The 42,169-nt window shown below is 72.4% G+C and carries 36 protein-coding genes and 1 pseudogene; 20 read left to right on the top strand and 17 right to left on the bottom strand.

The genetic code is table 11. The annotated features are described in order from the left end of the window. Positions 1-432, top strand: a 432-nt coding sequence (locus B5D66_RS26405; protein ID WP_144390307.1) for an NUDIX hydrolase, incomplete at its 5' end; no start/stop codon positions are given. A 54-nt stretch (positions 433-486) separates the two neighbouring features. Here the strand turns inward: B5D66_RS26405 and B5D66_RS23955 are convergent. The 4 genes from B5D66_RS23955 to B5D66_RS23940 all read right to left on the bottom strand — a co-directional run bounded on the left by B5D66_RS23955 (position 487) and on the right by B5D66_RS23940 (position 3,229). Then, positions 487-1,761: an APC family permease gene (locus tag B5D66_RS23955; RefSeq protein WP_078764091.1), complete on the bottom strand. Its 1,275-nt coding sequence runs from the start codon at positions 1,759-1,761 to the stop codon at positions 487-489. A gap of 123 nt (positions 1,762-1,884) precedes the next feature. Further along, positions 1,885-2,160, bottom strand: coding sequence for a DUF1876 domain-containing protein (locus B5D66_RS23950; protein WP_078764090.1), 276 nt, complete (start codon positions 2,158-2,160; stop codon positions 1,885-1,887). 21 nt (positions 2,161-2,181) lie between these two features. Beyond that, positions 2,182-2,385 (bottom strand): DUF1918 domain-containing protein, encoded by a 204-nt coding sequence (locus B5D66_RS23945; protein ID WP_078764089.1) that lies wholly within the window; start codon positions 2,383-2,385, stop codon positions 2,182-2,184. 88 nt (positions 2,386-2,473) lie between these two features. Beyond that, the gene (locus B5D66_RS23940; protein WP_078764088.1) at positions 2,474-3,229 is read right to left on the bottom strand and encodes an SDR family oxidoreductase; all 756 of its coding nucleotides are present in this window, start codon (positions 3,227-3,229) and stop codon (positions 2,474-2,476) included. Positions 3,230-3,347: 118 nt separating this feature from the next. Here B5D66_RS23940 and B5D66_RS23935 point away from each other — a divergent pair, with 118 nt between their 5' ends. The 6 genes from B5D66_RS23935 (at position 3,348) to B5D66_RS23910 (ending at position 11,326) form a co-directional block, all read left to right on the top strand. Beyond that, positions 3,348-3,974 (top strand): class I SAM-dependent methyltransferase, encoded by a 627-nt coding sequence (locus B5D66_RS23935; protein WP_078764087.1) that lies wholly within the window; start codon positions 3,348-3,350, stop codon positions 3,972-3,974. Positions 3,975-4,052: 78 nt separating this feature from the next. Continuing rightward, complete coding sequence (locus tag B5D66_RS23930) at positions 4,053-4,613, top strand: TrmH family RNA methyltransferase (RefSeq protein ID WP_078764086.1); 561 nt, start codon at positions 4,053-4,055, stop codon at positions 4,611-4,613. Between the two features lie 306 nt (positions 4,614-4,919). Continuing rightward, positions 4,920-6,299 carry a hemolysin family protein gene (locus B5D66_RS23925; protein WP_078764085.1) on the top strand — a complete coding sequence of 460 codons (1,380 nt, stop codon included), beginning with the start codon at positions 4,920-4,922 and terminating at the stop codon, positions 6,297-6,299. Continuing rightward, on the top strand, positions 6,296-7,315 hold the full coding sequence (locus B5D66_RS23920) for a hemolysin family protein (protein ID WP_078764084.1): 1,020 nt from the start codon (positions 6,296-6,298) through the stop codon (positions 7,313-7,315). Before B5D66_RS23925 ends, B5D66_RS23920 begins: the two co-directional genes overlap by 4 nt. 514 nt (positions 7,316-7,829) lie before the next feature. Next, a complete protein-coding gene (locus B5D66_RS23915) occupies positions 7,830-8,102 on the top strand; it encodes a hypothetical protein (RefSeq protein ID WP_078764083.1) in 273 nt (90 codons plus the stop codon). 842 nt (positions 8,103-8,944) lie between these two features. Further along, positions 8,945-11,326: an ATP-binding cassette domain-containing protein gene (locus B5D66_RS23910; RefSeq protein ID WP_078764082.1), complete on the top strand. Its 2,382-nt coding sequence runs from the start codon at positions 8,945-8,947 to the stop codon at positions 11,324-11,326. An 81-nt stretch (positions 11,327-11,407) separates the two neighbouring features. On the opposite strand, the gene B5D66_RS23905 is transcribed toward B5D66_RS23910, so the two are convergent. Continuing rightward, entirely contained in the window at positions 11,408-12,898 is a 1,491-nt protein-coding gene (locus B5D66_RS23905; RefSeq protein ID WP_078764081.1) for a carboxylesterase/lipase family protein, read from the bottom strand. Positions 12,899-13,314: 416 nt separating this feature from the next. Between B5D66_RS23905 and B5D66_RS23900 the strand changes: the two genes are divergently transcribed. The 3 genes and pseudogenes from B5D66_RS23900 to B5D66_RS23890 all read left to right on the top strand — a co-directional run bounded on the left by B5D66_RS23900 (position 13,315) and on the right by B5D66_RS23890 (position 17,336). Further along, on the top strand, positions 13,315-14,733 hold the full coding sequence (locus B5D66_RS23900; protein WP_078764080.1) for a lipase family protein: 1,419 nt from the start codon (positions 13,315-13,317) through the stop codon (positions 14,731-14,733). Between the two features lie 219 nt (positions 14,734-14,952). Then, positions 14,953-16,221: pseudogene (thrS, locus tag B5D66_RS23895) on the top strand (threonine--tRNA ligase); the annotation flags it as partial. Between the two features lie 176 nt (positions 16,222-16,397). After that, positions 16,398-17,336, top strand: a complete 939-nt coding sequence (locus tag B5D66_RS23890) for a DMT family transporter (RefSeq protein ID WP_235001200.1) — start codon at positions 16,398-16,400, stop codon at positions 17,334-17,336. 68 nt (positions 17,337-17,404) lie between these two features. Here the strand turns inward: B5D66_RS23890 and B5D66_RS23885 are convergent, their stop codons facing one another. From B5D66_RS23885 to B5D66_RS23870, 4 genes are all read right to left on the bottom strand, one after another. Next, entirely contained in the window at positions 17,405-18,901 is a 1,497-nt protein-coding gene (locus B5D66_RS23885; protein WP_078764078.1) for a carboxylesterase/lipase family protein, read from the bottom strand. A gap of 361 nt (positions 18,902-19,262) precedes the next feature. Next, positions 19,263-19,685 (bottom strand): organic hydroperoxide resistance protein, encoded by a 423-nt coding sequence (locus B5D66_RS23880; RefSeq protein WP_078764077.1) that lies wholly within the window; start codon positions 19,683-19,685, stop codon positions 19,263-19,265. Positions 19,686-19,698: 13 nt separating this feature from the next. Next, positions 19,699-20,187 carry a MarR family winged helix-turn-helix transcriptional regulator gene (locus B5D66_RS23875; protein ID WP_078764076.1) on the bottom strand — a complete coding sequence of 163 codons (489 nt, stop codon included), beginning with the start codon at positions 20,185-20,187 and terminating at the stop codon, positions 19,699-19,701. 79 nt (positions 20,188-20,266) lie between these two features. Continuing rightward, positions 20,267-20,734: a MarR family winged helix-turn-helix transcriptional regulator gene (locus B5D66_RS23870; RefSeq protein WP_078764075.1), complete on the bottom strand. Its 468-nt coding sequence runs from the start codon at positions 20,732-20,734 to the stop codon at positions 20,267-20,269. Positions 20,735-20,862: 128 nt separating this feature from the next. Here B5D66_RS23870 and B5D66_RS23865 point away from each other — a divergent pair, with 128 nt between their 5' ends. Together B5D66_RS23865 and B5D66_RS23860 are read left to right on the top strand one after the other, a co-directional pair. After that, positions 20,863-21,942: an FAD-dependent oxidoreductase gene (locus B5D66_RS23865; protein WP_078764074.1), complete on the top strand. Its 1,080-nt coding sequence runs from the start codon at positions 20,863-20,865 to the stop codon at positions 21,940-21,942. Between the two features lie 72 nt (positions 21,943-22,014). Beyond that, positions 22,015-22,974: a nucleoside hydrolase gene (locus tag B5D66_RS23860; protein ID WP_078764073.1), complete on the top strand. Its 960-nt coding sequence runs from the start codon at positions 22,015-22,017 to the stop codon at positions 22,972-22,974. A gap of 51 nt (positions 22,975-23,025) precedes the next feature. Here B5D66_RS23860 and B5D66_RS23855 read toward each other — a convergent pair whose 3' ends face one another. Both B5D66_RS23855 and B5D66_RS23850 read right to left on the bottom strand, forming a co-directional pair. Beyond that, positions 23,026-24,120: an NADH:flavin oxidoreductase/NADH oxidase gene (locus tag B5D66_RS23855; protein ID WP_078764072.1), complete on the bottom strand. Its 1,095-nt coding sequence runs from the start codon at positions 24,118-24,120 to the stop codon at positions 23,026-23,028. A gap of 292 nt (positions 24,121-24,412) precedes the next feature. Next, positions 24,413-24,616 (bottom strand): cold-shock protein, encoded by a 204-nt coding sequence (locus tag B5D66_RS23850; protein ID WP_078764071.1) that lies wholly within the window; start codon positions 24,614-24,616, stop codon positions 24,413-24,415. Between the two features lie 299 nt (positions 24,617-24,915). Here B5D66_RS23850 and B5D66_RS23845 point away from each other — a divergent pair, with 299 nt between their 5' ends. Next, on the top strand, positions 24,916-27,231 hold the full coding sequence (locus B5D66_RS23845; protein ID WP_078764070.1) for an FdhF/YdeP family oxidoreductase: 2,316 nt from the start codon (positions 24,916-24,918) through the stop codon (positions 27,229-27,231). A gap of 462 nt (positions 27,232-27,693) precedes the next feature. Continuing rightward, entirely contained in the window at positions 27,694-28,374 is a 681-nt protein-coding gene (locus B5D66_RS23840; RefSeq protein WP_078764069.1) for a trimeric intracellular cation channel family protein, read from the top strand. Between the two features lie 91 nt (positions 28,375-28,465). Here the strand turns inward: B5D66_RS23840 and B5D66_RS23835 are convergent, their stop codons facing one another. After that, positions 28,466-29,374, bottom strand: a complete 909-nt coding sequence (locus B5D66_RS23835) for a LysR family transcriptional regulator (RefSeq protein WP_144390306.1) — start codon at positions 29,372-29,374, stop codon at positions 28,466-28,468. Positions 29,375-29,587: 213 nt separating this feature from the next. Here B5D66_RS23835 and B5D66_RS23830 point away from each other — a divergent pair, with 213 nt between their 5' ends. After that, positions 29,588-30,517 (top strand): threonine/serine dehydratase, encoded by a 930-nt coding sequence (locus B5D66_RS23830; protein WP_078764068.1) that lies wholly within the window; start codon positions 29,588-29,590, stop codon positions 30,515-30,517. Positions 30,518-31,012: 495 nt separating this feature from the next. On the opposite strand, the gene B5D66_RS23825 is transcribed toward B5D66_RS23830, so the two are convergent. Continuing rightward, positions 31,013-31,318, bottom strand: coding sequence for a 4a-hydroxytetrahydrobiopterin dehydratase (locus tag B5D66_RS23825; protein WP_078764067.1), 306 nt, complete (start codon positions 31,316-31,318; stop codon positions 31,013-31,015). 167 nt (positions 31,319-31,485) lie between these two features. Here B5D66_RS23825 and B5D66_RS23820 point away from each other — a divergent pair, with 167 nt between their 5' ends. Further along, complete coding sequence (locus tag B5D66_RS23820; protein WP_394330086.1) at positions 31,486-32,178, top strand: lysophospholipid acyltransferase family protein; 693 nt, start codon at positions 31,486-31,488, stop codon at positions 32,176-32,178. A gap of 214 nt (positions 32,179-32,392) precedes the next feature. Here B5D66_RS23820 and B5D66_RS23810 read toward each other — a convergent pair whose 3' ends face one another. Further along, positions 32,393-32,992 (bottom strand): ATP-binding protein, encoded by a 600-nt coding sequence (locus B5D66_RS23810; protein WP_078764064.1) that lies wholly within the window; start codon positions 32,990-32,992, stop codon positions 32,393-32,395. 310 nt (positions 32,993-33,302) lie between these two features. Here B5D66_RS23810 and B5D66_RS23805 point away from each other — a divergent pair, with 310 nt between their 5' ends. Both B5D66_RS23805 and B5D66_RS23800 read left to right on the top strand, forming a co-directional pair. Continuing rightward, the gene (locus tag B5D66_RS23805) at positions 33,303-34,154 is read left to right on the top strand and encodes a helix-turn-helix domain-containing protein (protein WP_327309353.1); all 852 of its coding nucleotides are present in this window, start codon (positions 33,303-33,305) and stop codon (positions 34,152-34,154) included. Next, entirely contained in the window at positions 34,105-34,296 is a 192-nt protein-coding gene (locus tag B5D66_RS23800; RefSeq protein ID WP_078764062.1) for a DUF397 domain-containing protein, read from the top strand. The genes B5D66_RS23805 and B5D66_RS23800 overlap by 50 nt, the downstream gene beginning before the upstream one ends. A 366-nt stretch (positions 34,297-34,662) precedes the next feature. Here B5D66_RS23800 and B5D66_RS23790 read toward each other — a convergent pair whose 3' ends face one another. Further along, complete coding sequence (locus B5D66_RS23790) at positions 34,663-37,044, bottom strand: ABC transporter permease (RefSeq protein ID WP_078764060.1); 2,382 nt, start codon at positions 37,042-37,044, stop codon at positions 34,663-34,665. Then, positions 37,044-37,811, bottom strand: a complete 768-nt coding sequence (locus tag B5D66_RS23785) for an ABC transporter ATP-binding protein (protein WP_078764059.1) — start codon at positions 37,809-37,811, stop codon at positions 37,044-37,046. The genes B5D66_RS23790 and B5D66_RS23785 overlap by 1 nt, the downstream gene beginning before the upstream one ends. A gap of 110 nt (positions 37,812-37,921) precedes the next feature. On the opposite strand from B5D66_RS23785, the gene B5D66_RS23780 reads away from it, so the two are divergent. Further along, complete coding sequence (locus B5D66_RS23780; RefSeq protein WP_078764058.1) at positions 37,922-39,142, top strand: sensor histidine kinase; 1,221 nt, start codon at positions 37,922-37,924, stop codon at positions 39,140-39,142. Then, a complete protein-coding gene (locus tag B5D66_RS23775; RefSeq protein WP_078764057.1) occupies positions 39,127-39,774 on the top strand; it encodes a response regulator in 648 nt (215 codons plus the stop codon). The genes B5D66_RS23780 and B5D66_RS23775 overlap by 16 nt, the downstream gene beginning before the upstream one ends. A 150-nt stretch (positions 39,775-39,924) precedes the next feature. Here B5D66_RS23775 and B5D66_RS23770 read toward each other — a convergent pair whose 3' ends face one another. After that, positions 39,925-40,452 carry a PH domain-containing protein gene (locus tag B5D66_RS23770; RefSeq protein ID WP_159457315.1) on the bottom strand — a complete coding sequence of 176 codons (528 nt, stop codon included), beginning with the start codon at positions 40,450-40,452 and terminating at the stop codon, positions 39,925-39,927. Positions 40,453-42,169: the final 1,717 nt, after the last annotated feature.

Raw genomic sequence — 42,169 nt, 5'->3', positions numbered from 1 at the left:
CCCCCCCCCCACCCGCGCCTCAGCCGCATCGCCGCCTACGCCATCGCCACCACCCCCGACCACATCCTCCTCACCCGCATCTCCCCCGGATTCCCCGGCGCCGGCACCTGGCACCTGCCCGGCGGCGGCGTCGACCACGGCGAAAACGCCCGCGACGCCCTCGCCCGCGAACTCATCGAGGAAACCGCCCAAACCGGCGTGATCGGCGACCTCATCACCTTCACCAACCACCACCGCCCCGCCACCCCCACCAGCCCCGAGATCCACTCCGTCTGGGCCTTCTTCCACGTCCACATCCCCCCCCCCACCACCCCCCGCGTCACCGAGACCAACGGCTCCACCTGCCAGGCCGCCTGGTTCCCCCGCCACGCCCTGCCCCACCCCCTCTCCTCCACCGCCCGCCGCGGCCTCACCGCCCTCGCCCGCCCCTGAGAAAACAGCGAGGCGGCCCCGCCCCCATGGACGAGACCGCCTCCGCGCACCACCTCACACTCGGCGCGCCACCACCCGCGAACGCACCACCCACACCAGCGCGCCCACCGCCACCACCAGCGCCCCCGCCACCACCGAATCCCACGGCAGGCACAACGCCAGCACCAAACACCCCACCAGCCCCACCACCGGCACCACCAACGGCGGCCGATCCTCATCGGGCCCCAACCTCAACGCCGAAGCGTTGGCCACCGCGTAATAGACCAACACCCCAAACGACGAGAACCCCACCACCCCGCGCACATCACCCACCAGCACCAGCGCCACCACCACCGCGCCGACCACCACCGCGGCCCGATGCGGCACCCCCCACCGCGGATGCACCCCCGCCAACCAGCGCGGCACACTCCCATCCCCCGCCATCGCCGCCGTCGTCCGCGACACCCCCAACACCAACGACAACAACGCCCCCAAACTGCCCAACGCCGCGCCCACAGCCACCACCGGCACCGCCCAACCGGCCCCACCGGCCGCCACCGCATCGGCCAACGGCGCCGAGGACCCCGCCAACCCGCGCACCCCCAACACCGCCAACAGCGCCACCACCACCGCCAGGTACACCCCCAGCGCCACGGCCAACGCCACCCCGATCGCCCGCGGAATCGACCGCTGCGGATCCCGCACCTCACCCCCCAGCGTCGCGATCCGCGCATACCCGGCGAAGGCAAAGAACAACAACCCCGCCCCCGCCAACACCCCGCCCAGACCAGGCTCCGCGACCGGCGGCCCCGCCTCCACGCGCGCCACCCCGGCACCGCCACCCCACAGCGACACCACGACCACCAAGGCCAGCACCGCCACCACCGAGACCAACAACACCCGCGTCAACCACAACGACGCGCGCATCCCCCGGTAGTTCACCGCCGTCAACACCACCACCGCGGCCACCGCGACCCACCGCTCCGCGCCCGGCCACACATACGACGCGAACACCAACGCCATCGCCGCACACGACGCCGTCTTACCCACCACGAACGCCCACCCGGCCAGGAACCCCCACACCTCCCCCAGACGCTCCCGGCCATAGACATAGGCCCCACCCCACCGCGGATGCCGCGCCGCCAACCGCGCCGAGGACACCGCGTTGCAATACGCCACCACCGCCGCCACCACCAACGACACCAGCAGCCACGAACCCGCCGCCCGCGCCGCCAACGCCGGCACGACGAACACCCCCGCGCCGATCATGGCCCCCAGGCCGATCACCACGGCATCACCCGTGCCCAGCACCCGAGCGGGCCGAGCCTGAAAATCAGAAGTCGAGGTCACAGGCCCGAGTGTGCCCCATCAGGGTCACGCTGGAGTGAACACCGCCCCACCCCCCGTCACCCCACCCCCACACACGCCGACGGCCGGGCCGACAACCCCGACCCGGCCGTCCACCGGCGACACTCACGACCGCCAGGCGCCACCCGACGAATCCGAGATGTCCTCGGCCGCCGCCTGCCGCAACTGACGCGCCAGATCCGCCAACGCCCGCGACACCGCCAGCTCATCCCCGATATCGGGGATATCCACATCGGCGGGGTGCTTGCGCGCCATCCCATGCCCGCGCAGATTCGCCCCCTCCTCCGATCTCAACCCGGCCTCGGCCCACGTCCGAGCCGCATCCCCCTCGCTCTCCTCCGACACCAAGATGTCGACACTCCACCGCTTCATCGTGTGCATGACCGCCCCCCGGACTCCAGCTCACTCCCGACCCGGTTCCTCACCCGACTCGATATGGGCGTCCGGCCCCGGATAGACCAACCCCTCACGGTCCTCATCCAGCCACCGCACCTGATACGGCGGGGTCCCCTCGACGCCCAACACCGCCAACACCACACCCGTGCGACGGTGCACGTCATCACGCGGAGCCTCGACCACCAACCTGTCGCCGACCTGCGCTCTCATCGACCATCCCCCCTACCTCCCATCCTGCGCTCGCCCCACCCCTCGACGCAATGGCCTCCCACCAAAGACCCGACCCCGCCGCGGCGGCCTACTCCACCCCCGCCCCCAACGTCCGCCCACCGTCCAACGTGTGCGTCTGCCCCGTCACCCACGCCGCGTCCTGCGAGGCCAAGAAGGCGATCGCCGCGGCGACATCCTCCGGCTCCCCCAACCGGCCCAACGGGTAACCCGCCACCACCCCCTCCTCGTCCTGCGCGTACAACGCCTCCGCGAACCTCGTGCGCACCACCGCCGGCGCCACCGCGTTCACCCGGATCTTCGGCGCCAACTCATAGGCCAACTGCGCCGTCAAATTGATCAGCGCCGCCTTACTCGCCCCATACACCCCCAACCCCGGAGACGGATGCTGCCCCGCCAACGACGCCACGTTCACCACCGCGCCCCCGTGCTCCCCCATCCAGGCGTGGTAGACCCCGCTCACCCACGCCGCCGCAGCGATCACGTTGATCTCGAAGATCTTGGCCATCGCGGCCGGATCGACGTTGACGACCGCGTCGAACACCGGATTGGTCCCCGTGTTGTTCACCAGCACGTCGATACGCCCGAACGTCTCCAGGGTCCGCTCGATCACCTCCGCGCGATGCTCGGCGTCGTGCGCCTTCCCCGCCACCCCCACCGCCACGTCGGAACCCCCCAGCCCCGCGACCGCCTCCTCCAACGGCCCCGACTTACGCGCGGTGACCACCACCCTGCCGCCCTCATCGACGATCCGCCGCGCCGTGGCCAACCCGATCCCCCGGCTGGCACCGGTGACGATCGCGACCTTGCCCTCAAAACGCCTCACGGACACTCCTCAACACCTCCACACTCGACCGGACCTTCGGAGCATCACAGTACCGACCGGCCGGTTTGTCAATGCGCCCAGGCCCCACCACCCCCATCACTGCTGGTAGCGTCACCGCGTGACACAGCATTACTTCTCCCCCGACCCCGACTCCACCAGCCGCCCCACCACCATCGACCTCGTCCTCCCCGACCTCCACCTCCGCCTCACCACCGACCGCGGCACCTTCTCCCCCGACAAAATCGACCTCGGCACCCGCATCCTCCTCGAAACCGTCCCCACCCCACCTCCCAACGGCCACCTCCTCGACCTCGGCTGCGGCTACGGCCCCATCGCCCTCACCATGGCCGCCCGCGCCCCCCACGCCACCATCCTCGGCGTCGACGTCAACCCCCGCGCCCTCGCCCTCGCCACCACCAACGCCCACAACAACCACCTCCACAACGCCACCTTCGCCCTCACCAACCCCGACGGCACCCCCACCCCCCACACCACCACCCCCCTCACCGGCCCCTTCGACGCCATCTGGTCCAACCCCCCCATCCGCATCGGCAAAAACGTCCTCCACCCCCTCCTCCACACCTGGCTCAACCGCCTCACCCCCGGCGGCACCGCCCACCTCGTCGTCCAAAAACACCTCGGCGCCGACTCCCTCCACCGCTGGCTCGACACCCAAGGCCACCCCACCGAACGCATCGCCTCACGCGCCGGCTATAGAATCCTTCGCACCACCCGCCCGGCATGACCCCTCCCACCAGGAGCGACATGCCGGTAGGCTGAGAACAACCTGACCCCCAGACCGGATTCGAGGAAAGCACCCCAGGTGAGCACGCAACTGCGCCCCACCGACGTCAAACGGCTCAACCGCCAATGGCGCAGGCGCACCGAGGGCCGCCTCGCCCTCATCGCCGAATCCGTCACCCAGCCGTTCAACCTCGGCTCCATCCTGCGCACCGGCGCCACCTTCGGCCTCGACACCCTCTGGCTCACCGGCAACGCCATCGACCCCACCCACCCCCAAGTGGGCAAAACCGCCCTCGGATCCGAAAACAAGATCCACTGGGAACGCCTCCGCACCAGCAACGAGGCCATCGCCGCCGCCCACGCCGACGGCTACCGCGTCGTCGCCATCGAACTCGCCCGCGACGCCCTCCCCCTCCACGAGGCCCCCCTCGACGGCGACATCTGCCTCGCCGTCGGCGCCGAAGACCACGGCTGCTCCCCCGCGCTCCTCGCCGCGGCCGACGCCGTCGCCTACATCCCCCAAATCGGCCGGGTCGGCTCCCTCAACGTCGCCGTGGCCACCGCCATCGCCATCGCCGAGACCCGCCGCCGCGAATGGCAGGCCCACACCGCCCCCGCGGAGACCGGCACCGTGAACTGATCCGCCCACCCCCACCCGCCGCCCCACCCGCGGCGGGCTTTCGGCGCACCCACGATCCGGCCCACCAGCACAGCGCTCGGCAAAAAAAGTCCCGGCCGAAGATTCGTCCGGGGACCCTCCGGGAACTTCTTCCCCCCAATGGGTGTTATTCCCGGTACCGATCGAATCCATTGAGAGAGGAACATTGGATCCGTCCCGAAGTAGCAACAGCGTCCTGAACGGACGCTGCGGCTCCGAAACCGACGAACCCCCCTCACCAACTAGCGTGTGCACCGAGTCTTACGGCTCCGAGGCGGTGCGCGCGACATGAGCATCGTCCTCAACATCCTCCTCGGAGCCCTGGTGGTCATCCTGATCACCGCGGCGACGGGCTACTTCGTCGCCCAGGAATTCGGCTACATGGCGGTGGACCGCTCCCGCCTCAAAGCCCGCGCGGCAGCCGGCGACACCGGCGCCGAACGCGCCCTCGGCATCACCAACCGGACCTCCTTCATGCTGTCCGGCGCCCAGCTCGGCATCACCGTCACCGGTCTGCTCGTCGGCTACGTCGCCGAACCCATGATCGGATCGGGAATCGGCGAACTCCTGGGCGGCGTGGGCGTACCCGTGGGCATCGGCATCACCGCCGGAACCGTCATCGCCCTGCTCTTCTCCACACTCGTGCAGATGGTGTTCGGCGAGCTGTTCCCCAAGAACCTCGCCATCGCCCGCCCCGAGCCCGTCGCCCGCTGGCTGGCACTGTCCACCGGCGTGTACCTCAAGATCTTCGGCCCGGTCATCCGGCTGTTCGACCAGGCCTCGATCCTGCTGCTCAAGGCCGTCCGCATCGAACCCGTGGAGGACGTCCAGCACGCGGCCACCCCGCGCGACCTGGAACGCATCGTCGAGGAGTCCCGCGAAAGCGGCGACCTCCCCGCCGAACTGTCCACCCTGCTGGACCGCACCCTCGACTTCCACGACCGCACCGCCGACCACGCCATGATCCCCCGGCCCCAAGTCACCTCCGTCGAGGTCGACGAACCGGTCAGCAGGGTCGTGGAACTCATGGCCTCCGGCCACTCCCGCTTCCCGGTCCTCGGCCAGGGCGTCGACGACATCGTCGGCGTCATCTGCCTGCGCGACGTCCTCGCGCTGGGCGACCGAAACCTCGAGAGTGTCCTGGTCAAGGAGGTGGCCCGCCCCGCGGTCATGGTGCCCACCTCACTGCCGCTGGCCGGGGTCCTGGCCCAGCTGCGCGAGGCCTCCGACGAGTTCGCCTGCGTCGTCGACGAGTACGGCGGCCTGGCCGGCGTCATCACCCTGGAGGACATCGCCGAAGAACTCGTGGGCGAGATCGCCGACGAGCACGACCCCGAAGACGAGGGCGAAGCGCGCGTCAACGAGGACGGCAGCTGGCTGCTGCCCGGCGCGCTCCACGTCGACGAGGTCGAACGCCTCCTCGGGCACGACCTGCCCAACGGCGACTACGAGACCATCGGCGGGCTCGTCATCAACGAACTGCGCCGCCTGCCCGAACCCGGCGACGTGGTCCGGGTCGACCTGCCCCGCCACCCAGGCGCCGAGGAGGACGACCCCCACCGCTGGATCGTCCTCACCGTCGAAAACGTCGACCGGCACGTCCCCGAGACGGTCCGTCTCCAACTTGTCGAGTCCGACGTCCCCGTAGACCAGGAGGTGAACGCATGAGCGACCTCAACCCCTGGGTCGCGATGATCATCTCCGTGGTCATCATCGGACTCAGCGCCTTCTTCGTCGCCATCGAGTTCGCCCTGGTCGCGGCACGCCGCTACCGGCTGGAGGAGGCCGCCGAGTCCAGCGCCTCGGCCCGCGCGGCGCTCAAGAGCGCCCGCGACCTGTCGCTGCTGCTCGCCGGCTCCCAGCTCGGCATCACCCTGTGCACCCTGGCACTGGGCGCCATCACCAAGCCGGCCGTCCACCACCTGATGGAACCCCTGTTCCACGGGTGGATGCCCGACGCGGTCTCCTACGTGGTGTCGTTCGTCATCTCCCTCGTGGTGGTGACCTTCCTCCACCTGGTCGTCGGCGAGATGGCGCCGAAGTCGTGGGCCATCTCCCACCCGGAGAAGTCCGCGACGCTGCTGGCCATACCGATGCGCGCCTGGATGTGGCTCACCCGCCCCGTCCTGGTGAGCATGAACGGGATGGCCAACTGGGTGCTGCACCGCTTCGGCGTCGAGGCCGTCGACGAGGTGGCCTCCGGGCACGGCCCCGACGACCTGCGCGAACTGGTCGACCACTCCGCCAAGGCCGGCGCGCTGGACGAGGAGCGCCGCGACCAGCTCGCCACGGCCCTGGAGCTCAACTCCCGGCCGCTCCGCGAGATCACCACCCCCAAGGAGGAGCTGGCCGGTGTCGGCCCGGACGCCTCGTTGGAGGAGGTCAAGCGGGTGTCGCGCGACAGCGGGCACCTGCGCCTGGTCGTGCGCGACGGCGAGGCGCCCCTGGGCGTGCTGCACGTACGCGAGGCCCTCACCAGCGGCCCCGAGACGACGGCCGCGGACCTGATGCGTCCGGTCCTCACTCTCGACGCCTCGACGCCGATCTACGCGGCGTTGAGCATCATGCGGGAGAGCCGCAGCCACCTGGCCCTCGTCGAGGACGGCGAGTCGCTGTTGGGGCTGGTGACGCTCCAGGACATGCTCGACCGGCTGCTGCTCAACGAGAGCTCCGCACCGGTCTGATCCTTCGCGTCCGTTTCCCCGCCGTGGCCGGCGCTCCGTCAGGGGCGCCGGCCACGGCCGTTTCCCCACCCCGAGCCGGCGCCCCTCCTGACCAGGCCCGGGGCTTGTAGGAGGTAGGCGGCGTAGCCGCCTACCGTATTGGTTTTCTCTGATCTGGAGAGAGAAGACACGCTCACCTTTACGTCGTAGATTTTTAAGGTGAGGGGGAGGAGCATGCCCTGTCCCGGCGGAGACCGGGACGATTCGCCGCGACGCGCCCCCACGTCGGGGGCTGGCACGGCGGTGCCGCCCCCCACCAGGGCGGGAACCGTCGACACGCCCCGGCGAAACCGCGCTCGCCGGCCCGCGCTCCCCTACCGTTCTCGGCGGGGGCACCGCCTTTCCGGCGGGCCCCGCGACGGCCGTCCCTCCCCGTGAAAGCCCACCGCGCGGCCCCGACATCGCGGCCCGCAGGCCGGGGCTCCCCTGGGACAGGGCGGCCGCACACCGCGACCGACTCTCACGGAAGGCCACCATGACGCGCACGTTCGCCGCCACGGCCCTGACACTGGCGGCCCTGGTCCTGGGCACCGCGCCCGTCCACGCCGACGCCCGATACGGGTGCGAGGGCGTCGACTACGATCCACGGACCCGCAACCTCACCGGGAACACCTCCTGCGAAGGCGTGGGCGATGGGGCCGGCTCCGTGGTGGACCTGCCGGAGGGCCGCACCTACCAGTGCGAGGACCTCCAAAAGGACCTCCCGCTCGTCCGGCTGGCCGGCACCGGATGCCTGCCCGTCGAATGACCCGGCTCACGCCGACGGGCGCGGAACAGGATCCGTTCCGCGCCCTCTCCGGGTGCCGGATCGCCACGGTCCGCACCCCGGTTCCCTGATCGCCCCTCCCCCAGACCGCCACAGCGGCTCGGGAACCCGGTGCGGGGACCGGAGACCCGCCCACCAGACGCCGCGAACCTGCCGGCCCCGTGACCGAGGCCGAGACTTCGGTTCCGTCGTCCCTCGGCCCCGGGACGACACGGTGAAGCAGACGGCGGACCGGTCAGAAATCGAGAAGCGCCGGCCGGTGGGGCGCGACTAGCGTGATCACCATGGACGCCACCGCCCGCCCAAGCCCCCTCCCCACGCCCGCCTTTCCGCTGCTCCTCGGGGACATCCCCGATCGCGCTGCGCGGCGACGCCCGGGCTGGAGGACGTGCCGGGTCACGGGCACTCCCCTGGCCGGGGCGTCCATGAGGACGAACGCCGCACCACCGCCGAGGCGACGGCCGTCCAGGCCCCCGACGCCGCCCTTGACCGCTGACCGGCGGCTCCAAGGACCGCCCGGACAGCCCCACTGAGGTGCGCGACCGCCCCTTAGGCTCCCATGGGCCGCCCGGCCGGTGCCCAGGGAACCGCGCCCACCCCGGCCAGGCGCTCTCCGCCCCGTAGCCGCTGCGGCACCGTCCCGCGCGCGGCCCCACCCCCACCCCGTTTCCCTGTCCGAGACCGTCCCCGCGGTCACGGCCGGCCCCGCCCCGTGACCGCACCGACACGGACGAATCGGATGTATGTTCGATCCCGCCGAAAATGAGCCAGGCGTGGCCGCCGGAGATTCACGCCCCCGGCCCCGCCCGACCAATGGAGACACCATGACCACGGCCCCCAGACCCCACTCGCCCGCGCTGCACGTCGCCGACAGCCACGACCTGATCCGCGTGCACGGCGCGCGCGGGAACAACCTCAAGGACGTCAGCGTCGAGATCCCCAAACGCCGGCTGACCGTGTTCACCGGTGTCTCCGGCTCGGGCAAGAGCTCACTGGTGTTCGGCACCATCGCCGCCGAGTCGCAGCGGTTGATCAACGAGACCTACAGCGCCTTCATCCAGGGGTTCATGCCGACGCTGGCCCGGCCCGAGGTCGACGTGCTCGAGGGGTTGACGACCGCGATCATCGTCGACCAGGAACGTCTGGGGGCGAACCCCCGCTCCACGGTCGGCACCGTCACCGACGCCAACGCGTTGCTGCGCATCCTCTTCAGCCGGCTCGGGCGACCCCACATCGGCCCGCCCAGCGCGTTCTCCTTCAACACCGCCTCGGTCCGGGCCAGCGGCGCCATCACCGTCGAGCGCGGTGCGGCCAAGGCGGTGAAGCAGACCTACAGCCGCACCGGCGGGATGTGCCCGCGCTGTGAGGGCATGGGCAACGTGACCGACATCGACCTCACCCAGCTCTACGACGACAGCAAGTCCCTCGCCGAGGGCGCGATCACCGTCCCCGGCTACAACGCCGACGGCTGGCTGGTGGGGATCTTCCGCGCCTCCGGCTTCCTCGACCCCGACAAGCCGATCCGCGACTACACCGAGCAGGAGCGTCACGACTTCCTGTACCGGGAACCGACCAAGGTGAAGGTCGACCGGACGAACGTGACCTACGAGGGGCTGGTCCCCCGCGTCCAGAAGTCGTTCCTCTCCAAGAGCCGCGAGGCGATGCAGCCGCACATCCGGGCCTTCGTCGACCGCGCGGTCACCTTCACCACCTGCCCCGAGTGCGACGGGACCCGGCTCAGCGAGGCGGCCCGGTCCGCCAAGATCGAGGGGATCAGCATCGCCGACGCCTGCGCGATGCAGATCAGCGACCTGGCCGAGTGGATCCGCGGCCTCGACGAGCCGTCGGTGGCACCGCTGCTCGCCACGCTGCGCGACACCCTCGACTCGTTCGTGGAGATCGGGTTGGGCTACCTCTCGCTCGACCGTCCCTCCGGCACGCTCTCGGGCGGCGAGGCGCAGCGCACCAAGCTGATCCGCCATCTCGGCTCCTCCCTCACCGACGTCACCTACGTCTTCGACGAGCCCACCATCGGCCTGCACCCCCACGACATCCAGCGGATGAACGACCTGCTGCTGCGGCTGCGCGACAAGGGCAACACGGTCCTCATCGTGGAGCACAAGCCCGAGACCATCGCCATCGCCGACCACGTCGTCGACCTGGGGCCCGGCGCCGGCACTGCGGGCGGCACCATCTGCTTCGAGGGCAGCGTCAAGGAGCTGCGCGACAGCGACACCCTCACCGGACGCCACCTCGACGACCGGGCCACCCTCAAGCAGACGGTGCGAACCCCCACCGGCGCGCTCCAGATCCGCGGCGCGAACACCCACAACCTGCGCGACGTCGACGTCGACATCCCCCTGGGGGTGCTCGTCGTCGTCACCGGCGTCGCCGGCTCCGGCAAGAGCTCGCTCGTGCACGGGTCGATCCCGGCCGGGGCGGGCGTGGTGTCGATCGACCAGGGCGCGATCCGCGGCTCGCGGCGGAGCAACCCGGCGACCTACACCGGCCTGCTCGACCCGATCCGCAAGGCGTTCGCGAAGGCCAACGGGGTGAAGCCGGCCCTGTTCAGCGCCAACTCCGAGGGCGCCTGCCCCGACTGCAAGGGCGCCGGCGTCGTCTACACCGACCTGGCGATGATGGCCGGCGTCGCCACCACCTGCGAGGAGTGCGAGGGCAGGCGATTCCAGGCATCGGTGCTGGACCACCGCCTCGGCGGTCGCGACATCAGCGAGGTACTCGCGATGTCGGTGGCCGAGGCCACGGAGTTCTTCGGCTCCGGCGCGGCGCGCACACCGGCCGCGCACGCCATCTTGTCCCGCCTCTCCGACGTCGGGCTCGGCTACCTCAGCCTCGGTCAGCCGCTCACCACGCTGTCCGGCGGTGAGCGGCAGCGGCTCAAGCTGGCCACCCACATGGGTGAGAAGGGCGGCGTCTACGTCCTCGACGAGCCGACCACCGGCCTCCACCTCGCCGACGTCGAGCACCTGCTCGGCCTGCTCGACCGCCTCGTCGACTCCGGGCGGTCGGTCATCGTCATCGAACACCACCAGGCGGTCATGGCGCGCGCCGACTGGATCATCGACCTGGGTCCCGGGGCCGGCCACGACGGCGGCCGGATCGTCTTCGAGGGCACGCCCGCCGACCTCGTCGCCGCCCGGTCCACCCTCACCGGGGAGCACCTGGCCGCCTACGTCGGCGCCTGAGCCCGACGCGGCGACCGCTCCCGCCGCCGGGGCGGCGCCCGGGCCGGTTCACCCGGCCCGGGGCGGTGCGGGGCGACCGCGTCAGTAGACGCCCTCCCACAGGGCGCGTTCCGCCGGGCGCGGGTCGTCGACGAGCGCCACCACGTCGTCGAAGCGCAGCACCGGCCGCCGGGGCACCTCGTACCGGGGCCATCCCGGGTCCCCGCCGGCGGCGAAGGCGATCCAGGCGGCGTGCACGGTGTCGGCGAGGCGCTGCGGCGGCTCGGCGCCGAGCAGCGGCCGAAAGCGCGGGTCGTCGAGGAGGTCGAAGACGAAGGGGACCTCCAGGAAGTGGCAGGCGCCGAGAAGCCCCCCGAACCGCGGTGAGCGCCAGGCGAACTCGTAGACGTGGACCGCGTGGCCGGCCGCGGCCCTGGCCTCGGCCAGCCGGTAGGCGGGAACGCGGTACCACCAGTCGCGCTGGAGCAGCGCCAGCAGGTCCCCGGGCCCAAGACCGAGGTCGGCCGCGCCATAGGCCGCGTGGACCCGGCCGGGTGGGAGCCCGTACAGCCGCGCGGCGGTGGCCAGGTCAGCCTCGGTCACGGTGTCCAGCGCGCCGAAGGGGACCAGCGACAGCCTGCCCTCCTCGCTGTTGGTGCCGACCAGGATGTCGACGTCGGCGCCCGCGCCGGAGCGGAGGAGGTCCAGCGGTCGCCTGGGCAGGGTGGCCTCGTCGATGACCGGCTGCCAGGCGGTCACCCGGCAGCCGGGTTCGCCGCCCCAGCGCCACGGATCGGGGTGGGGCGCCAGGTCGGCCATCACCGCCACCTGGGCGTCGAGCAGCCGTTGCCGGGGGACCGTGGCGATCGCCTCGCGGGTGAACGCGACGCCCAGGCGGGCGGCGAGCAACCCGCCGACGTGGCGCGCCGTCTCGGGTGTCTGGGCCAGGTTGCCGGCGCCGCTTTGCAGGATGGCGCGCCGGATCAGCCCTCGGGCCGCGGGCATGGCGAGCAGGGCTCCCACGCACATGGCGCCGGAGGACTCCCCGAACACGGTGACGTTGTCGGGGTCGCCGCCGAAGGCGGTGATGTTGTGGTGAACCCAGCGCAGTGCGGCGATCTGGTCGAGGAGGGCGAGGTTGGCGATCCCGTCCCCGGGGGCGAGGAACCCCTCGGCGCCGAGCCGGTGGTTGACGCTGACCAGGACGACGCCGTCACGGGCGAAGCGTCCGCCGTCGTAGGGGATGCTGCTTCCGCCGTCGAAGCCGCCGCCGTGGATCCAGACCATCACCGGTTGCCCGGCTCGGCCCAGCTCCGCGGTCCAGACGTTGAGGTTGAGGTAGTCGTCCCCGGCCACGGTCGGAAAGAACCCGTCGAGGTCGGCGGGCTGGGGGAAGACCGGCTGGGGGGCGGTGGGCCCGAAGGCGCCGGCGTCGCGCTCCCCCGCCCAGGGGGCGGCCGGCTCCGGTGGCTGGAAGGCCAGGGCGTTGACGGGCGGCTCGGCGTAGGGGACGCCTTTGAACACGTGGACGCCGTTGACCGTGCGCCCGCGCACGCGGCCGGTGCGCGTGGTGACGACGGGATGGCCGGTCATGGTCCGAGGTGTCCCTTCCGGTCGCTCCGGCGTGGGCGGCGGCGCGGATCGGGCCGCGCGGGTGCCCGCGGTCGGGGCGGCCACGCGCCCGCCCCGATCGGGTTCCTCCGGGCAGGGGCCGGCCCCTGCCCACGATATCCGCGTTGTGAGTACCGGCACGGTGCGAGAGGCCGGCGTGTGTCGAAGCGTCCCGTGGCCGCGACGCCGGGTCGGCGCCGCTCCCGTCCTTCAGGGGTTCTTGGCCGGTCGGGGAAGGCGTCGCCGGTGTGCCGCATCGGCCGGGGCTGGGGGTGTAGGCCGCCGCGCGGGCGACCAGCGCAGGTTACCGCAGCGTAACTTACTGGTGAGTTACCCCCTCTGACCACACGGTGTTAGCTTTCGCTCACCCCCGTCAGCGCAGAGCGAGGAGCGAGCCCATGAGCCGCAGGAGAACCCGTTCGCGTTCCCCCCTCTCCCCCACCCCTGGTATCCGACAGACGACCACCCCCGCCCCCCGCCGAGGAAGACGCCTGGGCGCCCGCCTCCTGGCCGGCGTGGTGACCGCGATGACCGCTGTCGCCACCTGCGCCCTCCCCGCCTCCGCCGACACCGTGCCAAAGCCGGTGGAGTCAAGGGGAGTGCCCATCCCCGCCTTCTACACCCCTCCCACCGAGCTTCCCGCCGCCAACGGCACGCTGATCCGGACCGAGCCCCTCCCCCTGGGCCTGAGCCTTCCCGGCCTGGACGGCCGCCGCATGCCGGGCACGGCGACCCGGCTGATGTACAAGTCCACCGACTCCAACGGACAGCCCGTCGCGGTGACCGGCGCCTACATCGAGCCCTACGCGGACTGGAAGGGCGACGGTCCCCGCCCGCTGGTGGCCGTGGGCACGGGCACCATGGGCCAGGGCGACCAGTGCGCGCCCTCCATGGCCTTGCAGTACCCGTTGATCATCACCGGCGAGACCCTGTCGGTCGGCTACGACAACCTCTCCGTCTACCGGCTGCTCGCGACCGGCGCGGCCGTGGTGGTCACCGACTACGTCGGGCTCGGCGCCACCGACCGCCTGCACACCTACGTCAACCGGATCGACCAGGGCCACGCCCTGCTGGACGCGGCGCGGGCGGCGCGCTCCGTGCCCGGGGCGTCCGTCACCGACGACTCGCGCATCGGGCTCTACGGTTACAGCCAGGGAGGAGGCGCCACCGCCTCGGCCGCCGAGCTCCAGCCCTCCTACGCCCCCGACGTGCCACTGGCCGGCACCTACGTGGGGGCTCCCCCCGCGAACCTGACCGAGGTCATGAAGGGCATCGACGGCAGCGCCCTGGCCGGCGCGCTGGGATGGGCGATCAACGGCTTCACCCAGTCCGACCCCGAACTACGCGAGGTCCTCGACGCCCACATCAACGACACCGGACGCGCGGCCCTCCAGGACATGTCGACCATGTGCGTCGGCGACGCGATCCTGCGCTACGGGTTCGCCAAGAGCACGAGGTGGACCACGGGCGGCGAATCCATCGCCGATGTCATCGCGGCCGACCCCACCGCCCAGGCCGTGCTCGACGAGCAGCGCATCGGCGCGCTCAAGCCCGCCGGGCCGGTCCGCGTGGCCACGGGCGTCCAGGACGACATCGTTCCCCACCGGCAGGCGCGACAGCTGGCCGTGGACTGGTGCCGCGCGGGAGGCGAGGTCACCTACAAGGCCATCGTGCTGCCCAACCTCGGCGACAAGATCCTCACCAATCACCTCACCCCGCTCATCACCGACCAGCGCGACGCCGTGAACTGGCTGACCGACCGCCTGGCCGGTGAGGAGTCCCGTTCCAACTGTTCGACCCTGCCCCTTCGGCCGTGATCGGGAGTGGCGTGATTCTCTGATAACCCACTGCCTTTACGGTGTAGATCATCTATTCTCCCTGGCGCGCGCGGCACCCCGGCCCTATGATCCCGGGTATGCAGCGCGCCCAGATGACGACGACGCCGGAGGTGTCCCGGCGCGCTGACTGATGTCTGATCCGAAGCCCCGGGGCGAGCGCCCCGGGGCTTCGCCGTTGGGTCACTCGCCCGTCACAGCGAGGAGACCGCCATGCACGACCACCGCAGGCTCGGACGGGAACTGGGCCTGTTCGACACCGATCCCCTGATCGGCTCGGGCCTTCCCTACTGGCTGCCCGCCGGCGCCACCGTACGCCAGGCCCTGGAGGACTACGTCCGCGACCTGGAACGCCGCTCGGGCTACCTGCACGTCCACTCCCCCATCCTCGGCAAACGGGAGCTGTACGAGATCTCCGGGCACTGGCCGCTCTACGGCGACGACATGTTCCCCCCGATGGAGCTGGGCGCGGAACAGGTCGTCCTGCGGCCGAGCCTGTGCCCCCACCACGCGCTGATCTACCGTTCCCGGGAACACGGCCACCACGACCTGCCGCTGCGGATCGCCGAACTGGGCGCCATGTACCGTTCGGAGCCGTCGGGCTCGCTCGGCGGGCTGACCAGGGTCAGGGCGATCCAGCTCAACGACGCCCACATCTTCTGTCCCCCCGAACGGATCGCGGAGGAGGCCGAGGCCGTCCTGGAACTGATCCGCCGCGCCTACCGGGCGCTGGGCATCCGCCCGGTCCGCCACCGGTTGTCCCTGCCCGCAGCGGACGGGAAGTACGTCGCGGATCCGCGGATGTGGCGGCGGGCCGTCGCGATGCTGACCGAGATCCTGGACGGGGCGGGGCTGGACTATGAGACCGCCGAGGGCGAGGCGGCCTTCTACGGCCCCAAGCTCGACGCGCAGATCGCCGATCCCGCCGGCCGGGAGTCCACCCTGTCCACCCTCCAGATCGACTTCCACCAGCCCGAACGCTTCGGACTGCGCTACACCGGCGCCGATGGGCGCCGGCACCGACCGGCCATGCTGCACCGCAGCGTCATCGGCAGCGTGGAGCGGGTGGTCGCCCACCTCCTGGAGGTGCACGGCGGCGCCTTCCCCGCCTGGCTCGCCCCGCTCCAGGTGGCGTTCCTGCCCGTCTCCTCCGCCGAGTCGCCCCGCGCGCGGGAACTCGCACGGCACTGCACCGACCTGGGGTTGCGGGCGGAGGTGCGCGACCCGCGCGACGGCAGCCTGGGCGCTCGCATCCGAAGCGCGCGGCTCGTCCCCTACCAGGTGGTCATCGGAGCCAGGGAGGCCGCCGAGGGCCTGGTCTCCCTGCGGCTGCGCGACGGCCGCCGGCTGGACGCGCGGCCGGCCGAGGAGGTGGTGGGCCGTATCGGTGAGCTGGTGCGAACCCGTGAGATCGACCTGTGGCCGCACAGCCCGGCGCGTCCCGGCCGGCCGGCGGGTGCGCGCGCGTGAACCTCCCCCGCGGGGCCGGGAGGAAACACCCGTTCACAACCGACATTCGTCCCCGAAACTACACTTACCTCCGGTAAGGATGGGCCGGGGCGGCGTCCGCGTCGTCCCGGCCGGCGACGCCCCCGAGCTGGAAAGGCCGACCATGCCGATGCGGACCCCCGTGGGAAACGGTGACCATGGGTGAGACCCGTCGCGGGGACCGGATGTGGGCGGTGGCCCTGGCCGCCGGCCTGTGGGGCACCTCCTCCCTCATGCGCGAACCCCTGTCCGCCGACCTTCCGGCGCCCACCATCGTCTTCTTCGAGCACGTGGTGATCGTGGCCTGCCTGCTGCCCTGGCTGTGGCCCGCGCTGCGCGCGCTCGCGGGCGCCGGGCCCCGGGTCGTCGTCGCGATGCTCGTCGTGGGAGGCGGCTCCTCGGCGCTGGCCACGACGCTGTTCACGGCCGCCTTCACCCTCGGCGACCCCATCACCCCGCAGGTCCTACAGAAACTCCAGCCGGTCTTCGCGATCGTGCTGGCGGTGGCGCTGCTCGGCGAGCGGCTCACCCCGCGGTTCGCGTGGTATGCGATCCCCGCGCTGGCCGGCGCCTGGATCCTCGCCTTTCCCGACCCCCTGTCGGTGAGCGTGCGCGGCGCCCAGGCGGCGGCGCTGGCCGTCGGCGCGGCCCTGCTGTGGGCGGCGGGGACCGTGCTGGGCCGCTTCGCCGGCCGCCACCTGTCCTTCCTCCACGTCACCGCCCTGCGGTTCGGCATCGCGCTGCCCGTCACCGCCGGGATCACGCTGGTCACCGGCTCGTCGTTCGCGATCGAGGCGGGCCACCTGCCGACGCTGTTCGCGCTGGCCCTCGTCCCCGGTCTGTTCTCCCTGGCCGTCTACTACTGGGGACTGAGCCGCACCGCGGCCAGCCGCGCCACCCTCGCCGAGCTCTCCTTCCCCCTGGTGTCGGCCCTGGTGGGCGTGTTCCTCCTGGACGCGCGGCTCACCTGGGGTCAGTGGGCCGGAGCCGCGCTGGTGCTCACCGCGGTCACCGCGATGGCGCTCGGCCGCTCCGGTGAGCGGTCCACCGGGGTGATCGAGGCCCCGGTCACCGGCGCCTCCCGCCCAAAGGGGTGACCTCGGGGCCGGCCGGTGCGCGTTCGCCGGCCCCCCGTCCCGGACGGGGGGCCGGCGAAGGTGCGGCTTCAGCGGATCCCCTCCCACAGCAACCGTTCCCGCCGGCCGGGGTCGACCGCCACCGCCGTCTCCTCCCCCAGCTCCATGACGTTGCGCCCCGCGCCGTAGACGGGCCACTCCGGCACGCCGCCGGCCTGGGGACGGCCGGTGCGCGCGAAGGAGGTCCACAGGGCGCGCATCCTCGCCGACAGCTCCTCGGGCGGGTTCTCCCCCAGGATCGGATCCGCCAGGTTGCCGAAGACGAAGCCGATCTCGGCCGTGTGGCAGGCGCCCAGGGCCCCGCCCAGCACCGGGGTGGCCCGGGTGAACTCATAGACGTAGGTGCCGGCGTCCCGGGAGGCGCGCGCCTCGGCCAGCCGGATCGCCGGAAGGCGGTAGCCCTGGTCGGTGAGCAGCGCGGCGAACAGGTCGCCGGGCGTGGCGCCGGGGCGTTCTTCGGCGTAGACCGCCACCGCCGCGGGGTCCAGCCCATAGGCTCCGGCGACGGCCTCGACCATCGGAGGGGTGAGGCGTTCGGCCATCCCCGAGGGGACGAGGAAGAGTCGGAACTCGTCGCTGTTGGTACCGGTGATCAGGTCGATCTCCCGGCCCGCTCCCGCGGCGATGGCGTCGACCGGCCGCGCCGGGAGCGTCGAACCGTCCACCACCGGGAGCACGCTGGTGCCGCCGCCGGTGGACTCGCCCCATTCGGCGGCGTCGGCGGCCCGCGCCATCTCGGCGCGCAACGCGGTATCGGCCGCGATGAGGCGTTCGGGCTCGGCCGCGGCCAACGCCTCGGTGGTGGCGGGCACTCCGGCCAGGGAGGCCAGTCGCTCGGTGATGCGCCGGGCGATCTCCTCCGGGTGACTGTGGTGACCGGCGCCGCTTTGGGTGATGGCGCGGCGGAACAGGCCCCGGGCGCGCGGCATGGTCATGAGGGCCGCGATGGAGATGGCGCCGGCGGACTCGCCGAAGACGGTCACGTTGTCGGGGTCCCCGCCGAACAGCGCGATGTTGTCGCGGACCCACTCCAGTGCCGCGATCTGGTCCAGCAGACCGAGGTTGGCGGTCCCGTCGGGAAGCAGCAGGAAGCCTTCGGGGCCCAGACGGTAGTTGAGGGTGACGCATACGACGCCCTCGGCGGCCAGTCTGGCGCCGTCGTAGACGGGCAGGGTCCCCGCGCCGTTGCGGAAGGCGCCACCGTGGATCCAGACCATGACCGGCAGCCCACCGTTTCCGGGGCCGGGTTGGGGGGTCCACACGTTGAGGTGGAGACAGTCCTCGCCGGCCTCGCGCGCCTCGACGAGGAGACCGGCCATCGCCGGCGAGTAGCCGGGCTGCGGGGCGCTGGGACCGGGGGTCAGGGCGTCGCGGACGCCGTCCCAGCCGGCGGGCGGCGCCGGGGGACGCATCCGGCGCGGCCCGAACGGCGGCGCGGCGTAGGGGATGCCCAGGAAGGCCGCGACCCCTTCGGGGCGCCAGCGTCCACGCAGGGCTCCGGCCGGCCGGGAAACAACGACATCCATGAATCCAACCTTCCGATCCTCATATTCCGACCGATCATCGTCCCGGCTCGCGCGGAGGACGGCAACCGGTTTTCCGCTTTCGTCCTCCCCCTGACCGGGAAGCGACCCCCTATCTCCACCGCGGGCCATGGGTCGTGATTCCACACCACCTTTACGACGTAGATCCGAACGTGGGCGCGCCGGGACCCGCCAGGGAACTCCTGGGGAGAGGCGCGCGGCCCGAGCACGCCACGACCACCATCGACCGGGGCCAGCGGGGACGGCTCCCCAAGGGGGAGCGACCGGCAAAGCCGGGCGGACACAAGCGTGTGGGGCGGGCGGACGCGAACGCCCTCCCACCCCACACGGGATTCACGCGGACTCAGGCCGCGGCGACGTCGAGCTTGACCTCGATGTTGCCGCGGGTGGCCCGGGAGTAGGGGCAGGTCTGGTGGGCCTTCTCCACCAGCTCGCGCAGCTCGGCCTCGGGCTTGCCGGGGGCCGAGACGGTGAGCTCGACCGCCAGGTCGAGACCGTCCTCGCTCTTGCCGATGCTCACCTTGGCGTTGACGGTGGAACCGGAGATGTCGGCCTTGGCCTCACGCGCGACCTTCTTCAGCGCGCCGTGGAAGCAGGCGGCGTAGCCCACCGCGAAGAGCTGCTCGGGGTTGGTGCCCGGGCCGTCGTCGCCGCCGAGCCCCTTGGGCACGGACAGGTCGACGCTGAGGCGGCCGTCGTCGCTGGCGCCCTTGCCCTTGCGCCCCTCGCCCTCGACGGTGGCCTCGGCGGTGTACAGGACGTTCATGGTCACACCTTCCCTATCTCTCTGGGGTCGACGGCCGGCCCACGGACGTGGGGTCGTGGGTCGCGACCGATTCGGTGAGCTGGTCGAGGAGCCCTCGCAACCCTGCGACCTCGTCTTCGGTCAGGCCGGTGGCGCACAGCACCCGACCGGGGATGGGGCGCGCGCGTTCGCGCAGCGCGGTCCCGGTCTGGGTGAGCGTGACCCGGACGACCCTCTCGTCCCCGGTGTCACGCCGACGTCGGACCAGACCTCGGGCCTCCAGCCGTCGCAGCAGCGGCGACAGGGTTCCCGAGTCGAGGCGCAGGGCCTCCCCCAGGTCCCCGACCGACGCCGTCCCGCGTTCCCACAGGGCGAGCATCACGAGGTACTGGGGGTAGGTGAGGTCCAGATCCGCGAGCAGGTCGCGGTAGAGGCCGGTCATGGCGCGTGAAGCCGCGTAGACGGCGAAACAGAGCTGACCGTCGAGGGAGAGGGGATCCCGCCCGGGGACTGCTTCCCCCATCCGCACACCTCCTCGACTCCTCGATCAATATGAATTTAGCACAATTCAATTGCGCACAATAGAACTGGTGGCCCTCATCTCACGGATCCACGGTCATCGACACCGATCCCCGCCCCTCCTGGGCCGCCCTGAGCTTGTCGGCCAGCGCCCTGAGCGTCGCCAGTTCCTCCTCCGAGAGCGCTCCCCCGACGCGGTCGGCGATGGCCGCCGCGTGACGGCGGCCCACCCTGCGCTGGATCTCGCGCCCCCGCTCGGTCAACCGGACCACCGTGGCGCGCCGGTCCGTCGGATCCCCGCAACGGTGCACCAGCCCGTCCGCCTCCATCCGCTCCACCAACCGGCTCAGGCTCGGCTGCGTCAGCAGGATGTGGGCGTTGAGGTCGCGCAGCCGGGCCCCCGACGGGCACCGCGACAACGTGTAGAGCACGTCATAGACCCGCATGGAGACCTCCTCCCCGCGAAAGTCCTCCTGGAACCCCCGCATCAGCGCCGTCTGGGCGCGGGCCAGGGCCTCCCACGCCTCCTCCGCCGTCCTGTTCCTGGCCATCGCACCCCTTCGTCCATCCCGCGAACGTCCTCCGCATGATCGCATCGCGTCCCACAAGCGGGAATAACCGCACCCTTCCCCCGCCTTGTCTACATGCAAACGCATGGAAATGGGCGGAGGAGGGCGGCATGACCGGCGACGTGACCGACGTGGACACCGTGATCATCGGCGGTGGTCAGGCCGGCCTGAGCGCCGCCTACTTCCTGGCCCGACGCGGCTCGGTCCCCTGGCGCGACCACGTGGTGCTGGACGCCTCCCCCGCGCCCGGCGGAGCCTGGCAGCACGTGTGGCGGTCGGTCCGGCTCGTCTCGCCGCCCGCCTACACCAGGCTGCCCGGCCTCCCCTGGTCCCGCCCCTTCCAGGGACCGCCCAGCGGACCGGAGGTCGCCGCCTATCTCGCCGAGTACGAGAAGCGCTTCGCCGTGCCGGTCCTGCGCCCCGTCCGGGTCCGCCGCGTCCACGACGCCGAGGCCGCCCCGGGGGCAAAGCCCCATGGCGCGCTGCTGGTGGACACGGACGAACGGACCTGGCGGGCGCGTGCCGTCATCAACGCGACCGGTACCTGGGACCGCCCGTTCGTCCCCGTCGTGCCCGGCATGGCGGAGTTCGGGGGCCGGATGCTGCACGCCGCCGACTACGACGCTCCCGAGGAGTTCACCGGAGCCCACGTCGTCGTGGTGGGCGGGGGCAACTCCGGGGCGCAGATCTGCGCGGAGGTGTCGGCGGTGACGGACACGACGTGGGTGACCCGACGCCCGCCGCAGCTGCGCGACGCCTCCTTCAGTGAGGCCGAGCTGGTCGCCGTCACCGACCAGGTGGCCCAACGGGTCGCGCGCGGGCTGCCGCTGCGCAGCGTGGTGAGCTACACGGGGATCGCCCGGACCCCGGCGGTGCGGGCGGCCGAGGAGCGGGGGGCGCTGACCGCCCGCCCGATGTTCCAACGGGTCACCCCCGACGGGGTGACCTGGGCCGACGGCACCCGGCTGCGCGCCGACGTGATCCTGTGGGCGACGGGCTTTCGCCCCGCCCTGACCCACCTCGCCCCGCTGCGGCTGCGCGGACCGCTCGGCGGGATCCGCCTGGTCGGCACCCGCGCCGACCACGACCCCCGGGTCCACCTCCTGGGCTACGGCCCCTCCGCGAGCATGATCAGCGTGCACCGGGCCGCGGCGCGCGCGGCCCGCGAGGTGCGGGCCGGTCTGTCTTGAGGCCGGCAGTGGCGATAACCTGCGGCGAAACCCCCAACGTCCCCGTGGACGCGCAGCACCGCAGGAGGTCGCGTGAGCCTTCCCCTCGTCATCGACACCGATACCGCCCAGGACGACTGCGTCGCCCTGCTGATCGGCCTGCTGGATCCGCTGGCCGACCTGCGCGCGATCACGATGGTCGCCGGCAACGTCGGGTTCGACCGCCAGGTACGCAACGCCTTTTTGACCCTCAACGCCGCCGGACGGCTGGGGGAGGTTCCGGTCCACCTCGGCTGCCGCCGGCCCCTGACCCGCCCCTGGGTGAGCGCGGAGAACGTGCACGGCGACGGGGTGGGCGGACTGGACATGGACTTCACCGGATGCGCCCCCGAGGCCGAGCACGGCGTGGACGCGCTGGTGCGGCTCGCCGCCGAACGACCCGGCGAGCTGTCGATCGTGGCGATCGGGCCGCTGACCAACATCGCGGCGGCGAGCCTGAAGGATCCCGACTTCGCCGGCAACGTCAAGACGCTCTACGTCATGGGCGGCTCCAACAACGGGCGCGGCAACATCACCGCCGCGGCCGAGTTCAACTTCTACGTCGACCCCGAGGCGGCCAAGGCGGTGTTCGCCGCGGGGTTTGAGATCGTGGTGATCCCCTGGGACCCGCTGACGTTGCGCCAGGCCGTGTTCGGCCCGTCCGCGCTGGCCGAGATCGCCGCCCTGGACACACCGCTGGCGCGGTTCTTCACCCGGGTGTGCGCCGCGACACTGGAGTTCGACCGGTCGGTGGGCATCGACGGCACCACCCACCCCGACTCGCTGACCGCGGCGCTGCTGCTCCACCCGGAACTGGTGGTGCGCTCGGCGCCCTACCACGTCGACGTCGAGACGGCGGGGGAGCTGACCCGCGGCTATGCCGCGATGTCGTGGGGCGTGCACGGTCTGGCGGCCAACGCGACCGTGATCGAGGAGGTCGACGCCGCCGGCTTCTTCTCCTACCTGCGTGCCCTGCTGGCCAGGTCGGTCACCCCGGTGCGGCCCTTCGCCTGAGCCCGGTGTCCGGGGCCGCCCCCGCGGTCCCGGACACCGGCCCGATCCCGATCAGACGGCGTAGCCGTACTGGATCGGCCACTGCACCCGGGAGCCGAGCTCGGCAGCGGCACGCAGCGGCCAGTAGGGGTCGCGCAGCAGCTGACGGCCGATCATGACCGCGTCGGCCTGGCCGGAGGAGACGATCTCCTCGGCCTGGGCGGCCTCGGTGATCAGCCCGACCGCGGCGGTGGGCAGCCCCGTCTCGGAGCGCACCCGCGCCGCGAAGGGCACCTGGTAGTTCGGGGCGACGGGGATCGGCGCGACGGGGACCATACCGCCGGTGGAGGTGTCGAGCAGGTCGACGCCGCGGGCCTGGAGCTCCTTGGCCAGGCGCACGGTGTCCTCGCCGCTCCAGCCCTCACGCGGGTCGTCGGTGTCGCCGCTGAGCCAGTCGGTGGCGGAGACCCGGAAGAACAGCGGGAGTTCCTCCGGCCAGACCTCGCGCACCGCCTCGATGATCTCCAGGGCCAGGCGGATGCGGTTCTCGAAGGAGCCGCCGTAGGCGTCGGTGCGCCGGTTGCCCTGCGGGGACAGGAAGGTGTTGATCAGGTAGCCGTGGGCTCCGTGGATCTCGGCGACCTGGAATCCGGCCGCGTGGGCGCGGCGCGCGGCGTCGGCGAAGGAGGCGATGACGTCGGCGATCTGCCGGGTGCTCAGCTCCTCGGGAGCCGGGAAGTCGCCGAAGGGGATCGGCGAGGGGCCGGCGGTCTTCCATCCCCCGTCGGCGGGGTCGATGGGGCCGCCGCCGAGCCAGGGCTGGCGGGTGGAGGCCTTACGGCCGGCGTGGGCGAGCTGGATGGCCGGGACCGCTCCCTGGTCGCGGATGAAGCGGGTGATCCGGGTGAACGCCTCCTGCTGGCGGTCGTTCCACAGTCCCAGGTCGGCCGGGGAGATCCGCCCGTCGGGGTGGACCCCGGTGGCCTCGACCATGACCAGACCGGCGCCACCGGCGGCACGCGCGGCCAGATGGGCGAAGTGCCAGTCGGTGGGCACCCCCGCCTCGGGACCCTCGGTCGCCGCGGAGTAGGTGCACATCGGCGACATCCAGACCCGATTGGGCACGGTGAGCGAGCGGAGGGTGAGAGGTTCGAACAGTACGGTCACGTCGGGACGGTCCTTCGTGTCGGCTGACGGTCTGGTCCATCCCGAATTTAGTTGCACAAGCGCTTTATTTCAATGTGACGCTATCAACGATCGGGGGTATCCACCCCACGCGCCGAACCCGCCGGGGACACCGTCCCGCACGGCGACGGCCACGACCGGAACACGCGGCGGCGGACGGTTCCGCGCCGACGACAGGACACGAGATCACTCGGAGGGGAGACAGGGCCGGAAACGACGGCGGGGCCGCCCGGATCCCCGGGCGGCCCCGCTGGCACGCTTCGAAACGCGAGACCTAGATGGCGCGGACGTTCTCGGCCTGCGGGCCCTTCGGGCCCTGCGTCACGTCGAACTCGACGCGCTGGTTCTCGTCAAGGTTACGGAAGCCGCTGCCGGCGATGTTGCTGTAGTGGACGAAGACGTCCGGGCCGCCGGCGTCCTGGCTGATGAAGCCGAAGCCCTTTTCGCCGTTGAACCACTTCACGGTTCCCTGAGTCATGCGATACTCCGATTTCTGAGATCGGTTCCGGCCCCGCGCCCTGCGGGTCGGAGGGTGCTGCGAACCTTTCCCGAAAACGAAAAACGCCCGCCGGTCAAAAACTCCGCGGGCGATCACATGCGATCAGGCGAAATCAAGACTGCAACCCGTGGACCACGGTACCACATCATGCGCCTCCTGTCGCATCCCCATCACACGCGGCCCGTTCCCCGCGTCGCGCAGGCCGGCTGGGACAATGAATCCCGAGCTCGCGGAAGCGGGCACCCGGATGGTCACCAACGTCGGCAAGGGAGGGCACCATGTCCAGCGCGCCCATCGAAGACCCCCGTCAGGACCGGCCCCGCATCGGTCCCCCGGGGCACGCCGCCGCCGGACTGCCCGCCGTCACCAACGCCCTGCGGACGACCGGACGCCAGGCCGGCGCCCGACGCGGCCTGCGGCTGCTGCTCGACGTCAACCAGAAGAAGGGCTTCGACTGCCCCGGATGCGCCTGGCCCGAGGACGAGCGCAGACACCTGGCGGAGTTCTGCGAGAACGGGGCCAAGGCCGTCGCCGAGGAGGCGACCCGGCGCGCGGTCGGCCCCGACTTCTTCGCCCGCCACTCCGTGGCCGACCTGGCCCGACGGTCGGGTTACTGGCTGGGGCAGCAGGGCCGGCTCACCCACCCGATGTACCTGCCCGAGGGGGGCACCCACTACGAGCCGATCGGCTGGGACGCCGCCCTCGACCTCATCGCGGCGGAACTGCGCGGCCTGGACTCGCCCGACGAGGCCGTGTTCTACACCTCCGGACGCACCAGCAACGAGGCGGCGTTCCTCTACCAGCTCCTCGCCCGGCGGCTGGGCACCAACAACCTGCCCGACTGCTCCAACATGTGCCACGAGTCCTCCGGCTCGGCGCTCACCGAGACCCTGGGGGTCGGCAAGGGCAGCGTGCTGCTGAAGGACCTCTACCAGGCCGACCTCATCATCGTCGCCGGGCAGAACCCCGGCACCAACCACCCGCGGATGCTCACCGCGCTGGAGAAGGCGAAGCGCGCCGGGGCGCGGATCATCACCGTCAACCCGTTGCCCGAGGCGGGGCTGGAACAGTTCAACAACCCGCAGTCCCCCCTCGGCCTCCTCGGCCGCGGCACCCCGCTGACCGACCTGTTCCTCCAGATCCGCCTGGGCGGCGACCTCGCGCTGTTCAGCGCGCTCAACCGGATGCTGGTACAGGCCGACGAGCAGGCCCCGGGCACGGTGCTGGACCACGACTTCGTCGAGACGCACACCCACGGCTTCGCCGACTACCGCGCCCACCTGCTCAAGACCCCGGACGAGGAGTTCTGGGCCGAGGTGACCCGGGCCACCGGCCTGCCGCGCGCCCGTATCGAGGAGGCGCTGGCGCTGGTGCTGGCCTCGAAGCGGATCGTGGTGTGCTGGGCGATGGGCCTCACCCAGCACCGCCACTCCGTGCCCACCATCCGCGAGGTCGTCAACTTCCTGCTGCTGCGCGGCAACGTGGGACGGCCCGGCGCGGGGGTGTGCCCGGTGCGCGGGCACAGCAACGTCCAGGGCGACCGCACCATGGGGATCTTCGAACGTCCCGCGCCGGAATTCCTGCGCGCCCTGGGCGCGGAGTTCGGCTTCGAGCCGCCCCACCACCACGGTCACGACGTCGTGCGCGCCATCCGCGCCATGGGCGAGGGCGCGGTGCGGGTCTTCTTCGCCATGGGCGGCAACTTCGTCTCGGCCAGCCCCGACACCCTCGCCACCGAGGCGGCGATGCGCCGCTGCCGGCTCACCGTGCACGTGTCGACCAAGCTGAACCGCTCCCACGCCGTCACCGGGGCCCGCGCGCTGATCCTGCCGGCGCTGGGGCGCACCGACCGTGACGTGCGCGACGGCCGGGAGAGGTTCGTCACCGTCGAGGACTCCATGGGCATGGTGCACGCCTCGCGAGGCAGCGTGCCCCCGTTGTCGGACCAGATGCGCGCCGAGGTCGACATCGTCGCCGAGCTGGCCCGGCGCACCTTCGGGCCCGAGGACCCCGTGCCCTGGGAGGAGTTCGCCGACTACGACCGCATCCGCGACCGGATCGAGCGGGTGGTGCCCGGGTTCGACGACTTCAACGCCCGGGCGCGCCGCCCCGGAGGGTTCACGCTGCCGCACGCGCCGCGGGACGAGCGTTCCTTCCCCACCGCCACCGGCCGGGCGAACTTCACCGTCAACGAGCTGACCGTGCTCGAAACCCCGCCGGGCCGGCTGCTGTTGCAGACGCTGCGCTCCCACGACCAGTACAACACGACGATCTACGCGCTGGACGACCGCTACCGGGGCATCAAGGACGGCCGCCGGGTGGTCCTGGTCAACCCGGACGACTGCGCCGAGCTCGGGGTCAAGGGCGGGGACTACGTGGACCTGGTGAGCGAGTGGCGCGACGGCGTGGACCGGCGCGCGCCCCACTTCATGGTGGTCGAGTACCCCACCGCCAAGGGGTGCGCCGCGGCGTACTACCCCGAGACCAACGTGCTGGTACCGCTGGACTCCACCGCGGAGGTGTCCAACACCCCCACCTCCAAGTCCGTGGTGGTCCGCCTGGAGCCCGACTCCGGAGCCCCGCTCCCCTCCTGATCCCCGCCGCTCCCACGGGCCGTTCGGCCCGGGCGCCGGCGGTGGAGCGGGGCCGCGCGCCGGTCGGGGGCGTCCGCCGACGGCGGTCACCTCGCCGCGGGGCCGGGACGCGGCCGTCCTCCCGTTCCTAAGGACGGTATGGGCGATGAGGAGAGACACCGGGGAGAGCGGGGCGACACGACCACCACGCCTCCCCCGGTGGCACGCCCGCGGCGCGCCCCGCCCCTCCGGACCGCTGACCGGGTGAGCGGCCCACCGCGCCTCCCCCGGCGTGGGAGGCGCGCGCCCCCGTGGCACGGCCCGGGACGCGCCCGACGGGCCACGCCCTCCCCCGGACACGGTGCCGGCTCCCCACGGCACGCCGTGGCAACGCGCCAGGTCCCGGTCGGGCGCCATGGCTCTGTCACCATGGCTGGGGCGCGCCGGCGCCCGGAAACCGGGCCGAAGAAAAAGGAGGAGGTCATGGACGTCACCACCGCGCCGACGCCGGCCCCCTTCAACCTGCTGCTCGCGCTCGACCTGCTCGGCGTGTTCGCCTTCGCGTTGGACGGCGCGCTCACCGGGATCCGCTCGGCGCGCGTGGACATCGTCGGCGTGGCCGTCCTGGGGGTGACCACGGCCATCGGCGGCGGGATCATCCGCGACCTGCTGCTCGGGGTGACCCCGGCGACCTTCGGGGACTGGCGCTACCTGGCCGTGGCGATGGCCGGGGCGCTGCTCGCGTTCTTCCTGGGCCACCGGATGGACCGCCTGGCCACCCCGATCGCGTTGGCCGACGCGGCGGGGCTGAGCCTGTTCTGCGTGGCGGGGGCCGCCAAGGCGCTGGAGCACGGTTTCGGCCCGGCGCAGGCGGTGATCCTGGGCGCGATCACCGGCGTGGGCGGCGGCACGCTGCGTGACGTGCTGATCAACCGCATTCCGGTGGTGATCTCCCGGGACAGCGACATCTACGCCATCCCCGCCTTGCTCGGCGCGGGCGCCTTCACGGCCGCGGCCGTGATGGGTCTGCCCGGCGCCTGGACCGCGGGCGTCTCCGCGCTGCTGTGCTTCGTCATCCGCGTGGTGGCGGTGCGCTACCGCTGGAACGCGCCGGGGCCTCCCGGGACACGACGCGGGGAGGCGCCCGGCCGGGACGGGCGCTGAGACCCTTCTCTCCTCGGCGTCGGCATCGGCGTTCGGCGGGGAGCACAGCCCGCCGGCCGGCCCCGTCCTGCTCTTTCCGCTCCCCTCTCCGTCAGCCGAGGGCACCACGGGCCGTGGCGCGCAGGGTCGCGACCATCGCCGGTACGGGGTCACGGGGCCGGATCCGGTGGACGACGTAGATCGTGCGGGCGAGGTCGTGCCCGCGCAGCCGGGCCGTCCGCCAGCCTCCCGACACCGAGGCGCGCAGGATCGTGCGGGGTACCAGGCCGACCCCCAGTCCGGCCCGGATGAGCGCGAGCACCACCTCGTAGTCGCGCGTCTCGTAGACGACCTCGGCCGTCACCCCCTCGGCCGCCGCGGCCTCCTCCAGCGTGGCGCGGTTGGAGATGCCGGGCGCCCCGCAGATCCACTCCTCCCCCTCCAGGTCGGCCAGGCGCAGGTCGGCGCGGCCGGCCGCGGGATGGCGCTCGGGCACCACCAGCAGGAGGGGGTCGACGAGCAGGCGTTCCCGGTGCAGCCCGGTGGCCGCGGGCAGGACGGCCCCCGGGTAGTGGTGGGTGATGAGCAGGTCGAGGTCGCCGGCGACGACGAGCCCGTACCCCTCGGGGGGTTCCACGTCGGACAGGGCGAGCCGGACGTGGGGGTGGGCGCGGCCGAAGGCCACGAGAGCCGCGGGGACCAGGGTCTTGCCCGCGCTGGCGAAGGCGCCGAGCGACAGTCTCCGGGGCTGCCGTCCCGCCGCGGCGCGGACCGCGGCCTCGGCGTCGCGCAGCTCCCCGAGGGCGCGCTCGCCGTGCTGGAGCAGGATCCGCCCCGCCTCGGTGAGGCGCGCGCCCGAGCGTCCCCGCTCCACCAGGGTGCATCCCAGCTCGCGTTCGAGTTTGGTGAGCTGCTGGGACAGCGCGGGCGGGGTGAACCCCAGGCGGGTGGCCGCCGCCGAGATCGACCCGGCGTGGGCCACCTCGACGAACACCCGAAGCCGGTTGGCGTCCAAGGTCATGTCGTCTCCTCGGGGCGGCCGAGTCGCGCGTGTGCCTGCGGCGCGGGCGACCATGCCGCTACGCTGGCGAAACGTGCGCGACGAGCGTCATGCCGGCCGGACGCCGGAACGGTCGCGGGCTCCGCGCGCCACCCGTCCTGACGCAAAGCCCTGCTTAATCGTCGTTAGCAAGGCTGGCTTCATCTTAAAGATCGGCACAGGCAGAGTGGGAACATGACTTCGACCACGGCAGTCCCGACCTCCCTCCCGACCGCCACGGACGTGGGCGCGGCGGCCGAACGCATCGCCGGCCGCGCTCGCCGCACCCCCCTGCTGCACGCCACCGTCGACGGCCGTCCACTGACCCTGAAGCTGGAGCACCTCCAGCTCACCGGGGCGTTCAAGCTGCGCGGCGCGCTCAACGCGATGCTCGCCGCGGGCTCGCCCGCGCGGGTCGTCACCGCTTCGGGCGGCAACCACGGGCTGGGGGTGGCCACAGCGGCGCGGCTGCTGGGGACCGAGGCGGTGGTCTATGTCCCCGTGACGGTGCCCGAGGCCAAGGCGCGCCGCCTGGAGGCGTCGGGCGCCGAGGTGGTGCGGGTGGGCGCCGACTACGCCGCGGCGGCGACGGCTGCGGCGCGGCGGGCCGAGGCCGAGGGGATCGCCTACCTGCACGCCTACGACCACCCCGACGTGGTGGCCGGACAGGGCACGATCGGGTTGGAGATCCGCGCCGACGCCCCCGAGTGCGACACCATCGCCGTCGCCGTGGGCGGCGGCGGGCTGGTCGCCGGTGTCGCGCTGGCGGTGGAGGGCGGGTGCCGCACCGTGGCCGTGGAGCCGAAAGGGTGCCACAGTCTGCACGCGGCCCTGGAGGCGGGTCGGCCCGTCGACACCTCGGTCGACTCGGTCGCCTCGTCCGCGCTGGGCGCCTCCCGCCTCGGCGAGGTCCCCTTCCAGGTGCTGCGCGACCATCCGGTGACCCCGGTCCTGGTGGACGACGCCGAGATCCTCGCCGCGCGCGACCGGTTGTGGGAGGAGTTCCGCATCGCCGCCGAGCCCGCCGCCGCGGTGCCGTTCGCGGCGTGGCTGGCCGGCCGGGTCCCCGGCGAGCACCCGTGCCTGGTGGTGTGCGGCGCCAACGCCGACTGGACACCGGCCTGAGGGCGCGGATCGGCCACGGGACGGGAGCGGGGAGGTGGGCGCGCCCGTCCGGACCGGCGGGAGGGTTGCGGGGCGGGACGCGCCTTCCACGCTAGGAACCCGACGCTCGTGGAGCCGGCCGGCGCCGCGTCGTCGGGCCGGGAGGGTGGGCGCCGGCCGCGGGGGCCGGTGCTGTCGGCTCTGCCGGGGCCGGCCCGAAACGACGCCTGACCCTCCGCCGGCGCGTCCGGGCCGCGATGAGACGCCCGCCCATTCCGCGGGGCGTGGGCCCCGCCCCGCGTCCGCGTACCGCTCGGCCGGACGGCCCCTGCCCGCGGCCGGGGCGTCCCCGGCGCGGCGGAGAAGCCGTTGCCGTCCCGCTCGCCGACCTCCCCGAGCCCCCCGGCGTGGCCTGGCGGGTCCTCCCCGACCGCCGAGCCATCGGTCTTGGGGGCCGGGCCGCGAGGGCCGCCGGACGGGACGGAGGGCGTCCTTCGCGAAGGCGCGGAGGTGGGGTCAGGGCGCCGGCGGCGCGGCGTCGGCGCCTCCCATCTCGATGGCCCTGTCGATGCGGGCGGCGACCTCCACGTCCGTGGCGGTGACCCCGCCCGCCTGGGGCGTGGCCACCCGCAGCACCACCCCGTTGGGGGTGTCCACCATGGCGACGTGGTCGGCGTCCTGGCCCGCGACACGCTCGACGGTCGCCTTGAAGCCGGCGGGGTCGTCCGTGGGCGCGAGCCGGGCCAGCGAGTCCACCTGGTGTTCCCACTCGGCGAGCGTGGCCAGTGCGACCGAGATCTCGTCGTCGGACAAGGTGCGCATCGTCGGTTCTCCTTCGTGTGCTGCCCTGCACTGTCGCGTGGGCCGCCCCTACCCGCTTCCACCGGTCGATCACCCCTCCCCGCTCCGGTGATCCCGGGGCGGCGCGGTCCGGGCCGGCGATAGGTTTGCCTGGGACCCGCCCTCGGTCCACGCCTGCGGCTTTTCGGATGCGGTTGGAGGAACCGGTGCTCTACGACATGACCCGGCGGATCGGCTCGCTTCTGGGCAGAGCGGTGTACCGGCCGACGATCGAGGGAGTGGAGCACATCCCCGCCACCGGTCCGGTCCTGCTGGCCAGCAACCACCTGTCGTTCTGCGACAGCGTGGTCATCCCCCTGGCGGTACCGCGCCGGGTGCGTTTCCTGGCCAAGGCGGAGTACTTCGAGGGGGCCGGGGTCCGCGGACGGCTGTCGAAGGCGACCTTCTCGGCCCTGGGAGCGGTGCCGGTGCGACGCGGCCGGGGCCGTGACGCCGTCGACGCGCTGGAGATCGGCCTGCGCATCCTCAAGGACGGCGAGGCGTTCGCCATCTATCCCGAGGGCAGCCGCTCCCCCGACGGGCGGCTCTACCGCGGTCGGACCGGTGTGGCGCACCTGGCGTTGACCTCCCACGCCCCGGTGGTCCCGGTGGCGCTGTCGGGCACCCAGGAGATCCAGCCCATCGGCGCGCGGTTGCCGCGGGTGCGGCCCATCCGCATCCGTTTCGGCGCTCCGCTGGACTTCTCGTTCGGTTACGACCACCTCAAACCCGGGCGGGCCCGGCGCGTGGTGACCGACGAGATCATGGCCGCCATCCAGGCCCTGTCGGGGCAGGAGGAGGCCGGCGGCTACAACGAGCACGCCTCGCGCGCGGAGGGGTGACCCCTCTCCCGCGCTCCACGCCCCTGCGGCACGGGGACCTCTCCCGGTCCGCGATGAGCGGTGGGCCGCCGGCCGGGAAGGCGACGTGTCCTTCGCCGGCCCGACGGAGCGGGCGGCGAAGGTCTTCGGTGGCGGGGCGTTCCCGTCGACGCCCCGCCGCGAGGCGGCCCGGGACGAGCGCCCGCCCGCGCCCGGGACCGGCGCGCGGACGGGGTCATAGATCGAGCCGGGTGTTGTCGCCCTGGTGCTGTCGCGCGGTGGGCCGCAGGCAGCGGAGCTGCTGGGGCCAGTACCGACGTGTCGTGTCGCGCCGGGGAAGCGAGGGACGCTCGCCGCAGGGAGGGGCGTCCTCCCCGTGGTGGGCGGCGCCCTCCTGCCCGGTCCCCTCCCGGGAGCGGCGGTCCGGCCGCGCCGACCAGGTGAGCAGGACGAAGGTGCCGTGTTCGAGGGGTTCCAGGGTCCGGTACTCCGCGGCCAGTGCGGTCACCAGGAGGAGCCCTCGTCCCCGCGTCGAGTCGGCCGGCGCCTTCCTGACCCGGACGGGCCCCCGGACGCGGGGCGGACCGGTCCGGATGTTCACCGAGACCCCCCGCTCTCCGACGTCGACGTGGAGTTCGAACGTGCCCCCGGGGTCACCGCTGCGGGTGTGCTGGATGGCGTTGGTGGCCAGCTCCGAGACGATCAGCTCGGCGTCCTCGATGATCCCGCTGGGCACCACGGCCTCCGATGCCGTCCACAGCGTCGCGACCAGGAAGCGGCGCGCGGCGGCGACGCTTTCGGGGACGCCCGGGAACCGGGTGGAAAAAACCGTCATATCGCACCCGCCTACTTCTGACACCAGAACACGCGCGGACAAATGTGAACAACTTGCCGATACGCTTTAAACGGCAATTCCCCCAACAAGGGAACCATCGTCATTCTGGCGATATTCCGCCTCATTCTCCTCGCCTACCCCTCCACGCCGAGGCCGAGGTCCGTCACCGGTACCCCCACCGGACGGAACCGTTTTCCCTCAAGAACGACACTGGCCTGTTATGACTTCTGACCTCAACCGATCTCACTCGACGGTAAAGTATGGTCACGCCGGGTGAAGATTGGTGAACCCATAGCGATGGCAGGTGAACATGACACGCGCCCCTCACCCTGTCTGGCGACGTTTCGGTGAAACACTTTTACGGATACGCAGCGAGGCGGAAGTAACCCAGGGGCGATGCGCACAGGCCTGCCGCGTGGTCCCCTCCATGATCAGCCAGATAGAGACCGGCGTGAAGAAACCTCGCCGGGAACACGCCGTGGCGCTCGACCGGGAACTGATGACCGGAGGGGAACTCACCGAGTTATGGGACAACCTGTTCCGCGAGATACAGAGTCCCTCATGGTTTCAAGACGGCCTCCTGCTGGAACGCGAGGCCACCGAGATCCGTGATTACCAGACCCTGATCCTGCCCGGGCTGTTACAGACGCCGGCCTACGCGCGGGCGATCCTGGCGACCGGCACCTGGCACTTCAAGAGCGAGGACCCGGAGAGCCGCGTGGCCGCCCGGATGAAACGGAAGGAGATCATAGGCCCAGGTGGCCCCATCCTGTGGTTCGTCGTGGGGCACGAGGCCCTGCGTCGCGAGGTGGGGTCGCGCGAGGTGATGCTGGAGCAGTTCCGGCACCTGCTGGAACTCATCGAAGCCGGGAACATCCGCTTCCAGGTGACGATGCCGGATTCTCCCACCCACCTGGGAACGAGCGGATGTTTTCGGACGATGTCCTTCCATTCAAAGCCACCCGTCGCTTTCGCCGAATATGTGACTGGAGAGCACATATTACGCAGGGAAAGCGACGTCAGATCTTACAATATGCTCTTCAGCATGCTGCAGGGAGAGTCTTTCTCCAGCAGTGAAAGCGCAGCCGAAATACGAAAGAGAATCGACCAGTATGAACAGGCCCGTCAACCTCGACTGGCACAAGAGCAGCTACAGCAATAACGGTGGAAACGCCTGCGTCGAGGTGCTCCTGGGAGAGGAGATCCTCGTACGCGACACCCAGAACCGCCCGCTCGGACACATCGCCTTTCCCGGATCCGAGTGGGCCTCCTTCCTGGCGGATGTGAAGTCCGAACGCCTGTAGCCCAGAAGGAGCGAACACCCCCTCCAGCACAGAAGGGGGTGTTCCAGGCCGGACGACGAGAAAAGGACCTTCGCCGGAAATGCCACGAAGCGTCCTTGTCTCATCGGCGGCACGGCCCTCGATCCCCGAAAAGTCCGGCGACGTCCACGGAGGTTCGCCGGACGCCGGATCAGCGCGTTCCCGGCCGCGTGAAAAGCGCGCACCGCCCGACCCGTTCGGCCGGGACGCCCCGCCCTCCCGACACGGGGTGCGGCCCCCTGGAGCGAGGGACCCGGCCGGCCCCGCCCTCGGCCGGGGCGGAGCAGGGCCGCGCGTCCCGTCTCCCGGAAAGGACCCCCGGCGCGGACCGGCCTGGCCGCCCTCGCCCTACTCCTCTCCCCTCGCCGCCGCCCACCAGGTCACGGCCGCGCTCGCCCCGACCGCGAGCGCGAGGGAGCCGAGAACCACCGCGGCGAGATAGGAGGGGCTGACCTGGAGGCCGACCTCCGTGGCGGTCGCCTGGGACAGGCCCGAGGCCATGCCGGCCAGCGGGGGAAGAGCCGCCAGGATCCCCAGCAGCGCGCCGACGGCGACGACGACACAGGTCTCGGCGGCGGAGTACGACAGCAGTTGCCGTGTCGTGGCCCCCGCGGCCCTCATCACGGCGAAGTCGCGCCGCCGCCCGCGCGCGGCCATGGTCACGCTGTTGGCCATGGCGATCCCGCCGTAGCCGACGGCGACGACGATCAGCATGGTCGCGAGGCTGTCGGTCAGTCTCGCGTCGGTGTCGTAGTCGTCGAGCGCGTATCGCACCGCGTCGTGCACGGCCGTACCGGGGACGACCGATGTGGGCTCCGCCCGCGCCGGGACGAAGATGTCGTCGGTGAGCGCCGCCGGATCGTGCGCGCGCACGAGCTCACGGGAGACCACGAAGTCGCCCCGGCCCGGATCGTCGGGAAGGACCTGCGCGACGCGCAGCCTGACCGTGGCACCGTCGGCGAAACGCACCTCGTGGTCGTCACCGGCCTCCACCCCCAGCAGCCGCGCCGTCGTCGCGCCGAGCACCGCCTGCCCCGGCCTGTTCCAGCGCGGATCCCGCGAGCCGAGTACGTCGATGACCGTGAGCTCGCCGTCCGCGTCGCGGACGAAGGCCCGGGTCGGCAGGGCCGCCTTGCCCACGGGATTGGCGTCGACCACCTCGTCGGTGTTGCCGGGCGTCCCCTGCGGGGTGACGATCACCTGCCCTTCGAGGGCCAACGCGGCCCCCGCCGGATAGGCAGCGCGCATCGTCTCCACCATGCCGCTGAGCAGGACGGCGAAGCCGACGACCACGATGACCGGAGCCGCCAGGGACGCCGCCCGGGGCGCTCCGGCGCGCAGCTCCGCGCGCACGAGGAGTGCGGTGGCCGAGGCGCGGCGCGCGAAGGGCAGGGTGAGCACCCGTCCGACGGGAGCGACCACCACCGGGGCGAGGAGCGCCGCGGCCACGATGAGCGCCATCGTCGTCAGGACGGCCGTGTTGACGCGGTTGTCCGCGCCGGCCGCCGCGGTGACGACGGCGAGCACCACGCCCAGGCCGAGCACGACCAGGCCGACCGTCCGGCGCGTCCGCCCCGTCGCGGGGTCCTCGACCTCGCTGTCCGACAGTGCCTCGACCGGCGCCACCGCAGCGATCCGCCGGCCGGCCCACCAGGCGCCCAGGAGGCTGACGCCGACGCCGATCGTGGCGGCGGTGAGCAGCGGCCACGCCGCCACCCTCAGGTGGAGTTCCGGCGGTGTCACGTCGAGCCCCACCAGGATCCCGCGCAGCAGCGGCGCGGCGCCGAGGCCCACCGCGCATCCGGCGAGCGAGCCCAGAAGGCCGATGGCGCCCGCCTCGCCCAGGATCATCCGGCGCACCTGGGACGGGGTCGCGCCGATCATCCGCAGCAGGGCGATCTCCCGGCGCCGCAGCCCCGTGGCCAGGGCCAGCAGGGAGGCGACGACGAACACGGTGGTGAAGAGGCCGAGCGCCGCCATGGCGCCGATGAGCTGCGTGCCGAGGAACCGCTTGTGCGCCATGTGCTCGGGCTGGAGCTCGGAACGGTCATCGCCCCAGACCACGCTCGCCTTGTCGCCGACGACGTCGCGGGCCTCGGCGGCGAGCGCGTCGGCGGACACGCCCTCGCCGGCGACCAGGGCGATGGAGCGGACCCCCGGTTCCTGCCGGGCGGCGAAGTCGTCCGTGAAGTAGTAGCCGGGACCGTCCACGGTGCCGACCACGTGGAAGGGGGTGCGCCCGGCGGTGATGTTCACGGTGAGGGTGGCGCCCACCCCCACTCCCAGCGCCCGGTCCACCACGACCTCGTCGGCCGCGGCCGGCGCCCGCCCGGTGCGGAGCTCGTAGGGTGCGAGGCGCGCGCTCGACCAGCCGTGTCCCGCCTCCAGAGCCCCCTCGTCCTCGACCGGTTGGCCGTCGAGGAACGCCTGCGCGTAGAACGAGCGGTCCGCCACCACCGAGGCCACGCCGGGCAGGGCGCCCAGTTCACCCATCAGCGGTCGCGCCTCGTCGGGGCTCCACGGCACCCTGTCCTTGGGGACTCCGTCCGGGTCCAGCGCCTGCGGGGGGAGCACGAGCACGGAGGCGGCCGCCAGGCGGGGCTCGACCCTGGGCCTGGTGGAGTCGTAGACGACCAGGGTCGCGGTGGTCAGCGCCACGCCGGTCAGCACCGTGACGAAGGTCGCCAGGAACCCGCTCCACCGTTCGCGGAGGTTCGACAGGGCCAGCATCACGCCTCCAGCCGGGCCATGTGCGTGGCGATGGAGGCGCCGTTGCGGACATCGGAGTCGGAATCCACGACGATCCGGTCGGCGATGCGGCCGTCCTTCAGGAAGACGACGACGTCGGCGACCGCCGCGGCCGTCGGGTCGTGGGTGACCATGAGGGTGGTCTGTCCCTCCTCGTCGACCAGCCTGCGCATCGTCTCCAGCACCTCGCGGGAGGTGGCGGTGTCCAGTGCCCCGGTCGGTTCGTCGGCGAACAGCACGGCCGGCCGGGTCACGAGCGCCCGGGCCAGCGCGACGCGCTGCTGTTGTCCTCCCGACAGCTGGCCGGGCCGGTGTCGGGCGCGTTCGGCCAGTCCGACGGCGGCGAGCGCGGCGTCGACCTCCTCGCGGGGGACCCTGCGCCCGGCGAAGCGTGCGGGGAGTTCCACGTTCTGCGCCGCGGTCAGCGACTCGACGAGGTTGAAGGACTGGAACACGAAACCGATGTGGTCACGCCGCATCTCGGTGCGTTCCCGCTCGGAGAGCCCGCCGATGTCGACCCCGTCCACCACGACCCGGCCGGCGGTGGGCCGGTCCAGTCCGGCCGCGCACTGCAACAGCGTGGACTTCCCCGACCCCGAGGGGCCCATGATCGCGGTGAAGGAGCCGCGCGGGAAGCCCATGGTGACGCCGTCCAGCGCGGCGACGGAACGGTCGCCGCGGCCGTGCACCTTTCGGAGGTCGTGCAACTGGACCGCGTCTGATGTGTGTGTATGTCCGACGGTGATCATGCCGTCGATCCCACCGCGCCGGCCGCCGGCGCCGCACTACCACGCGTCCCACTTCACAAGTACAGCCAGCTCTACTCAGAAAGGGCGGGCCGGTGGGGTACCTTCTTCGCGTGCGTCCCCGAACGGCCTGGCAGGCGATGGCGCAACGGCCCCTCAGGTTCCTCTCCTCCGGCTGGCCGTGGCGCTCGCTGGCGTACCTGGTCACCGGTGTCGTGGTCGGCGCGGTCGCCGTGGGGGTGTTCGTCGCCGGGCTCGTCGCGGGCCTGGTCCTGCTGGTGGTCCTGGTCGGCGCGGCCCTGCTGGTCGGCGTCGTCCTCCTCTCGATCGCCGTGGCGGCGGTCGAGCGGTTCCGGCTGCGCCTGGTCGACCTGGACGGGATACCCGACCCGCACCGGCCGCCGGCGGAGCCGGGCCCGCGGGCCTGGCTGTCGACCCGTCTCACCGAACCCGCCACCTGGCGCGAGCTGCTGTTCACCCTGGTCTCCGCGGCGGCGTTGTGGTGGGTGGACCTGCTGGTGCTCGCCTTCTCCTTCGGGCTGCCCGTCCTCACCTTCGTGTCCATCGACGGCGCCACCTGGCCGTGGGCCGTCTTCGGCGCGGTCGTGCTGGGCGCCTCGCCCTACACCGTGACGTCGTGGGCCGGCGCCCGCGCCGCCCTCGTCCGGACCCTTCTCGCCCCGCGCGACCACGAGCTCGGGGAGTCCCTCCGGGAGGTCCAGGCGTCGCGGGCGCGGCTCATCGACCACTTCGACGCCGAGCGCGTGCGCATCGAGCGCGACCTCCACGACGGCGCGCAACAGCGCCTGGTCTCCCTCGGCATGACGCTCGGCCTGATGCGGCTGGACGTCGCGGAGGGCTCTCCCCTCGATCGACGGCTCGCCCAGGCCCAGGAGCAGCTCTCCGGCGCCCACCGGGAGCTGCGCGACCTGATCCGCGGGCTCAATCCCCCCGTCCTCGCCGACCACGGGCTGGTCGCCGCGATCGAGGACGGGGCGAGCCGCTGCCCCATCCCCATCACCGTCGACCTGGAGCTTCCCGGACGGCTTCCCCGGCACCTGGAGACCAACATCTACTACCTGGTCAACGAGGCGATGACCAACATCGTGCGGCACAGCCACGCCCGGACCGCCGAGATCCGCGGACGCTACCGGTCCGACCTGCTGGTCCTGGAGATCAGGGACGACGGCCGCGGCGGCGCCGATCCGGCCGCCGGCTCCGGCCTGACCGGGCTCGCCGACCGTCTCACCGCCCTGGACGGCCGGATGCGCGTGTCGAGCCCCCTGGGCGGTCCGACCCTCCTGCACGTGGAGATCCCATGCCACTTCGCGTGATCCTCGCCGAGGACTCGACCCTGCTGCGCGAGGGGCTGGTCAGCCTGCTCCAGCGCTTCGGGCACGTGCCCCTCGCCGCCCTCGGCGACGCCGACGCGCTCACCGAGGCGGTCCGCCGTGACCGGCCGGACGTGGTGATCACCGACGTGCGGATGCCCCCCTCGAACGGGGACGACGGCCTGCGCGCGGCCGTCGCCCTGCGCGAGGAGCATCCCCGGCTTCCCGTGCTCGTCCTCAGCCAGTACGTGGAGCGCTCCTACGCCCTGCGGCTGCTCGACTCGCACGGCGGCGCCGCGGTCGGCTACCTGTTGAAGGAGCGCGTCAGCGCGGTCGGCGACTTCATGGCGGCGCTGGACCGCGTCGCCGCCGGGGGGACCGTGGTGGACCCCGAGGTGATCCACCAGCTCGTCCGGCTCCGCCGGGACCCGCTGGAGCGGCTCAGCGCCCGCGAGAGGGAGGTCCTGGGCCTGATGGCGGAGGGGCGGACCAACGCGAGCATCGCGGCGCACCTGTTCGTCAGCGAGGCCGCCGTCAACAAGCACATCGGCAACATCTTCAGCAAGCTCGACCTGCCGGTGGACACCGACGGGCACCGCCGCGTCCTGGCCGTGCTGGCGTTCCTCAGGTCCTGATCCCGCGCGCGGCCGGGGCCGCCGCGCGTCGGCGGCGGTCACGCGGCCGGGACACACCCGCGCGCCTCACCCGCGCGCCCCGACCCACCGGGCGGCGTCCCCGCCGACGGGACCGCGACCGCGCGCTGCGTCCCGCCTCGGCCGGTCCGCTCACAACCGGTTCGCGATCAGGCCGAGCTCTTCGGGGGAGATCACCCCGCGGTCCCGTAGCTCCTTCAACAGGTCGAAGCTCGACACCCCGGCCAGCGTGCCCTGGGCAGGCGGCGTCGGGACGGGCTCGACGGTGCTCCGCTCTCGGGCCATGGCCGCGTGCAGCGCGTCCACCAGCGCCTTGCCATCGGGTTTCTGCACCTGGATGATCTCGCTCTTGATCCCGGCCGCGAACACGACGATCCTGCCGAGCAGGATCCCGCTCATCCACTGCGCGGCGGTGATCGCCTCGAAGGGGAAGATCTCCATGACCCGGCCGGTCAGCGCGTCCCGGACGAACAGCAGGCGGCGGTCGGTGAGGGCCGCCAGCCCGGTCCCCCCTTCGTACACGCCACTGGCCAGATGGGTGACCGTCTCGCCCTCCTCCAGGTTCTCGGCCAGCTTGCGGATCTCACGGTTGGATCCGACCCGGTGGGTCATGCGTTCGCGGGCCGCCCAGATATCGGAACGGAGTGGGCCACCGACCATGAAGAACTCTCCTTCGCACGTGGAACGTCGACCGCTGCGCTCCGGACAGGCTCCCATCCGGGGGCTGGGAGCACAGCAGAGGCCCCTCATCAGGAGCGGTGGTCTCCCGGGGCCGTCGCGACACAGGTGATCGACCGGCTGGAGTCAGGGGGCTTGGCGGGACGTTCGGCCGAGGTCTCCCAGCCGAGCGTTGCGCGTGGTCGGCCGTTCGGCCTGGCGGTTGTGGACCGGCAGGCCGGCGCCGTTGGAAAACGCCGCCTCCGCCAGGCCGTTGGCGGACGATGCCGGGCCCGTCCCGGCCTTCACGGGCCGACCTTCAGTGATCGAGCGGTCCCATGTCAGCGGCACGGTCACCAGGACCGCGACGCTCCTGACGGCCGACGGCCCGCCGATCCGCCGCCCTCGCCGCCGACGGCCACCGCGACGTGGACGCGCCCGTGCGGGTCGATCCCCGCTGTCGGCGACGCAAGGGGCCTCCTGCCGGTCGCCGCGGCCCACGGGACAGAGACGGGCACCCAGGCCAGGGACAGACCTGTCGCGGCCGACGGCCCGGCAGGCTTCTACCGGGCCACTCCCGGCCAGGACTCCCGCTCCGCGGGGCACCGCCGGGGACACGCCAACAGAGAGTCCCGCGGACACGTGTTCCCCGAGTCATCCGGCGCCCCTTGCCGGAGCGCCTTCCGCCGAAGGAGCCCGGCACGTCCAAGAGCGCGCGTCGACGGCGTTCTCGCTCGCGCCGCGCCGCCAAGGGCCGGCCGGGCGGGCCACAGGAACCAGACCGGGAACGTCGGTGGCGACGGTGCGGGAGCCACGCGCGGCCATCTCGGAGTCCTGGCCCCAGGCAGCGAGCGCGCCGGGTGGACGGGCAGGCTCTGGAACAGTGGCGACCAGGACAATCGCGGGCGCTCTCACCACACAAGGCCCGCAGAGAGGACCACAACCGCGTAGACCGCGCCCCATCCCCGCATGAGCGGGGAGCAGCCTGGCCAGCAGTAGCCGTGAGCGTCGGTGTAGGGGCCATCCCCGCGTGCGCGGGGCTCACAAACAGAGGGGCAAGGGGCCGGCCGACGGGTACGGTCCATCCCCACGTGCGCGGGGAGCACAGCTCACGGTTCAGGTTCGCGGCCGCGTGCGCGGGGAGCACCAGTCGGGCTATGGCCATCCTCCGCGCCGAGGGGGGATCATCCCCGCGTGCGCGGGGAGCACTCCGGCTGGCGCAACTACCTGCTGTGGGGGCTGGGATCATCCCCGCGTGCGCGGGGAGCACCTCCAGCACCGATTCGAGCTCCTTCAGCCCCTGGGATCATCCCCGCGTGCGCGGGGAGCACGGGTGCGCGGCGGCCGGAGGGAGAGACCGGGGGGATCATCCCCGCGTGCGCGGGGAGCACTCTTATTGACCTGGGACGTTACCAGCGACACCCCCTGGTTTCGACCACTTCTCAAGAAAAGGGCGAAACGGCCAGTAAGACACGAAACGCCTTCCAAGGGAATTACAGGATTGGCGCGGCCCGCCCTCCCCGACCGAAATGGCAGGACACCCTGTCCGCGTGGATGGAGACCGACCTGGGGCCATCCCCGCGTGCGCGGGGAGCACCTTCTGCGTCAGGGCGGGATGTGCAGCCGGTCCGGGACCATCCCCGCGTGCGCGGGGAGCACCGATGCGAACCTGCATCGGTCGGGCGTCAGTGGGGACCATCCCCGCGTGCGCGGGGAGCAC

The organism is Marinactinospora thermotolerans DSM 45154 (genome assembly GCF_900167435.1).
In the GTDB taxonomy this organism is placed as follows: Bacteria; Actinomycetota; Actinomycetes; order Streptosporangiales; family Streptosporangiaceae; genus Marinactinospora; species Marinactinospora thermotolerans.
This window is presented reverse-complemented; position numbering and strand designations above follow the sequence as displayed.

Excerpts from the sequence above, each read along its gene's own strand:
- B5D66_RS23805 (WP_327309353.1), top strand. The coding sequence starts at position 33,303 with ATGACACGCGCCCCTCACCCTGTCTGGCGACGTTTCGGTGAAACACTT.
- B5D66_RS23775 (WP_078764057.1), top strand. The coding sequence starts at position 39,127 with ATGCCACTTCGCGTGATCCTCGCCGAGGACTCGACCCTGCTGCGCGAG.
- B5D66_RS23915 (WP_078764083.1), top strand. The coding sequence starts at position 7,830 with ATGACGCGCACGTTCGCCGCCACGGCCCTGACACTGGCGGCCCTGGTC.
- B5D66_RS23865 (WP_078764074.1), top strand. The coding sequence starts at position 20,863 with ATGACCGGCGACGTGACCGACGTGGACACCGTGATCATCGGCGGTGGT.
- B5D66_RS23790 (WP_078764060.1), bottom strand. The coding sequence starts at position 37,044 with ATGCTGGCCCTGTCGAACCTCCGCGAACGGTGGAGCGGGTTCCTGGCG.
- B5D66_RS23905 (WP_078764081.1), bottom strand. The coding sequence starts at position 12,898 with ATGACCGGCCATCCCGTCGTCACCACGCGCACCGGCCGCGTGCGCGGG.
- B5D66_RS23950 (WP_078764090.1), bottom strand. The coding sequence starts at position 2,160 with ATGCACACGATGAAGCGGTGGAGTGTCGACATCTTGGTGTCGGAGGAG.
- B5D66_RS23830 (WP_078764068.1), top strand. The coding sequence starts at position 29,588 with ATGACTTCGACCACGGCAGTCCCGACCTCCCTCCCGACCGCCACGGAC.
- B5D66_RS23785 (WP_078764059.1), bottom strand. The coding sequence starts at position 37,811 with ATGATCACCGTCGGACATACACACACATCAGACGCGGTCCAGTTGCAC.
- B5D66_RS23845 (WP_078764070.1), top strand. The coding sequence starts at position 24,916 with ATGTCCAGCGCGCCCATCGAAGACCCCCGTCAGGACCGGCCCCGCATC.
- B5D66_RS23900 (WP_078764080.1), top strand. The coding sequence starts at position 13,315 with ATGAGCCGCAGGAGAACCCGTTCGCGTTCCCCCCTCTCCCCCACCCCT.
- B5D66_RS23820 (WP_394330086.1), top strand. The coding sequence starts at position 31,486 with ATGCGGTTGGAGGAACCGGTGCTCTACGACATGACCCGGCGGATCGGC.
- B5D66_RS23800 (WP_078764062.1), top strand. The coding sequence starts at position 34,105 with ATGAACAGGCCCGTCAACCTCGACTGGCACAAGAGCAGCTACAGCAAT.
- B5D66_RS23875 (WP_078764076.1), bottom strand. The coding sequence starts at position 20,187 with ATGGGGGAAGCAGTCCCCGGGCGGGATCCCCTCTCCCTCGACGGTCAG.
- B5D66_RS23890 (WP_235001200.1), top strand. The coding sequence starts at position 16,398 with ATGGGTGAGACCCGTCGCGGGGACCGGATGTGGGCGGTGGCCCTGGCC.
- B5D66_RS23945 (WP_078764089.1), bottom strand. The coding sequence starts at position 2,385 with ATGAGAGCGCAGGTCGGCGACAGGTTGGTGGTCGAGGCTCCGCGTGAT.
- B5D66_RS23770 (WP_159457315.1), bottom strand. The coding sequence starts at position 40,452 with ATGGTCGGTGGCCCACTCCGTTCCGATATCTGGGCGGCCCGCGAACGC.
- B5D66_RS23925 (WP_078764085.1), top strand. The coding sequence starts at position 4,920 with ATGAGCATCGTCCTCAACATCCTCCTCGGAGCCCTGGTGGTCATCCTG.
- B5D66_RS23810 (WP_078764064.1), bottom strand. The coding sequence starts at position 32,992 with ATGACGGTTTTTTCCACCCGGTTCCCGGGCGTCCCCGAAAGCGTCGCC.
- B5D66_RS23840 (WP_078764069.1), top strand. The coding sequence starts at position 27,694 with ATGGACGTCACCACCGCGCCGACGCCGGCCCCCTTCAACCTGCTGCTC.
- B5D66_RS23910 (WP_078764082.1), top strand. The coding sequence starts at position 8,945 with ATGACCACGGCCCCCAGACCCCACTCGCCCGCGCTGCACGTCGCCGAC.
- B5D66_RS23885 (WP_078764078.1), bottom strand. The coding sequence starts at position 18,901 with ATGGATGTCGTTGTTTCCCGGCCGGCCGGAGCCCTGCGTGGACGCTGG.
- B5D66_RS23870 (WP_078764075.1), bottom strand. The coding sequence starts at position 20,734 with ATGGCCAGGAACAGGACGGCGGAGGAGGCGTGGGAGGCCCTGGCCCGC.
- B5D66_RS23920 (WP_078764084.1), top strand. The coding sequence starts at position 6,296 with ATGAGCGACCTCAACCCCTGGGTCGCGATGATCATCTCCGTGGTCATC.
- B5D66_RS23850 (WP_078764071.1), bottom strand. The coding sequence starts at position 24,616 with ATGACTCAGGGAACCGTGAAGTGGTTCAACGGCGAAAAGGGCTTCGGC.
- B5D66_RS23835 (WP_144390306.1), bottom strand. The coding sequence starts at position 29,374 with ATGACCTTGGACGCCAACCGGCTTCGGGTGTTCGTCGAGGTGGCCCAC.
- B5D66_RS23880 (WP_078764077.1), bottom strand. The coding sequence starts at position 19,685 with ATGAACGTCCTGTACACCGCCGAGGCCACCGTCGAGGGCGAGGGGCGC.
- B5D66_RS23825 (WP_078764067.1), bottom strand. The coding sequence starts at position 31,318 with ATGCGCACCTTGTCCGACGACGAGATCTCGGTCGCACTGGCCACGCTC.